Source organism: Marinobacter sp., assembly GCF_046484525.1.
GTDB lineage: Bacteria > Pseudomonadota > Gammaproteobacteria > Pseudomonadales > Oleiphilaceae > Marinobacter.
In genome coordinates this window covers 1-57671 of sequence record NZ_JAWOIS010000090.1, presented here as the reverse complement: position 1 = coordinate 57671, position 57671 = coordinate 1, and the positions used below count along the sequence as shown (strand labels likewise).

52 protein-coding genes (1 of these 52 running past the window's edge) are annotated in these 57671 nt (G+C 58.1%); 22 read left to right on the top strand and 30 right to left on the bottom strand.

All coding sequences use genetic code 11. From position 1 onward, the window contains the following. From R6W86_RS18210 to R6W86_RS18200, 3 genes are all read left to right on the top strand, one after another. On the top strand, positions 1-751 hold the 3' portion of the coding sequence (locus R6W86_RS18210; RefSeq protein ID WP_410330763.1) for an adenosylmethionine--8-amino-7-oxononanoate transaminase. The gene continues 599 nt to the left of window position 1, outside the view; 751 of the gene's 1350 nt are visible here — the last part of the coding sequence; its start codon lies off the left edge, out of view; it ends in the stop codon at positions 749-751. Positions 752-756: 5 nt separating this feature from the next. Beyond that, complete coding sequence (locus R6W86_RS18205) at positions 757-1491, top strand: 16S rRNA (uracil(1498)-N(3))-methyltransferase (RefSeq protein WP_410330762.1); 735 nt, start codon at positions 757-759, stop codon at positions 1489-1491. A 409-nt stretch (positions 1492-1900) separates the two neighbouring features. After that, on the top strand, positions 1901-3130 hold the full coding sequence (locus R6W86_RS18200; protein ID WP_410330761.1) for a hypothetical protein: 1230 nt from the start codon (positions 1901-1903) through the stop codon (positions 3128-3130). A 37-nt stretch (positions 3131-3167) separates the two neighbouring features. On the opposite strand, the gene R6W86_RS18195 is transcribed toward R6W86_RS18200, so the two are convergent. Next, a complete protein-coding gene (locus R6W86_RS18195; RefSeq protein ID WP_410330760.1) occupies positions 3168-4475 on the bottom strand; it encodes a YihY/virulence factor BrkB family protein in 1308 nt (435 codons plus the stop codon). A 198-nt stretch (positions 4476-4673) separates the two neighbouring features. On the opposite strand from R6W86_RS18195, the gene R6W86_RS18190 reads away from it, so the two are divergent. Continuing rightward, on the top strand, positions 4674-5927 hold the full coding sequence (locus tag R6W86_RS18190) for an OmpP1/FadL family transporter (RefSeq protein ID WP_410330759.1): 1254 nt from the start codon (positions 4674-4676) through the stop codon (positions 5925-5927). 21 nt (positions 5928-5948) lie between these two features. Here R6W86_RS18190 and R6W86_RS18185 read toward each other — a convergent pair whose 3' ends face one another. Next, on the bottom strand, positions 5949-6884 hold the full coding sequence (locus tag R6W86_RS18185) for a D-2-hydroxyacid dehydrogenase (RefSeq protein ID WP_410330758.1): 936 nt from the start codon (positions 6882-6884) through the stop codon (positions 5949-5951). Between the two features lie 79 nt (positions 6885-6963). Between R6W86_RS18185 and tmpT the strand changes: the two genes are divergently transcribed. From tmpT to R6W86_RS18160, 5 genes are all read left to right on the top strand, one after another. Beyond that, positions 6964-7617: a thiopurine S-methyltransferase gene (tmpT, locus tag R6W86_RS18180; RefSeq protein ID WP_410330757.1), complete on the top strand. Its 654-nt coding sequence runs from the start codon at positions 6964-6966 to the stop codon at positions 7615-7617. A 555-nt stretch (positions 7618-8172) separates the two neighbouring features. Beyond that, a complete protein-coding gene (locus R6W86_RS18175) occupies positions 8173-10095 on the top strand; it encodes a PrkA family serine protein kinase (protein WP_410330756.1) in 1923 nt (640 codons plus the stop codon). A 33-nt stretch (positions 10096-10128) separates the two neighbouring features. Beyond that, positions 10129-11424 carry a YeaH/YhbH family protein gene (locus tag R6W86_RS18170; protein WP_410330755.1) on the top strand — a complete coding sequence of 432 codons (1296 nt, stop codon included), beginning with the start codon at positions 10129-10131 and terminating at the stop codon, positions 11422-11424. Next, positions 11421-12980 (top strand): SpoVR family protein, encoded by a 1560-nt coding sequence (locus R6W86_RS18165; RefSeq protein ID WP_410330754.1) that lies wholly within the window; start codon positions 11421-11423, stop codon positions 12978-12980. The genes R6W86_RS18170 and R6W86_RS18165 overlap by 4 nt, the downstream gene beginning before the upstream one ends. A gap of 2 nt (positions 12981-12982) precedes the next feature. Continuing rightward, entirely contained in the window at positions 12983-14953 is a 1971-nt protein-coding gene (locus tag R6W86_RS18160; protein ID WP_410330753.1) for an alkaline phosphatase D family protein, read from the top strand. Here the strand turns inward: R6W86_RS18160 and R6W86_RS18155 are convergent, their stop codons facing one another. The 3 genes from R6W86_RS18155 to R6W86_RS18145 all read right to left on the bottom strand — a co-directional run bounded on the left by R6W86_RS18155 (position 14954) and on the right by R6W86_RS18145 (position 17494). Continuing rightward, entirely contained in the window at positions 14954-16312 is a 1359-nt protein-coding gene (locus R6W86_RS18155) for a TrpB-like pyridoxal phosphate-dependent enzyme (RefSeq protein WP_410330752.1), read from the bottom strand. It lies immediately after the preceding gene. Between the two features lie 77 nt (positions 16313-16389). Next, on the bottom strand, positions 16390-17121 hold the full coding sequence (locus tag R6W86_RS18150) for an LrgB family protein (protein WP_410330751.1): 732 nt from the start codon (positions 17119-17121) through the stop codon (positions 16390-16392). Continuing rightward, complete coding sequence (locus tag R6W86_RS18145; RefSeq protein ID WP_410330750.1) at positions 17114-17494, bottom strand: CidA/LrgA family protein; 381 nt, start codon at positions 17492-17494, stop codon at positions 17114-17116. Before R6W86_RS18145 ends, R6W86_RS18150 begins: the two co-directional genes overlap by 8 nt. A 139-nt stretch (positions 17495-17633) precedes the next feature. Between R6W86_RS18145 and R6W86_RS18140 the strand changes: the two genes are divergently transcribed. Further along, complete coding sequence (locus R6W86_RS18140) at positions 17634-19079, top strand: WS/DGAT/MGAT family O-acyltransferase (RefSeq protein ID WP_410330749.1); 1446 nt, start codon at positions 17634-17636, stop codon at positions 19077-19079. 12 nt (positions 19080-19091) lie between these two features. Here the strand turns inward: R6W86_RS18140 and R6W86_RS18135 are convergent, their stop codons facing one another. Beyond that, positions 19092-19721 carry a TetR family transcriptional regulator gene (locus tag R6W86_RS18135; protein WP_410330748.1) on the bottom strand — a complete coding sequence of 210 codons (630 nt, stop codon included), beginning with the start codon at positions 19719-19721 and terminating at the stop codon, positions 19092-19094. A gap of 199 nt (positions 19722-19920) precedes the next feature. Between R6W86_RS18135 and R6W86_RS18130 the strand changes: the two genes are divergently transcribed. After that, positions 19921-21027, top strand: a complete 1107-nt coding sequence (locus R6W86_RS18130; RefSeq protein WP_410330747.1) for a ferredoxin reductase — start codon at positions 19921-19923, stop codon at positions 21025-21027. A 60-nt stretch (positions 21028-21087) separates the two neighbouring features. Then, a complete protein-coding gene (locus tag R6W86_RS18125) occupies positions 21088-22179 on the top strand; it encodes a fatty acid desaturase family protein (protein ID WP_410330746.1) in 1092 nt (363 codons plus the stop codon). On the opposite strand, the gene R6W86_RS18120 is transcribed toward R6W86_RS18125, so the two are convergent. Genes R6W86_RS18120 through R6W86_RS18110 form a run of 3 tightly spaced genes read right to left on the bottom strand, consistent with a single transcriptional unit; the run spans position 22167 to position 23263 of the window. Beyond that, the gene (locus tag R6W86_RS18120) at positions 22167-22604 is read right to left on the bottom strand and encodes an RrF2 family transcriptional regulator (RefSeq protein WP_410330745.1); all 438 of its coding nucleotides are present in this window, start codon (positions 22602-22604) and stop codon (positions 22167-22169) included. The two genes, R6W86_RS18125 and R6W86_RS18120, sit on opposite strands and share 13 nt — an antisense overlap. Positions 22605-22631: 27 nt before the next feature. Beyond that, positions 22632-23051, bottom strand: coding sequence for a YbaN family protein (locus R6W86_RS18115; RefSeq protein WP_410330744.1), 420 nt, complete (start codon positions 23049-23051; stop codon positions 22632-22634). Continuing rightward, positions 23048-23263, bottom strand: a complete 216-nt coding sequence (locus R6W86_RS18110; protein WP_410330743.1) for a hypothetical protein — start codon at positions 23261-23263, stop codon at positions 23048-23050. The genes R6W86_RS18115 and R6W86_RS18110 overlap by 4 nt, the downstream gene beginning before the upstream one ends. 166 nt (positions 23264-23429) lie before the next feature. Between R6W86_RS18110 and R6W86_RS18105 the strand changes: the two genes are divergently transcribed. From R6W86_RS18105 to R6W86_RS18090, 4 genes are all read left to right on the top strand, one after another. Then, positions 23430-23915: a hemerythrin domain-containing protein gene (locus tag R6W86_RS18105; RefSeq protein ID WP_410330742.1), complete on the top strand. Its 486-nt coding sequence runs from the start codon at positions 23430-23432 to the stop codon at positions 23913-23915. A gap of 93 nt (positions 23916-24008) precedes the next feature. Next, positions 24009-25001, top strand: coding sequence for a GTP 3',8-cyclase MoaA (moaA, locus tag R6W86_RS18100; protein ID WP_410330741.1), 993 nt, complete (start codon positions 24009-24011; stop codon positions 24999-25001). A gap of 24 nt (positions 25002-25025) precedes the next feature. Next, positions 25026-26165 carry a helix-turn-helix domain-containing protein gene (locus R6W86_RS18095; RefSeq protein WP_410330740.1) on the top strand — a complete coding sequence of 380 codons (1140 nt, stop codon included), beginning with the start codon at positions 25026-25028 and terminating at the stop codon, positions 26163-26165. Between the two features lie 148 nt (positions 26166-26313). Further along, the gene (locus R6W86_RS18090) at positions 26314-26895 is read left to right on the top strand and encodes a DUF6448 family protein (RefSeq protein ID WP_410330739.1); all 582 of its coding nucleotides are present in this window, start codon (positions 26314-26316) and stop codon (positions 26893-26895) included. Between the two features lie 104 nt (positions 26896-26999). Here the strand turns inward: R6W86_RS18090 and R6W86_RS18085 are convergent, their stop codons facing one another. The 15 genes from R6W86_RS18085 to R6W86_RS18015 all read right to left on the bottom strand — a co-directional run bounded on the left by R6W86_RS18085 (position 27000) and on the right by R6W86_RS18015 (position 46114). Next, entirely contained in the window at positions 27000-27554 is a 555-nt protein-coding gene (locus R6W86_RS18085; protein WP_410330738.1) for a nitrous oxide reductase accessory protein NosL, read from the bottom strand. Between the two features lie 15 nt (positions 27555-27569). Beyond that, the gene (locus R6W86_RS18080; RefSeq protein WP_410330737.1) at positions 27570-28400 is read right to left on the bottom strand and encodes an ABC transporter permease; all 831 of its coding nucleotides are present in this window, start codon (positions 28398-28400) and stop codon (positions 27570-27572) included. Next, positions 28397-29329: an ATP-binding cassette domain-containing protein gene (locus R6W86_RS18075; protein ID WP_410330736.1), complete on the bottom strand. Its 933-nt coding sequence runs from the start codon at positions 29327-29329 to the stop codon at positions 28397-28399. Before R6W86_RS18075 ends, R6W86_RS18080 begins: the two co-directional genes overlap by 4 nt. Next, the gene (locus tag R6W86_RS18070) at positions 29326-30594 is read right to left on the bottom strand and encodes a nitrous oxide reductase family maturation protein NosD (RefSeq protein WP_410330735.1); all 1269 of its coding nucleotides are present in this window, start codon (positions 30592-30594) and stop codon (positions 29326-29328) included. Before R6W86_RS18070 ends, R6W86_RS18075 begins: the two co-directional genes overlap by 4 nt. A gap of 129 nt (positions 30595-30723) precedes the next feature. Then, positions 30724-32619, bottom strand: coding sequence for a TAT-dependent nitrous-oxide reductase (nosZ, locus tag R6W86_RS18065; RefSeq protein ID WP_410330734.1), 1896 nt, complete (start codon positions 32617-32619; stop codon positions 30724-30726). 65 nt (positions 32620-32684) lie between these two features. After that, the gene (gene nosR, locus R6W86_RS18060; protein ID WP_410330733.1) at positions 32685-34850 is read right to left on the bottom strand and encodes a transcriptional regulator NosR; all 2166 of its coding nucleotides are present in this window, start codon (positions 34848-34850) and stop codon (positions 32685-32687) included. 88 nt (positions 34851-34938) lie between these two features. After that, positions 34939-35340: a ribonucleotide reductase subunit alpha gene (locus tag R6W86_RS18055; RefSeq protein ID WP_410330732.1), complete on the bottom strand. Its 402-nt coding sequence runs from the start codon at positions 35338-35340 to the stop codon at positions 34939-34941. A gap of 35 nt (positions 35341-35375) precedes the next feature. Further along, a complete protein-coding gene (locus R6W86_RS18050) occupies positions 35376-35762 on the bottom strand; it encodes a putative zinc-binding protein (RefSeq protein ID WP_410330731.1) in 387 nt (128 codons plus the stop codon). Between the two features lie 42 nt (positions 35763-35804). After that, entirely contained in the window at positions 35805-36551 is a 747-nt protein-coding gene (locus R6W86_RS18045) for a Crp/Fnr family transcriptional regulator (RefSeq protein WP_410330730.1), read from the bottom strand. Positions 36552-37006: 455 nt separating this feature from the next. Next, positions 37007-37813, bottom strand: coding sequence for a peptidylprolyl isomerase (locus tag R6W86_RS18040; protein WP_410330729.1), 807 nt, complete (start codon positions 37811-37813; stop codon positions 37007-37009). Positions 37814-37964: 151 nt separating this feature from the next. Next, entirely contained in the window at positions 37965-38645 is a 681-nt protein-coding gene (gene narI / locus R6W86_RS18035) for a respiratory nitrate reductase subunit gamma (protein WP_410330728.1), read from the bottom strand. Positions 38646-38664: 19 nt separating this feature from the next. Then, positions 38665-39405, bottom strand: a complete 741-nt coding sequence (gene narJ / locus R6W86_RS18030) for a nitrate reductase molybdenum cofactor assembly chaperone (protein WP_410330727.1) — start codon at positions 39403-39405, stop codon at positions 38665-38667. 10 nt (positions 39406-39415) lie between these two features. Next, positions 39416-40993, bottom strand: a complete 1578-nt coding sequence (gene narH / locus R6W86_RS18025) for a nitrate reductase subunit beta (protein ID WP_410330726.1) — start codon at positions 40991-40993, stop codon at positions 39416-39418. After that, positions 40990-44733: a nitrate reductase subunit alpha gene (locus tag R6W86_RS18020; protein ID WP_410330725.1), complete on the bottom strand. Its 3744-nt coding sequence runs from the start codon at positions 44731-44733 to the stop codon at positions 40990-40992. The genes narH and R6W86_RS18020 overlap by 4 nt, the downstream gene beginning before the upstream one ends. 112 nt (positions 44734-44845) lie before the next feature. Then, positions 44846-46114 (bottom strand): MFS transporter, encoded by a 1269-nt coding sequence (locus R6W86_RS18015; RefSeq protein ID WP_410330724.1) that lies wholly within the window; start codon positions 46112-46114, stop codon positions 44846-44848. A 187-nt stretch (positions 46115-46301) separates the two neighbouring features. On the opposite strand from R6W86_RS18015, the gene R6W86_RS18010 reads away from it, so the two are divergent. From R6W86_RS18010 to R6W86_RS18000, 3 genes are all read left to right on the top strand, one after another. Further along, a complete protein-coding gene (locus R6W86_RS18010) occupies positions 46302-48161 on the top strand; it encodes a histidine kinase (RefSeq protein WP_410330723.1) in 1860 nt (619 codons plus the stop codon). A gap of 16 nt (positions 48162-48177) precedes the next feature. Beyond that, positions 48178-48834: a two-component system response regulator NarL gene (narL, locus tag R6W86_RS18005; RefSeq protein WP_410330722.1), complete on the top strand. Its 657-nt coding sequence runs from the start codon at positions 48178-48180 to the stop codon at positions 48832-48834. A 132-nt stretch (positions 48835-48966) separates the two neighbouring features. Beyond that, a complete protein-coding gene (locus R6W86_RS18000; RefSeq protein WP_410330721.1) occupies positions 48967-49470 on the top strand; it encodes an SCP2 domain-containing protein in 504 nt (167 codons plus the stop codon). A gap of 413 nt (positions 49471-49883) precedes the next feature. Here R6W86_RS18000 and R6W86_RS17995 read toward each other — a convergent pair whose 3' ends face one another. Further along, complete coding sequence (locus R6W86_RS17995; RefSeq protein WP_410330720.1) at positions 49884-50726, bottom strand: iron-sulfur cluster assembly protein; 843 nt, start codon at positions 50724-50726, stop codon at positions 49884-49886. Between the two features lie 492 nt (positions 50727-51218). Here R6W86_RS17995 and R6W86_RS17990 point away from each other — a divergent pair, with 492 nt between their 5' ends. Genes R6W86_RS17990 through R6W86_RS17980 form a run of 3 tightly spaced genes read left to right on the top strand, consistent with a single transcriptional unit; the run spans position 51219 to position 52915 of the window. Further along, on the top strand, positions 51219-51965 hold the full coding sequence (locus tag R6W86_RS17990; RefSeq protein ID WP_410330719.1) for a Crp/Fnr family transcriptional regulator: 747 nt from the start codon (positions 51219-51221) through the stop codon (positions 51963-51965). Between the two features lie 14 nt (positions 51966-51979). After that, on the top strand, positions 51980-52630 hold the full coding sequence (locus R6W86_RS17985) for a cytochrome c oxidase subunit 3 family protein (RefSeq protein WP_410330718.1): 651 nt from the start codon (positions 51980-51982) through the stop codon (positions 52628-52630). 24 nt (positions 52631-52654) lie between these two features. Next, on the top strand, positions 52655-52915 hold the full coding sequence (locus R6W86_RS17980) for a cytochrome C oxidase subunit IV family protein (protein ID WP_410330717.1): 261 nt from the start codon (positions 52655-52657) through the stop codon (positions 52913-52915). On the opposite strand, the gene R6W86_RS17975 is transcribed toward R6W86_RS17980, so the two are convergent. The 5 genes from R6W86_RS17975 to R6W86_RS17955 form a co-directional block, all read right to left on the bottom strand. Then, positions 52899-53207, bottom strand: a complete 309-nt coding sequence (locus R6W86_RS17975; protein WP_410330716.1) for a cytochrome C oxidase subunit IV family protein — start codon at positions 53205-53207, stop codon at positions 52899-52901. The genes R6W86_RS17980 and R6W86_RS17975 overlap by 17 nt on opposite strands. Before the next feature lie 4 nt (positions 53208-53211). Beyond that, complete coding sequence (locus R6W86_RS17970; protein ID WP_410330715.1) at positions 53212-53811, bottom strand: cytochrome c oxidase subunit 3 family protein; 600 nt, start codon at positions 53809-53811, stop codon at positions 53212-53214. Positions 53812-53822: 11 nt separating this feature from the next. Further along, positions 53823-54599: a CbbQ/NirQ/NorQ/GpvN family protein gene (locus R6W86_RS17965; RefSeq protein ID WP_410330714.1), complete on the bottom strand. Its 777-nt coding sequence runs from the start codon at positions 54597-54599 to the stop codon at positions 53823-53825. A 13-nt stretch (positions 54600-54612) separates the two neighbouring features. After that, positions 54613-56442 carry a nitric oxide reductase activation protein NorD gene (locus R6W86_RS17960; RefSeq protein WP_410330713.1) on the bottom strand — a complete coding sequence of 610 codons (1830 nt, stop codon included), beginning with the start codon at positions 56440-56442 and terminating at the stop codon, positions 54613-54615. Positions 56443-56538: 96 nt separating this feature from the next. Then, a partial coding sequence (locus tag R6W86_RS17955; protein WP_410330712.1) for a cbb3-type cytochrome c oxidase subunit I occupies positions 56539-57671 on the bottom strand: 1133 nt, incomplete at its 5' end.

The following is a 57671-nucleotide window of genomic DNA, read 5'->3' as shown; positions in this document are numbered from 1 at the left end:
CGAGGCCATGGAAAAGCTCCTGGCGGAGAAACACGAGGAGATTTGCGCGGTGGTGGTGGAACCGCTGATCCAGTGCGCCGGCGGCATGCGCATGCACCACCCGATTTACCACACCAAACTGCGTGAGGCCTGTGACCGATACAATGTGCACCTGATTGCCGACGAGATTGCCGTTGGCTTCGGCCGCACCGGCACCCTGTTTGCCTGCGAACAATCCGGCATCACCCCGGATTTCATGTGCCTCTCGAAAGGCTTGACCGCCGGCTACCTGCCCCTGTCCGTGGTACTGACCACCGATGACGTCTACAACGCATTCTACGACGACTACGAAACGCTCCGGGCGTTCCTCCACAGCCACAGCTACACCGGCAACCCCATCGGCTGCGCCGTGGCCCTGGCCACCCTCGACATCTTCCGGGACGACAACGTCATCGAAAACAACCGCCACCTGTCCCGCTGTATGGGCGAAGCCGTTGCTCACCTGGAAGACCATCCGAACGTTGGCGACATCCGCCAGCACGGCATGACCCTGGCTGTGGAAATGGTGAAAGACAAGGCCAGCAAGACCCCGTTCCCCTGGCAGGAACGCCGGGGCATCCGCGTCTACCAGCACGCCCTGACCCGGCAATCACTGCTACGCCCCCTGGGTAACGTGGTATATTTCATGCCGCCTTACGTGATCACCGAGGAGCAGATCCGCCACCTCGCCCAGGTCGCGACCGAAGGCATCGAAATTGCCGTAAAGGACTGACCCGAATGCGCATCCCCAGATTCTACACAGCCTCGGAACTGACCGTTGGCAGCAGCTGCGAACTGGACGACAACGCCGCCCAGCACGTAGGCCGGGTTCTGAGGATGCAGCCAGGACAGCAGCTGATCCTGTTCAACGGCGACGGCCAGGACTACGACGCCACCATCCAGGATTCGAGCAAAAAACACGTCCAGGTGGAAATCGCCGGGGCAACGGCCACCACCACCGAGTCCCCACTGGGAATCGTCCTTGGCCAGACCCTGTCCAAGGGCGACCGCATGGACTACGCCGTCCAGAAAGCCGTGGAAATGGGCGTTAGCCAGATCGTGCCCCTGACCACCGAACGCTGCGACGTCAAACTCAAGGGCGACCGGGAAGACAAACGCCTGCGCCACTGGCAACAGGTCGCCATCAGCGCCGCCGAACAATGCGGCCGGGCCCGCGTCCCGGAAATCCTCCCGGTCATGAACCTGAACCAGTGGTTCGAACACAGCCAGACCTGCGACCTGCGCCTGGTTCTGCACCACCGCACTGAACAAAGCCTGAAATCCCTGGCGACACCCGGCTCGGTCGCCCTCATGATCGGCCCGGAAGGTGGCCTGAGCCCCGAAGAAATCGCGGCGGCCGAACAATCCGGATTCCTCCCGGTGGCACTCGGCCCCCGCGTTCTCCGCACCGAAACCGCCCCGGTAGCCGCCATGGCCCTGTGCCAGTGGCTCTGGGGCGACATCGGCACCTGAGCCCTAGTGTCCCGTATGGTTAATTCGCTGACCTACTGCGAATTAACCAGACGGGACACTAGACCGTGCCGCCGTCCCGTTCCGGCTTCTGAGTCATTGACAGTAACCGGACCGGCCAACATGATTCCTGTCTGACAAAAGTGCTGTTTGGAGCCCCGCCACTGTTCGGGGCGTTCATTCGGGGAGGGCTGTCCAAAACTGTGCGGAGCCATGGATGGCGTAGCCCAAGCGTCACAGGGGCTCGGCCGAGCGCTTATGAAGCGAAGCTTCATGCGAAAGCCGAGCGACAGCAATCTGTGATTGCTGGCCGGACCCGCTTGCGGGTGCCGCAAGGAGCGTGTTTTGGACAGCCCTCCCCGAATGAACGCATGCTCCCAGTTAAAAAACAAAGAACGAGTGCGAGTACCGGATGACAAGCCTGCTGACGACCCAAGAATTCTGGCAATACCTGAGCATCCCAGTGATCGCAGCCCTGATCGGCTGGACCACCAACTGGCTTGCCATCAAGATGACCTTCTACCCCCTGGAATTCATCGGCAAACCACCCCTGCTCGGCTGGCAAGGCATCATCCCCTCCAAGGCCCGCAAAATGGCCGCCATCAGCGTCGATGCCACCATCTCCAAGATCGGCACCGTCCAGGAAATCTTCCAGCAGATCGACCCCAAGGTACTCGCCGCCCACATCGTCCACTCCGTCGACCCCCGTATCGAGGAGTACGTCGACGAAATGATGCTCCGGGAATACCCCACCTTCTGGGAAAACCTGCCTGCCTCGGCCCGCAAGATGGTCTACGACCGGGTGCGCAAATCCACCCCGCAACTGGTGGACAACCTGGTCGAGGACATCTCCGACAATATCGAAGACCTGCTGGACATCAAAGGCATGGTTATCGAGCGGCTGGCCAAAGACAAACAACTGCTGAACCGCATCTTCCTCGAGTGCGGGGAAGTGGAGTTCCGCTTCATCATCAACTCAGGCCTCTACTTCGGCTTCCTGTTCGGTCTGATCCAGATGGCTGTCTGGTATGTTTACCCTGCCTGGTGGGTGCTGCCCTTCTTCGGCCTCCTGGTCGGCTGGGCCACCAACTGGATCGCCCTGAACGTCATCTTCCGACCACTACTCGAGAAAAAAGTCGGGCCGCTCCGGATCCAGGGCCTGTTCCTGAAGCGCCAGCCGGAAGTGGCGGAATCCTTCTGCCACATTGTGACCCACGAAATCCTCACCGTTGGCAACATCATCCGCGCGATCCTGGAAGGACCGAAGGGAGACCGGGCCCGCAACATGGTGAAAAAGCACATCAAACCGTTGGTGGATGAGACCGCCGGCCTGGGCAAGGCGCTCACCCAAATGGCCTTCGGCCCCACCGGCTTTGCCACCCTCAAAAATCAGGTCGGCGAGAAGGCCATCGATATCAGTCAGACCTCCTTCAACAATCCGGTGTTCGAGAAGGACAGAGCCCAGGCGGTGGAGTCCATCATGGTGGAGCGGATGATCGCCTTGTCATCGGAAGAGTTCCAGGACCTCCTACGGCCCTGTTTCCAGGAAGACGAGATCAAGCTGATCCTGGTCGGCGCCTTCCTGGGTTTTGCCGCCGGTGTCTGCCAGCTGGTCTTCGTGTTTGGAGAAACCCTGCTCTGATGAAGGAGGCCACCGACGGCCGGGCCTGCGAGTCCTCTCAGGCCTTCGGCTGATGCAGCAACGAAGCCAGGGTTTCAGGCTCCTGATCCCGCGCCCCATCAATTAGTTCCGGAGGCAGAACCGGAGGCAGCCGGTCCACAACCCGGTCCTCATCACGACGCGCAACATCCAGAATATTCCTGACGGTAATGAGATCAAGGGCCCGCCCGGGCACCAATTGGTCGCCTTGCGGGCCAGCCAGCGTTAGCAGCCCGGCACGGATCAGTTTGTCACTGACTTTCCGGGTCACCTCACCGGGCACCCGGAGCTGGTGTTCAAGAGCTTCCTGTTGCGGCGCCGCTTTACCTTCACTGAATGGCCTGGAAACCATCCACATGACCGCCAGGGCCACCCTTTCCTGAAGCTCGGGCGCCATCTGAACATGGCTGTGCTTGGCAACCGATCCCGGGTTCTGTAGATAAAAAGCCAGACTCGCTCCGAGCAACAGAATCATCCAGTTCAGGTAAATCCAGATCAGCAGGATGATGCCGATGGCGAAGCTGGAATAGATAGCCGCGTACTTCGCCGAACCGGCCACAAAAGAGGCAAACAGTATGCCGCCGGCCTGCCAGGAAACCCCGGCCACCAAGCCGGAAATAAAAGCATAACGCAGCTTGACCCGGGTGTTGGGGATGAAGATGTAGAAAAAGGTAAAGGCGGCTACCACTAGGAAGAACGGGGTGAAACGACTGACGACGAGGACCAGCGACCCGAAGGGCTCGATCTCCACCAGGGTCTGGACAATATCCGACGAGAAAATAGTGGCACTCACCCCGATCGCCGACACCATCAACAGCGGCCCCACCATGATTACACTGAGGTAATTACTGAAACGCTGAGCCAAAGAGCGCATATCCGGCACCCGCCAGATCATGTTGAAGGAGCGCTCGATTTTCTGTACCAGCGAGATCACCGTGTACACCAGCAATGCCAGCCCCACCGAACCGAGAACACCCACTTTCATGTTGTCCACAAAACCAAGGATTTCATTGGCTAACTCAATGCCCTGCGGCCCCATAGGCTCAAAAAGATGGAACAGGAAAGGCTCCATCCGCTCATGCACACCCAAGGCCTTGAGCACCGAAAAGCTCAGGGCAAGCAGCGGCACAATACTGAGCAGCGTGGTGTAGACCAGACTCATGGCATGGAGGGTAAGCTGCCCGCTGAGCACGTCCCGCACCAGGGCGTAGACCGAACGACCAACCTTGTAGAGCCAGGTCCAGGGCCACTGCTGAGGCGGGTTGGGGTTTGCAAGAATCCAGTCTTCTGCTGCCTGCAGCCGTTCTTTGAGTAGGAATGAAGCCACGTGACGTCCTGTTACACGAAATTTTAGCCAGTTTATCAGGGATATAAGCCGGTGCCCCAAAGTATGGCCGATAACCGGTGGTTTGCGAGGCCCAACCGGACAATATAACCATATTATCTTTTAATCCTTCATCTTATAACAAACCTTCTGTATAAACGGGCGCCATATTCGATATCTGTCAATGAACGGGTTTTCATTATGCACCTCAAGACTGCTCTGGGCATTGCAGCCGCCTCCGCATTCCTGCCCTCGGTTGCATCTGCCACCAATGGTTACTTCAGCCACGGTTATGGCACCATCAGTTCCGGCATGGCGGGCGCCGGTGCTGCGCTGGCGCAGGACAGCATCGCCGCTGCCACCAACCCTGCCGGACTGGCTTTTGTGGGTAATCGCGTAGATGGCGGCCTGGAGCTGTTTTCGCCACGGCGAAAGTATGAAGTGGAAGGACCGATGTCACCGCCGCCCGCCTTCTCCCTGCAGCCGGGCAGTTATCAGAGCAGCCGCGATGCCTTCGCGATCCCCCACTTCGGTGCCAATCATCGCATCAACGATCGCCACGCCCTTGGCGTTTCGGTCTTTGCTAACGGTGGCATGAATACCAGTTACCCTGGCGATAATGGTGGTCCCTTCTATGGCGGCCGGACCGGCGTCAATCTGGAGCAACTCTATATTGCGCCCACCTGGTCCTGGAAATTCGCCGACAACCAGGCCATCGGCATTTCTCCAATGATCGCCTACCAGCGTTTCGAAGCAAAAGGCCTGGGCGCCTTTTCAGATTTCTCATCCGATCCTTCAGCGCTGACCAACAATGGCACCGATGATGCCTGGGGCTACGGCATCCAGATCGGCTGGCAGGGCGAAATTACTGACACGCTTCGCGGCGGCCTGAGCTTCCGAACCATTCTGGAAATGGAAGAATTCGACGAATACCAAGGCCTGTTCGCCGAACAGGGCGACTTCGATATCCCGCAAATGCTCAACGCAGGCATTGCCTGGTCCGGCATCGACCGGCATTGGATCCTGCTCGACATTCAGCACATCCGCTACAGTGACATTAACAGCGTGGGCAACCCGATGCTGCCCAACCTGACGACCACACAATTGGGTGATGATGATGGCGCCGGCTTTGGCTGGGACGATATGACCATCGTCAAACTCGGCTGGCAGTGGCAGCAGACTGACCAGCAAACCTGGCGTGCCGGCGTCAGCTACGGTGAGCAGCCGGTGCAGGAAGAGGAAGTGCTGCTCAACATCCTGGCCCCCGGCGTCCAGGAATGGCACTTCACCGGCGGTTTCACCCGCCAGTTCAGCGATTCCCTCGAACTCTCAGGATCGGCTTTCTACTCACCGCGTAATAGCGTGAAGGGCGACAACCCGCTCAGCCCGCAGCAGACCATCGAGCTGAGCATGTACCAGGTCGGTGTATCGGCCAGCATCGGCTGGCGGTACTGAAACCGGACCCGGTCCAACGCCTCATTCAACGGATGCGAGGTTTTTAGCGGTAATATTCACAATCCGCTGCCTCGCTTCCCGGCTGGCCCAGGCCGAGTGTGGCGTGACAATCAGGTTGGGAATGTCATCCGCCAGCAGGGGGTTGCCATTGCGGGGCGGTTCCTCGGTCAGCACATCAAAGCCCGCACCACCAATCACTCCAGCGCGCAAGGCATCCGCCAGCGCCTGCTCATCCACCAGACCACCGCGGCTGGTGTTGATTAGCAATGCATCGTTTTTCATCATCTCCAACTCCCGCTTCCCGATCAGGTTACGGGTTTCCTCCGTCAGCAGGCAGTGCAGTGAGAGAACATCCACCTTCGGTAGCAGTTCATCCAGCGGAATCCGCGGATACCCGTCCACCTCACCCGACTCCTGCCCCGGCCTTGCACCCAGCAGGATTTTCATACCAAAGGCTTTGGCACGTTCGACCACACCCTGCCCCAGGTCACCGTAGCCGACCACACCCAGCGTACGCCCCTCCAGTTCCAGGATCGGATGGTCCATCAGGCAAAACGTGTCGCTCTGGCCCCAGCGCCCGGCCCTTACATCCCGGTCGTAGTCCAGCAGCCGGGTGGCCAGAGCCAGCATCAGGGCCAGGGTGTGCTGGGCCACCGTGGAACGGCCATAGTTGGTTACATTCATCACCTTGATGCCATGCTCCCGCGCGGCAACCTGGTCAATGTTGTTCAGGCCGGTAGCGACCACGGCAATCGTCTTCAGCTCCGGGCAGGCCTCGAAATGTTCCCGCTTGAGTACTACCTTGTTCACCAGCACGGTATCAAAGCCCCGAATCCGTTCCAGCACCTGCTCCGGCGTGGTACGGTCGTGCTTTGCCAAACCGCCGGTGACGTTCTCGATCGGCGACAGGTCGACATCATTTCCAAGGGTATTGGCGTCCAGGAATACGGTTTTCATGCTTTTCTCCCATCTCAAGATCGCCACAGATTAAGGTAGACTGGAGAAAACGTCCAAATACCGGTGAAGGGAAAGAACCATGGAACACGAATTCTGGCACGAACGCTGGGCAAAAAAGGAAATCGGCTTCCACGAGGGCACCGTTAACCAGTACCTGCACGATCACTGGCCCGAACTGGCCGGGGAGAATACCGACGCAGTATTCGTCCCCCTGTGCGGCAAGGCCCACGACATGTGGTGGCTGCACGACCGCGGCCACCCGGTCCTCGGCGTGGAACTGAGCGAGATCGCCTGCAAGGATTTCTTCGAGGAAGCCGGCGAGAAAGCCCAGGTGCACCCCGGAGAGCCCTTCACCACCTTCAAGCACGATGACCTGGAACTTTGGTGCGGCGACTTCTACCAACTGGTCCCGGACGATCTCAAGCACATCCGCCTGGTCTACGACCGCGCTGCCCTGATCGCCCTCCCCCCCTCCATGCGCCGCCAGTATGTCGAACACCTGACGGCCATCATCCCCGACAGCGCACGAATCCTTCTGATCACCCTGGACTACGACACCGAAATCAAGGGTCCCCCGTTTAACGTCTCCAACGACGAAGTCCGGGAACTCTACGGCCAGGACTACGACATCGAGCACGTGCTGACCAACACCCTGGCGAAAGATCATCCATTCGCCAAGCGGCGCGGGCTTGAGGGGGCCTCGGAAAGCGTCTTCCGCTTGACCAAGCTTTGAGGTTGGCTCTCGCAGCCTGCTGGGTTGGGAGTCTTGGCGGGTGACGAGTGGGGGTGTCTTCCTGAAAACGCTCGATTAAACTCGCTTCGCTCAGACAGTCGACCATTTTCAGGAAGACACCCCCACCCGTTCCCGCCTCGGCAGGCCTTTCGGCTGCCATCCTCGTGGGCTATTTTGAAGATATTCCTGCTGATTTTGATCGGAGTGTATCGGGGGTCTTTTTTCTGGCGAATTTGATGTCTGAGCGAAGCGAGTTGCCAATTCGCCAGAAAAAAGACCCCGGTGCGCTCCAGTCCCCAATCCCGGAAAGCTACAAAAACGCCACACCCAGCTAACACAATTTAATGAACCTTAACCACTCGCCCACTGTCCAACCTCGCGAACCTGAACTAAGCTCAGATTAAGCAAGCCGCGAAGAGAAGTTGCAGCGCGGCTTGTAAGTATCCATTCCTTTTACCCATAACCAGATAAACACCGCCGGGACAGGCGGCGCCAACACCAACGGGGAAATTGCGTGAACTGAAAAGCTGAATAACAGCGAGCGAGGGGCCATCTATGAGCATACTGCAGCATTTCAAAGACCGGTATGAAGCTACCCAAGAGGAAGAATACTCTCTTGAGGAATACCTGGAGATCTGCAAAAAGGACCCAACGGCCTATGCCACGGCCGCTGAGAGAATGTTAATTGCAATCGGCGAGCCGGAATTGGTAGATACCTCTCGCGACCCAAGACTGTCGCGCATCTTTTCCAACAAGGTGATCAAACGCTACCCGGAATTTTCCGAGTTCTACGGTATGGAAGACGCCGTGGAGAACATCGTTTCTTTCTTCCGCCACGCCGCCCAGGGCCTGGAAGAGAAGAAACAGATCCTGTACCTGCTGGGCCCGGTGGGCGGCGGCAAGTCCTCCCTGGCCGAGAAACTCAAGGCCCTGATGCAGAAGGTGCCTTTCTACGCCATCAAGGGCTCACCGATGAACGAATCCCCCCTGGGTTTGTTCGATCCCGCCGAGGACGCCGAGATCCTCGAAGAGGAATACGGTATTCCCCGTCGCTACCTGAATTCCATCATGTCACCCTGGGCGGTGAAGCGCCTGCACGAGTTCGGTGGTGATATCAGCCAGTTCCGGGTGGTGAAGAAATACCCGTCGGTACTTGATCAGATTGGCGTCGCCAAGACCGAGCCGGGCGACGACAACAACCAGGATATTTCCGCCCTGGTGGGCAAGGTCAATATCCGCATGCTGGAGGACTTCTCCCAGGACGACCCGGATGCCTATAGCTTCAGCGGAGGGCTGTGCAAGGCCAACCAGGGTTTACTGGAGTTCGTTGAGATGTTCAAGGCGCCCATCAAGGTGCTGCATCCGTTGCTGACCGCCACCCAAGAGGGCAATTACAACACCACCGAGGGCATGGGTTCGGTGCCGTTTGATGGTGTGATCCTGGCCCACTCCAACGAATCCGAATGGCAGACCTTCCGGAACAACAAGCACAACGAGGCGTTCCTGGACCGGGTCTACATCGTCAAGGTGCCCTACTGCCTGCGGGTGACCGAGGAAATCGAGATTTACAAGAAGCTGCTGACCAACAGCTCCCTGTATGGCGCCCCCTGCGCACCGGATACCCTGGACATGCTGGCGCAGTTCTCGGTGCTGTCCCGGATCAAGGAGCCTGAGAATTCCAGCATCTTCTCGAAGATGAAGGTGTACGACGGCCAGAACATCAAGGACACCGATCCGAAGGCCAAGTCGATCCAGGAGTACCGGGATGCGGCCGGGGTGATGGAGGGTATGGATGGCCTGTCCACCCGTTTCGCCTTCAAGATCCTGTCCAAGGTCTTCAACTTTGACACCACCGAGGTGGCGGCCAACCCGGTGCACCTGCTGTACGTGCTGGAGAAGCAGATCGAGCAGGAGCAGTTCCAGTCGGAGATCCAGGAAAAGTACCTGCGTTTCATCAAGGAGTACCTGGCGCCGCACTATGTCCAGTTCATCGGCAAGGAAATCCAGACCGCCTACCTGGAAAGCTACAGCGAATACGGTCAGAACCTGTTCGACCGTTACGTGACCTATGCCGACTTCTGGATCCAGGATCAGGAATACCGGGATCCGGAGACTGGCGAGATTCTCGACCGCGGGTCCATTAACGACGAGCTGGAGAAGATCGAGAAGCCCGCGGGCATCAGCAATCCGAAGGACTTCCGCAACGAGGTGGTCAACTTCGTGCTGCGCGCCCGGGCCAACAATCAGGGGCGCAACCCGTCCTGGCTCAGTTACGAGAAGCTGCGCAGCGTGATCGAGAAGAAGATGTTCTCCAACACCGAGGACCTTCTGCCGGTCATCTCCTTCAACCCGAAAGCCAGTCAGGAAGACCAGAAGAAGCACAAGCAGTTCGTCGAACGTATGGTCGAACGAGGCTACACCGAGAAGCAGGTACGGCTGTTGGCCGAATGGTACCTGCGGGTTCGCAAGTCTCACTGAAATCAGTGACCAGTCACTGATGGGAGTAGCACTATGGGTATGACCCACATCGTCGACCGGCGGTTGAACGGCAAGAACAAGAGCGCGGTGAACCGGGAACGGTTCCTGCGCCGCTACCGCCACCACATCAAGAAAGCGGTGGCTGATGCGGTGCACAAACGCTCGATCACGGATGTTGAACGGGGAGAGAAAGTCAGTATCCCGACCCGGGATATCGACGAGCCCATCTTCCACCACGGCCAGGGCGGCCGACGGGAGATGGTGCATCCCGGCAACCAGGAGTTTGTGGCCGGGGATATGATTCCCAAGCCTCAGGGCGGCGGTGGCCAGGGCGCCGGCCAGGGTCAGGCCAGTCCCGATGGCGAGGGCATGGACGAGTTTGCCTTCCAGATCACCCAGGAGGAATTCCTGGACTTCCTGTTCGATGATCTGGAACTGCCCAACCTCGCCCGCAAGAAACTCAAGGATACCGAGGCCTTCAAATATGTAAGGGCCGGTTTCACCAATCAGGGCATTCCGGCCAAGCTGGATGTGGTGCGATCCTTGCGGGGCGCCCACGCCCGGCGCCTCGGCCTTGGCGGTGCCCGCAAGAAGAAGATCAAGGATCTGGAGACACAGCTGGAAGCCCTTAAATTGGCGCCGGAGGATCTGGACCCAGCCTTCAGCCACGAAGACCAGATCAAGGTGCTGGAGGACGAGATCGCCCGCCTCAAGGCCAACGTGCGCCGGATCCCGTTCATTGACGAGATTGACCTGCGCTACCGGCAGCACGTGAAGCAACCGAAACCGGCCACCAGCGCGGTGATGTTCTGCCTGATGGATGTGTCGGGCTCCATGACCCAGATGCACAAGGACATCGCCAAGCGCTTTTTCATCCTGCTGTATCTGTTCCTGAAAAAGAACTACAAGAAGATCGACGTAGTTTTCATTCGCCACCATACCAGCGCCAAGGAAGTGGACGAAGAGGAGTTCTTCTACAGCCGGGAGACCGGCGGCACCATTGTCTCCAGTGCGATCAAGCTGATGCACAAGATCATTGGGTCCCGCTACTCCCCGTCAGAATGGAACATCTACGCCGCACAGGCATCGGATGGTGACAACTGGAACGACGACTCCCCGGTGTGCGGCAAACTGCTCGCCGACAGCATCCTGCCGCTGGTGCAGTATTACGCCTATGTGGAGATCACACCCCAGGACCACCAGATGCTCTGGTACGAGTATGAGAAGATCATGGAACGGTTCCCCCAGAGTTTTGCCATGCAGCAGATTGCCGACCCGAGTGAGATCTACCCGGTGTTCCGCCAGTTGTTCGAGAGGAAAGCCGCATGAGTAGCATCGTCGACCGTCCGAATGTACCGGAAAGCGACCAGCCCGGAGCCAGGAAGCCAATTTCCACCGGGTCGGAGTGGACCTTTGACCTGATCCAGGAATACGACGACGAAATCGCCAAGTGCGCCAAGGAATTCGGTCTGGATACCTATCCGAACCAGATCGAGGTAATCAGTGCCGAGCAAATGATGGATGCCTACAGCTCCGTAGGGATGCCCGTGGGCTACCATCACTGGTCCTTCGGCAAGCAGTTCCTGAATACCGCCAAGGGCTATCAGCGCGGACAGATGGGGCTGGCCTACGAGATTGTGATCAACTCCAACCCCTGCATCGCGTACCTGATGGAGGAGAACACACTGCCCATGCAGGCATTGGTTGTTGCCCACGCCTGTTATGGCCACAACTCCTTCTTCAAGGGCAACTACCTGTTCCGCACGTGGACCGACGCCAGCGCGATCATCGATTACCTGGTCTTCGCCCGCAATTACGTGGCCGAGTGCGAGGAACGCCATGGAGTGGATGCGGTGGAGGAGATTCTGGATTCCTGCCACGCCCTGATGAACTATGGCGTGGACCGTTACAAGCGTCCGCCGCCCATTTCGGCCGCAGAAGAAGCCCGCCGTCAGAAGGAACGGGAAGAGTACCAGCAGCGCCGGATCAATGACCTCTGGAGAACCATCCCGAGGCCCGATGACGACGATGACCCGGTGAAACGCCAGCGCCGCTTCCCGGAGGAGCCCCAGGAAAACCTGCTGTACTTTATCGAGAAGAACGCCCCCCTGCTGGAGACCTGGCAACGGGAGATCATCCGGATCGTGCGCAAACTCGGGCAGTACTTCTACCCGCAGCGCCAGACCCAGGTGATGAACGAGGGGTGGGCCACCTTCTGGCACTATACCCTGCTGCATCGTATGTATGACAAGGGTCTGGTGAACGACGGCTTCATGCTCGAATTCCTCCAGAACCACTCGGCGGTGGTTTACCAGCCGCCGTTCAACAGCCCGTGGTATTCCGGCATCAACCCGTACACCCTCGGTTTCTCCATGTTCACCGACCTCAGGCGGATCTGCGAGAACCCCACCGATGAGGACCGTGAATGGTTCCCGGACATTGCCGGATCGGACTGGCTGGAGACGCTGCACTTCGCCATGCGCAACTTCAAGGACGAGAGCTTTATCCAGCAGTTCCTGTCGCCCAAGGTGATGCGCGATCTGAAGCTCTTCGCCATCGAGAATGACGATCAGGAAGACCATTACATGGTCACCGCCATCCACGATGACCCCGGATATCGCCCACTTCGGGAGAAACTGGCCCGCCAGTACAACCTGAGCTACCGGGAACCGGATATCCAGGTCTGGAACGTGGATGTGCGGGGCGATCGTTCCCTGACGCTCCGGCATATCCCGGTCGACAGGGTGCCGTTGGGCGAGGACACCGAGGAAGTGGTGCGCCATGTCCATCGGCTGTGGGGCTTTGAGGTGCACCTGGAAAGCGTGGATGACGGTTTGGTTGTGGAGGAATATCATTGTCCTCCACCCCATCTCGATGACGAGTAACCGTGCAGGCAGCAGACAAACCTACCCCGGCCCCCGACAATCAAGACAACGGCCCGACCAACCACTATTCTCCGGTGCTGGCCGGGCCCTTGTTGCGCCATGCCAGTCCGGATCAGCTGGTCCTCTGGCTGGCCTCCAGGGAAACACTCGACCTCCGCATCCGCTTGTCCGAGCGGGATCGCCCCACACGGGTATTCCTTGAACGGGAAATTCGTGACGCCGAGCTGTTCCGGCTCCGGATTGGCACCCACGCCTGGCTGCATCTGGTTGACCTCCGGCTTGATGATCCCCTGCCCCGGAATACCCGGCTGGAATACGACCTTGGCATCACAGCCACGGATGGCACTCGCTGGATCCGTGACTGGGCGCCGCACCTGTGCCCGGAGAGCCGGGAGCGGCCCGGCTTTGTCCTGAAGTCACGTCTTGATCGCATCCTGCACGGCTCCTGCCGTCGGCCCCACCAGACGTCGGCCGATGGCCTGGTGCGGGTGGATGAGGAACTGCACAAGGCCCACCACCTGGAGGATATCCCGGCACTGCTGCTGATGACTGGTGACCAGATCTACGCCGACGATGTCGCCGGCCCCATGCTCCATGCCATCCAGTGCCTGATTCACCAGCTCGGGCTCTACCAGGAGGTTCTGGAAGGCGCCTCCCTGAGCCACAGCCGGGAGCTGACCTCTCTGGAGAAGGGCTACTATCACCGGGACAAGCTGCTGCCGGAATCGGAATTCAACGAGGACCTGACCGAACGCTTCTTCGGGGGCGTGCGCAAGCCGGTATTTACAACCGCCAACGCCGGCAACCACCTGATCTCCTTTGCCGAAGTGATGGCCATGTACCTGCTGGTCTGGTCACCCGAGCCCTGGGCCATGGTGACACCCGCCGAACCCGTCAGTGACCAGGAGGAGCTGGCTCGCTATCGCCGGGAACAGGAGGCGATTGACCGGTTCCGGGCGGACCTGCCCAGGGCTGCCCGGGCCCTGGCCAACGTGCCGGTTTACATGATCTTTGATGACCACGACGTAACCGATGACTGGAACCTCTCGGCGCTCTGGGAAACCACAGCCTACGAACATCCCTTCTCCCGCCGGATCATCGGTAATGCCCTGCTTGGCTATCTGTTGTGCCAGGGCTGGGGCAACCAACCCGACACCTTCAAGGACCTGTTGGAGCAGTGTCAGGGGCTGTTGGAACCAATGAAAGATCACCACGAACTGGACAAGGATATCCAGGATGAACTGATTGACCAGCTGTTCCATTTCCATCAGTGGCATTACAGCCTGGCCACCAGCCCCAAACTGGTGGTGCTGGACACCCGCACCCACCGCTGGCGCAGCGAAATTCGGCGCAGTCGTCCATCCGGTCTGATGGATTGGGAGTCCCTGACCGACTTCCAGCAGGAGGTAATGGATGAGGACGCAGTGATCGTGGTCTCACCGGCACCCATGTTTGGCGTCAAGCTGATCGAGATGATCCAGAGGGTGTTCACCTGGTTCGGCAAACCACTGCTGGTGGATGCGGAGAACTGGATGGCGCACCGGGGCGCCGCGAACGTGATGCTGAATATTTTCGGCCATCCGCGAACCCCGAAGCATTTCGTGATCCTGTCCGGGGATGTGCACTATTCCTTCGCCTACGACATCCGGCTGAAACACAAACGCAACAGCCCGGAGGTCTGGCAGATCACCAGTAGTGGCATCAAGAGCGAGTTTCCCCACCGGCTGCTGGAATGGCTGGACCGGCTGAACCGCTGGCTGTTCGCGCCCTGGTCGCCCCTGAACTGGTTCACCAAGCGCCGGCGCATGCGGATTCGTCCGAGGCTGCCGGAAGGACGGGATGCCGGGGAGCGGCTATGGAATCATGCCGGCATCGGTGATGTCCGGCTGGATGAGGAGGGCGCGCCCTCCGCCATCCGGCAACTCAATGCCGAGGGCGGAGGGACGGTGTTTCACCGTGGCCGGGAGGAATGATCAGCCCGAGACGGAAGGCAGACCGGACAGGGCCATGGCCAGCTCCTGCTCGTCGTATTCGTAGTCCTCAAGCTGGCCCTCGAAGTAGGCAGTGTAGGCCGCCATGTCGAAATGGCCGTGGCCACAGAGGTTGAACAGGATGACCTCGTCCTTGCCTTCCCGCTTGCAACGCAGGGCTTCCTCAATAGCACCCTTGACCGCGTGATTGGCCTCCGGTGCCGGCACAATGCCCTCGTTGCGGGCGAACAGTACGCCGGCCTCGAAGCATTCACGCTGGGTATAGGACACCGCATCAAACAGGCCCAGCTCCTTGGCGTGCGACACCATCGGCGCCATGCCATGATAGCGCAGGCCACCGGCGTGGAAACCCGGCGGCGTGAAGTCGGAGCCCAGGGTGTGCATCTTGGTCAGTGGCGTCATGTGAGCGGTATCGCCGTAATCATAGGCGTACTTGCCCCGGGTCAGAGTCGGACAGGCCGAAGGCTCAACGGCGACAATCCGTGATTTCTCGCCACCGCGCAGGGCATGGCCCATGAAAGGGAAGGCAATGCCGGCAAAGTTGGAGCCGCCGCCAGTGCAACCCACAATCACGTCCGGCCAGCAATCGGCCATTTCCATCTGCTGCATCGCTTCCAGACCAATCACGCTCTGGTGCAGCAGAACGTGATTCAGCACCGAGCCCAGGGCGTACTTGGTGTTCGGGTCCTGAAACGCCAGCTCCACCGCCTCGGAAATGGCGATACCCAGGCTGCCGGTGTGGTCGGGTTTCTCGGCCAGCACCTTGCGACCGAACTCGGTGAGTTCAGAGGGTGACGGGACGCACTTCGCGCCGTAGGTTTCCATCACCGCGCGGCGGTAGGGCTTCTGGTTATAGGAGACCCGGACCTGGAACACGGTAACGTCGATGTCGAACAGGGAGCCGGCGAAGGAAAGCGAGGTGCCCCACTGCCCCGCCCCAGTCTCGGTGGTCAGGGTCCGGATGCCTGCCTGCTGGTTGTAGAACGCCTGGGGGATGGCGGTATTGGGCTTGTGACTGCCCGCCGGGCTTACGCCCTCATACTTGTAGAAGATCTTGGCCGGGGTTCCCAGGGCCTTCTCCAGACGATGTGCCCGGTACAGCGGCGCCGGGCGCCAGAGCCGGTAGACGTCACGAACCGGCTCGGGAATCTCGATTTCCCGCTCGGTGGACACTTCCTGCTGGATCAGCTCCATGGGGAACAGGGGTTCCAGGTCCGCCGGACCCACCGGCTGCTTGGTGGCCGGGTGCAGTACCGCCGGCAGCGGCTCGGGAAAATCCGCCTGCAGGTTATACCAGTACTTCGGCATCCGGTTTTCGTCGAGAAGAAACTTGGTTTGCATGTGCGATAGAACCTCAGCTTGTTGTCGCGTGTCGTCGAATGTCGGACCGTTTGTTATTCTGAACTGTGGAATTTGCCTTAAATAAGCGCTTGCATCCAGTCTACCAGCCAGGGGACCAGTACGGCGGTGGCAAATGCGGACAGCGCCATGGCCAGTCCCGAGAAGGCGCCCATCTGGTTACTGACCTGGAACGCCCGGGCAGTCCCGATTCCATGCGCGGCCACGCCCATGGCGATGCCCTTGGCGGTGTCATCCTTCACGCGGATCCATTCGAACAGCTTGGTGCCCAGTACCGCCCCGGTGATCCCGGTGATCACCACCAGCACGGCGGTCAGTGACGGCAGGCCGCCGATTTTCTCCGAGATGCCCATGGCCACCGGCGCCGTGGCGGATTTCGGTGCCAGGGACATCTGAATCTCGAAGGAGCCGCCAAAGATCCGCGCCAGCCAGATCGAGCTGCCCGCCGCGATCACCACACCACACAAGAGCGAGATGGTAACCGGCATCCACAGTTGGCGCAGCCGGGAGAACTGCTGGTACAGCGGCACCGCCAGCGCCACCGTGGCCGGACCGAGCAGGAAGTGCACGAACTGACCACCCTCGAAATAATCGTTGTAGGAGGTGCCGGTCAACAACAGCAGGCCGATGAGCATGGCGACGGACGTCACCACCGGGTTGGCCAGCGGATTGGAATTGGTGCGCAGATACAGCCGGTAGGCCAGGCCATAGGCCACCAGGGTGATGGTCAGTCCCAGCAGTGGCGAAGCAGAAAGGTAGACCCAGATATTTTTCAGCCCGGGATCATTCATGGTTATCCTCCTGTTTTGCGGCCGGCCCCACCAGCCATCGGGTGGTCAACTGCATCACCAGCGCCGTGGCCACCATGGTAATGACCGTGCTGATCAGTAGCGCCAGGGTAATAGGCAGCCACTCATCGGCAATGCGGCTGAAGTGCGCCATCATGCCCACGCCCGCCGGGACAAACAGCAGGGACAGGTGGCTGAGCAACGCGGTGGAGGCCATTTCTACCGACTCCGGCGCGCTACCGCGAATCCACAGGGTGATGAACAGCATCACCATGCCCAGCACCGGCCCGGGAATGGGCACCCCCAGTAATCGCACGGTGACCTCTCCGACCAGTTGGTACACCAGCAGCAGGGTTATGCCATTGAGAAACTGCATGAAACTCTCCCCGAGCAACGTGAAATAATTCCGCAAATCAGGGAACTTTATAGCACCCTGAATCGTGAACACGGTCCATTATCAGTATACTTTCTACCAATAATTAAAAATCCCTTACTTTGGTGGAGTACGACAAGGAATGAAACGTCTGGGAACACTGGATGCCTCATGGCTGGCCGTGGAATCTGAGGACACCCCGATGCACGTGGGTACCCTGCAGATCTTCTCACTGCCGGAGGGCGCTCCCGAAACCTTTCTGCGGGATATGGTCACCCGCATGAAAGAAGCCGGCGACATCGCCTCGCCCTGGGGTTACAAGCTTGCCTGGTCCGGCTTTCTCGGCCGGCTGGTTGCCCCCTACTGGGTGGAAGACAAGAAGATCGACCTGGATTACCACGTTCGGCACTCGGCGCTGCCGCGGCCCGGAGGCGAGCGGGAACTGGGCATCCTGGTATCGCGCCTGCACTCCAACCCGCTGGATTTTGCCCGGCCGCTCTGGGAATGCCACGTGATTGAGGGCCTGGAAAACAACCGGTTTGCCTTGTACACCAAGATGCACCATTCAATGATCGACGGCATCAGCGGTGTGCGCCTGATGCAGCGGGTGCTGACCACCGATCCGGACCGCCGCGAGATGCTTCCGCCCTGGTCAGTCAAACCACAGCGCCGCCGGGGCAGCAAGACCGACAAGGAAGCCACCATTCCCGCCGCCGTCTCCCAGGCCATGGATGCGCTGAAACTTCAGGCCGACATGGCACCGAGACTCTGGCAGGCCGGCAACCGGCTGGTGTACTCGGTACGCCATCCCCAGGATGGTCTGACGGCGCCCTTTACCGGCCCGGTTTCGATCCTCAATCACCGGGTGACGCCACAGCGCCGCTTCGCCACCCAGCATTATCAGCTCGACCGGCTCAAGGCCCTGGCCCACGCATCCGGCGGCTCCCTGAACGACATCGTTCTGTACCTGTGCGGAACGGCACTGCGCCGGTTCCTGGTCGAGCAGAACCAGCTGCCGGACATACCGCTCACCGCGGGCATCCCGGTGAACATCCGACCGTCGGATGACGAGGGCACCGGCACCCAGATCAGCTTCATGATTGCCTCCCTGGCAACCGACGAACCCGACCCACTGACCCGACTGCAGAACATCAAGACCTCCACCCGACGGGCCAAGGAACATCTACAGAAACTGCCCCGCAGTGCCCTGACCCAGTACACGATGATGCTGATGTCGCCCTACATTCTGCAGTTGATGTCCGGGCTTGGTGGGCGAATGCGGCCGGTGTTCAATGTCACCATATCCAATGTGCCGGGACCGGAGAAGACCCTCTATTATGAGGGCGCAAGACTCGAGGCCATGTACCCGGTGTCACTGATCGCCCATGGCGGCGCGCTGAACATTACCTGCCTGAGCTATGCTGGCTCACTGAACTTCGGCTACACCGGCTGCCGGGACACTCTGCCCAGCATGCAGAAACTGGCGGTGTATACCGGTCAGGCGCTGGAGGAGATCGAGGATCTGGTCCTACCGCCGAAACCGAAAACTACCGGCAGGCGGAAGAAAGCAGCGACCGCCAGCAAATAAGGCGTGAGAAGATCAGGCACCGTCACTTTGCCAGTGGCCCGCGCCGACAAAAATCATCTGCAGGAAGCGGGTCGTCCGCTTCCGGATCTGACCGATCTGGTAGTCGTCGTCCGGAGAGACGCTAAGCAGGTCGGTCAGGCTGAAGGCGACGGTACGCACCACCAGATTGCAGGTCAGGTCCAGATCCGCATCGCTCAGATGATCCATCAACCGTAGCCGACGCAGGTCGTTGGCCAGCTCATTGGCAAAGAAACGCATTTCACTTCGGATGCCTTCCTGCACTGCCTTGCTCTCTCCCGCCAGTCCCTGGGCCATGAACATGAAAAAGTTCCGGTTGGTCTGGGCATGGGCCACGAAGATACCCACCGATTCCTCAATCAGCTTGTCCGACTGAAGCACATTGGCTCGGGCCTCGCGCATCATGCGCCGCAACACCAGCCCCAACTCATCCACCAGCTGCAGCCCCAGGTCGTCCATATTCCGGAAATGCCGGTAAAACGAGGTTGGCACCACACCCGCCTGCCGCGTCACTTCCCGGATTCCAAGACTGGCAAAGTGCCGGCCCTTACCCACCAGGGCCAGCGCCGCGCCCATTAGCTTTTCCCGGGTTTCACCGGGCTTTCGTCGTTGTCGTTCTGCCATGTCCTGCCGCGTCATCTGATCGTCGTGTTCACGAGTGTACACATTTGACCCGAAGAAAGTCGCCCACACTTGTCATTCTGCGCCAACTCACCAACCCGGATTGTCTCCGCAAACATCTGTGTGTACAGTCGTACACATTAGTGAACAAGTGTACACATCAAGACGGATAGGCACCGAGGTTTCCATGGAGAGCACCACCATGTTAGCGAGAGTGACACAGAGCAGGACCATCCATTGGCTGGGCCGCCAGCTATCGAATCAGGACAATCCGGCCTCCTGGCTGGACCCGTTAATGGCCCGCATCAACCCCATGTGGGTACAGGCGTACACACCGGCACGAGTCGAGCAGGCAATCCAGGATACAGACGACACCCGCACCTTCGTACTCCGACCGGCACGGCGCTGGACCGGCTTCCGGGCGGGACAGCATGTGAACATCTGTATCGAGATCGACGGCGTTCGACGTAAGCGAACCTTCAGCCTGTCCAGCTCTCCCCGGCTCTGGGAGGCTCAGGGCCTGGTCAGCCTGACCATCAAGCGTCTGCCCGGCGGACTGGTCACCAACTGGCTTCATGACCAGCTCGAGCCCGGCCAGGTCATAGGCCTGGGTGAGGCCTTCGGTGAGTTCCTGATCCCGGAACCCGCTCAACCAGTGCTGTTCATTGCCGGTGGCAGCGGTATCACCCCGGTGCTCAGCCATCTGGAAACCATGGTCACGCAGGATTACCCGGCGCCGGTCACGCTGTTGTATTTCGTGCGGACCCATCGGGATGTGATCGCGGGGGAGAAACTCCGGGCGCTGGCGTACCGTCACCCGGTACTGACGGTGCGGGTCATCGCCACCAATGAAAGCGAAGAGCCCCGCTTTCTTAACGGCGAGGATCTCGATGAGATACCCGACCTGAAGAACCGGGAGGCATACCTGTGCGGCCCCAAGGGTTTGATGGACCTGGCCCGTGACCTGCTGCATCAGCGCGGGGTCACCGATGACCGGATCCACAGCACCTTCTTTGCCCCGCCGGCCCCGACGCGACTGGAAATTACCGAGCCTGGCGGCCAGGTGACGTTTGCAAAAAGTGATGTACAGGTCGGCCCCGAAGGCGACACCAACCTGCTGGAGATTGCCGAAGCGGCCGGCTTGAGCCCGCAATACGGTTGCCGCATGGGCATCTGCCATCAGTGCAGCTGTCGCAAAACAAGAGGCACTGTCATCAACCGTTTGACCGGCCAGGTTTCCGGGCCCGGGGAGGAAAGCGTCCAGCTTTGCATCTCCGTGCCCCAGGGACCGGTGACCCTCGACGTCTAATCTCTCTTAACCAAAACAACGCAGCCTGTACTTTCCATGACCTGCTGCAAGGAGTTTGCCATGAAGAAAATGAACGAAATCCAGTTGAAGGAACTGGAGCAGGATCTCAATGCAATCCGCGAGGAAGTGCTGTCAGATCTGGGCGAGCGCGACGCGCAATACATCCGCCGTATCATCCGCCTGCACCGGACTCTGGAAATCGGCAGTCGGGTGCTGATGCCGTTCGGATTTATTCCGCCGGTTTTTGTCGCGGCCAGCGTGTCCCTGGGCGTTGCCAAGATCCTGGAGAACATGGAGATTGGCCATAACATCATGCACGGTCAGTATGACTGGATGAATGACCCGGACCTGCACTCCCGGACCTACGAGTGGGACACGGTCTGTACCGGCGATTCCTGGCGCCGCACCCACAATTATGAACATCACACTTATACCAATGTCATTGGCAAGGACCGGGATTACGGCTATGCGGTGCTGCGCCTGAGCGACGAGGAGAAATGGAAGCCCCGCCATGCCCTTCAGTTCGTCAACTACATCCTGCTGAGCGTGTTGTTTCAGTGGGGGGTTGGCCTGCACGAACTGGAGACCGAAAAATTGCACCGTCGGGAAATTCGCTGGCGGGACAAACTCCCGTTCCTCAAAGATTTTGCCCGCAAGGGAGGCCGGCAGGCGTTCAAGGATTACGTGTTCTTTCCGCTGCTGACTTTGCCGGTTGCACCCATTGTGCTGGCCGGCAACATCTGCGCTAACCTGATCCGTAATCTGTGGTCATCCACCGTGATTTTCTGCGGCCACTTCACCCAGGATGCGGAAACGTTCAGCGAAGAGGAATGCGAAGGAGAAAGCAAGGGACATTGGTACCTGCGCCAGCTTACTGGTTCATCGAACTTCACCGGTGGGCGCTGGATACATATCCTGAGCGGGCACCTGAGCTACCAGATCGAACACCACGTATTCCCGGACCTGCCCGCCCACCGTTACCCGGAGATCTCCGAGAAAGTGCAGGCGGTCTGTCGCAAACACGACATTCCATACAACACCGGAAGCTTCGGCAAACAGTATGGTACCGTGCTCAACCGGATCTTCCGTTACTCCCTGCCGGATCGGGTTCGCACCTGGCTTGAGGGCGGTCGCGCGCCTCAGGCAATCTGAAGAAGGCGCAGCAACTGTGGCCGGTGCTGATCCTGAATCACATCGGCCAGCGTGTACTGGTCCAGAACCTCGAGGAATGCCTTAAGCGCTTCGTTGAACATGGACTTGAGACCACACACCGGCGTGATCTTGCAGGTATTCTTCGATGAGAAACACTCGACAATGCTCAGATCCTGCTCGGTCTCACGGACCAGAATGCCGATATTGATGTCCTCGGGCGCCATGTGCAGCCGCATGCCACCTTTCTTGCCTCGAATGGTCTCGATGTAGCCCTTCTTGTTGAGCTGGTGCACCACCTTCATCAGGTGGTTCTTGGAAATATCATAGCTGTCGGCAATTTCCTGGATGGTTGCCAGGCGATCACCCTGCGCCGACAGGTAGATCAGCACGCGGAGTGAATAATCCGTATAACGGGTGATGTGCATTCAGTACTCCAGTTTTCAATAATTCGTTCAATAGGACGGTTGCGTCAGCAGGTAGCAGGCTGTCGCAGCCAAACAGGCGCCCACAATACCCAATACCATCAGAGAAGCTCCCATCAGGAATAACATGCCCCAGCTCAGTGCCATCATGCTGCAGGCCAGAACCTTGGCACTGACCGGCACCACCCGACGGCGACGCCAGTTATCAATCGCCGGTCCGAACCGGGGATGAGCGTCCAGCCACTGGGCAAAGGCAGGTGACCCCTTACTGGCGAAAAATGCAGCCAACAGGATAAAAGGGGTAGTCGGCAGGAGCGGCAGAACCACGCCCACAGCCGCCAGGCCTGCAGAGATATACGCCAGAATCCGAAATCCGGTTTTCCCGGAAGACTCGCCCATGACGGGGTCCCCGCTATGATTCATCACTGCATCTATTCTACCTGCTTTCAATGGACGGGTCTCCCCAAACGGCTCAGGAAAACCAGCCGCGTCACATAGGCCACCTTGATACCCACCGCGAACAGCAGAGTGCCAACGTGAGCCAGAATCTGGATCGCCATGGGAAAGTAGTGGGCCAGCGGGTAAGCCACCAGAACCGTGAGCAGGAGCCCCAGCAATGACCAGACCATCGCACTGTTCGCCCTGAAAAGCAGCTTTTCCATTTGAAACCTCCCGAATACATCCTTAATATGTATTCTATAGACTTCTTTTCAGAGTTTTCAACCCTTGCTCTCAATGGTGATCCCGAACAGAGCCCAGGCACAGACCGAAGTTCCTGATTACCCCCAAAAAAGATTCACTTTATTTAAATGTATAAGGAGAAATGCCATGACACCCCGGACCTGGCTCGAGGAAGCCACCGAAGAGCAGTTGATCGAGCACATTCTGAACCGCTACCACGACACTCACAGGGACCAGTTACCGGAGATTATCCGCCTGGCCCAGAGGGTAGAGCGGGTTCACAGCGGGCACCCCGATTGCCCGACCGGGCTGAGTGCCCACCTGGAAACCATTCAGGCCGAACTGGAAAACCACATGGCCAAGGAAGAGCAGATCCTCTTCCCGATGATCGTGCGCGGCATCTCGGGCATGGCGAGGGGGCCGATCTCGATCATGCGCTCCGAGCACGACGAGCATACCGCCGATCTCGCCCGCCTGGACGAACTGACCAATCAACTGCAACTGCCAGAGGGTGCCTGCAATACCTGGCGCAGGCTCTATGAAGGAATCGGGCAGTTCCGGCAAGATCTGAAGGACCACATCGACACGGAAAACAACGTACTGTTTAGCCGCATCGATGGCCTGAATACATAGTCTTACCTCCCGAGGGGTATCGGATTAGTTGATCCAATCTGCAATACTTGGTCTATACTCAGATCAAAAACAAGCGGCAACAGGATCAACCCGATGCCCCAGAGCAAACTGACAGACCGTTTTGGCCGCACCGTCAACTACGTGCGCCTGTCCGTCACCGACCGGTGTGATTTCCGCTGCGTGTACTGCATGGCCGAGGACATGACTTTCCTGCCCCGCCAACAGGTATTGACCCTGGAAGAAATCGCCCGCGTTGCACGTAACTTCGTTTCGCTGGGGACTGAAAAAATTCGCCTCACCGGGGGCGAACCCATGGTGCGCAAGGATATATTGGAACTGGTGAAGGAAATCGGCACCTACGGGCTGCGGGACTTCGCCATGACCACCAATGGCAGCCAGCTGACTACCATGGCCGAGCCCCTGCGCAAGGCGGGCATGCATCGCCTGAACATCAGCCTGGATTCCCTGGACGCCGACAAATTCCGCAACATCACCCGCACCGGCAAACTGTCACAGGTGCTGGACGGCATTGATGCCGCGCGCGAAGCCGGTTTCCGGGGCATCAAGCTCAATACCGTGGTGATGAAAGGCCGCAATGACGAGGAAATCCCGGAACTGATCGAATTCGCCCGTAAGAAGCAGGTGGATATCAGCTTCATCGAGGAAATGCCCCTGGGCGAAATTTCCGAGCACGACCGGGGTCTGGCTCTGTGCACCAGCGAAGAAGTCCGGGACATTATCCGGAAGAGTCACGAACTGGTCCCTGCCACCGAGGATTCCGGCGGCCCGGCCCGTTACTACCGGATGCCGGGCAGCCCCATCAAGGTCGGATTCATTTCACCGCATTCCCACAACTTCTGTTCTACCTGCAATCGGGTGCGGGTGACCGTCGAAGGTCGGCTGCTGCTGTGCCTGGGTAACGAGCACTCGGTCGATCTGCGCAGGGTTCTGCGGGGCAATCCGGTGACCGATGACAAGCTGCGGGAGACCATTATCAATGCCATGGACCTGAAGCCGGAGCGCCACCATTTCTCGAGTAATGGGGATGTGCAGATTCTGCGGTTCATGAACATGACCGGGGGTTGATGCATTCCACAGCATGAAGCCCCTGTGTTTCTGACACTGCCCCAACTCGTACTGTACGGCATCATTGCGCAGTTCCTGTTTCTGATACTGCTTTGTGTTGTACTCAAGGGCAGGCGGCCCCTGCCCCGACTGCTTCTGGCCGTAATGCTCACCGGCATGACCGGTACCCTACTCGAGGTTTTCCTGCATACGACCGGTTTCGTATTGCGGTATCCGGAAACTGCCTTCACGGGCACCATCCTCGGAATGTTGCAGCCCGGAGCGATATTCCTGTACGCCCAATCGGTGATGTACCGTGACTTCCGTCTGCGGCTGCGCCACTTCGCCCATCTTCTACCGGTACTCGGGGCCGCTGCGGTGTTCGTTGTCGGTTACTACCGGCTGTCCACGGAAGAGCAGGTGAGCGTCCTGTCCGACAGCCGCTACCCCGGGGTCATGAACTCTGTAGTTCTCGCAATTGCCCTTCACACCATCATGCTGGCGTATCTGGCGGCGACCCTGAAGAAAATATCCCGTTTTGGTGTCGAACTACGGCAGATCTTCTCGGATCTGGACAACAAGGAACTGGGTTGGCTTCGTAATTTGCTGCTTGCCTACACCACAGCCTGGGCACTCAGCCTCGTTTACTGCCTCCTCGCTCATATCCTGCGGGTAACGGGCAGTCATGAGTGGCTGACCATCGCAACAACGGGGGTGAGCATTGCAATCCTGCTTCCGATGTCAGTGCTGGCATTCCAGCAACCTGCGCTCTTCGCCGGTATTCGACCGGCGTCGGCGAGTAAAGACGCTGCCCCTAGAATCAGTACCGCAGGCCAACCTCCAGAACCGCCGACAGAGCAAATCCGGCAGTTGATGGAGGAACAGCGACCGTACTTGCACTCAAATCTCACTGTGGACCGATTGGCGCGCCTGGCAGGGCTTTCGCCCCGGGACTTGTCGCAATTTCTGAATCAACAAATGGGCAGAAATTTTTACGAGTTCGTGAACGGCTACAGGATAGAGCATGCGCGGCAGCGTCTGGCCGACCTGACAGAGAAAGCAACCATCACGGATATCATGTATGAGTCCGGATTCAACTCTAAGTCGGTCTTCAATACCCTCTTCCGCGAAACCACTGGCAAAACGCCGTCCCAGTATCGTCGCTCCTTTCGAAACAATGGCTGATTCCCGTTCGGTTTAACTATCCGAACGTTCGGATTCCTGCACCCGAACGCAAACGCCTCGACTTTCAGCCAGAGTGGGCTTGCAACCGGCGATCTCCACACTGTTGTCAAATCGCCGATCAATGCCTTACGAGACCAAGAGGTTCCTCATGAAAACTTCTATCAAGACCAAACGAATCGTCACGCTCACCCTACTCAGCGGAGCACTGCTGTGGAGTTCAGCCAGCTTCGCCCACTGTGATTCTCTGGACGGCCCTGTCATCGAAGATGCCAGAACCGCATTGAACAAAAAATCGCTGACACCGGTTCTTAAATGGATCGGACCGGACGACGAGAAAAACCTGACAATGGCCTTCAACAGTACTCTCGAGGTTCGAAGCCTGGATCCCAAGGCCCGGGAGCTGGCTGACAAGTATTTCTTCGAGACCCTGGTGCGCCTGCACCGAGCCACCGAAGGGGCACCCTTTACCGGACTGAAACCGGCTGGCAGTGCTTCGGCCGCCGCGAAAGCCGCCGACAAGGCGTTGGCGGAAGGCAACGTGGATGCTCTGGCAAAGAAACTGGGGGAGAAAGTTACCAGTTATGTCGTAGAACAATTCCAGAAAACTGAGCGAGACGCCAACGCCGAGTCGGTGGCGGATGGCCGTGAATTCGTCGACAACTACGTCCGTTACGTCCACTCAATCGAGGAGATTCATAATATCGTTGCCGGTGCCCACAGTGAACACTGACGCCATTTGCGACGACTGACGCCAGTCAAGGCAGGCTTACCATTCTCACCGGCCACCGGAGAAGGGGTCAGATGAAAACCTTCATCTGACCCAATGTTCACGCCTCAGTGTTCCATTGCATGCTCCGCAGTTGAACTGTCCATCTTCCCCATCGGCATGCCTGTATTCAGGTGGTCCATAGTGATCTCGCTGTATCTCAGAACCTCTCCAGCATGCTCCATCATGAATTCGTGGGCGGCATCCTCGCTAGCGAATGATGCCAGGGTGGGCCCCATGGCGCCGGCGCGGTCAGAGCCAACCACGAAGAAGGCTTCCCTGGCGTCGATCAGGGCAGTGTCGTCCGGGTGTTCCCAGTCGGTCTGGGCCATATCGTGGACGTAGAGCGTGTGATCGCGGTTAACGTTCTCCGGCTGGAGCATCCAGGCGAACATGTCCTTGGTAGAGCAGAACTTCCGGACGTGCTGATCCTTCTCGGTGATGGCTTCACCCTTGGGGCCGGGGAAGTTGGTGATCACCATGCCGCAGACGTGGCATTCATCGCCGCTTTCGAAGTGCACCGGGGCGGGCTTGGCAGTGGTCTGCTCCTCGTTACCCGAACAGGCGGTGAGGGTCATGACTGCGAGGGCGGCGAGGAGCCAGTTCAGTTTGGTTCGGTTCATTAATGATAACTCCTTTCAGATACGACGATTTCGGAAAAGTAACAGGGCGGCCGCCAGCGGGATGGCAAACCACAGCACCAGGCCAAACCAGAGGCCGGCGGCGCTGATGGGCAGATCAGCGCCGAGACTGAGGACGCCGCTGAGCTGCGCAGTGTCGCCGAAGGCAACGATGTTGAGCAGACGGTAGATGTCGGTCGGGTTCAACATGAGCAGCCAGGGCAACAGCTCGGCGTTGAACTTGCCCTCACTGGCCACGAGAGTACCCAACAGCATCAGGTCGAAGATCAGCACAAAGAAGAACCAGATCGCCAGGGCCAGGCCGGCGGCAATGGGTTTCTCGCTGACGCGGACACTGACCACATAGGCCAGCGCGATAAAGCCCCAACCCAGCAACACGGTGGAGGCAATAAAGCGAAACATGGCGATGGCCAGGCTGGTGATAGCGACATCCTCCACCAACAGCGCAATGGCTATTCCAGCCACACCGAAGCCAATCAGGGTAGCCAGGGCCAGGGTCAGGCCGTGACCGAGGAACTTGCCGAGCAGCAACTGACTGCGGCTGAGCGGGTAGGTCATCAGCAACAACAGCGTACCGCCCTCATCTTCCCCGACGATGGCGTCATACGCCAGCAGCAGTGCGATTAGGGGAATCAGGAAGATCCCCAGGCTGGCCAGGCTGGCGATGGTGGCCGGCGTGGACGCGTAACCAACCTGGCCGGAAGCGGCAGCGCCGAACCAGGCGATACCGAGTGCCAGGGTAGCGAACACCAGAGAAATGGCCATCAGCCAGCGGTTGCGCAGGCTGTCACTCAGTTCCTTGCGGGCAATGGTCCAGATACTGTTCATTGGCTGCCTCCCCGATGAGCCAAGCCACCCGAGCCGATGAAGTGCACATAGATATCCTCCAGACTAGGCTGGTGAATGCTGACATCCGCCACCTCGCCCGATGCCATTACCGTTTGCAGCAAGGCCATTTTCTCCCTCGGTTGCACATCCACACGCAACCGCCCGTTATCGGTCTTGATCATCAGGCCACTGCTGGTTCCGGCGCTGTCGATCACCTTTTCCAGCGCCGAGATACTGTGGGCGGGGTCCAGCGACAGGGTCACCGGCATATTCGCCTGCCTCCTCAATGCCGTCAGATCTCCGGCTGCCTTCAAGGAGCCGTCGGTGATAATGGCCGCGCGATCGATGTAAGGCTCGACCCCGGGCAGAACATGGGAGCACAGCACAATGCCCGTGCCCTCGTCCCGCAGATCTCTCAGCAGCCGGTACAGATCCGCCGTGGCCACCGGATCCAGGCCCACGGTCGGTTCATCCAGCATCAGCAGTTTTGGTTTGCCGAGCAGCGCCTGGGCGAGACCCAGACGTTGGCGCATGCCCTTGGAATAGGTCTTGGTGCGGGCGTCCATGGCATCGCCCAGCCCCACCTGTTCCAACAGCTTCGGCACCTGGCGCAAGGAGGCACCCTTGAGCCGCGCAAAATGATTCAGAATCTCCCGGCCGGTCAGTTGCGGGTAAAACATCACATTCTCCGGTAGGTAACCGATGTACTGGGTCACCTGCGGATCACCGGCCTGGCCGCCGAGTACCGACACCGTGCCCTGGGTCGGTTGCATCAGCCCCAGAATCAGCTTGATCGAGGTAGTCTTGCCCGCCCCGTTATGACCGAACAGCCCCAGGATCTCGCCCGGCTCAAGGCGCAGGTCAATACCATGCAGTACCAGGCTCTTGTCGTACCGGTAACTCACATTCTCAAGACGAAAACAGCTCATTGGCTCTCCGGTTGAAGATCAGCGGGAATTCGCATCAGTGGATGGGAATCGGCAACCCCGGCAGCCTTGACCACCGGGAAGGCATCCTGCACCCAGCGCAGTGTGTCCACCGCCGGGCTGAACATCAGAATCTTCGCCTCCGGATACTTCCACAGCAGCCGGTCCACATTGTCGTTGGGCTCATAGGGCACATCCCCGATCCCATCCTGGTTCCGGTCCCAGCCCAGGTAATCACTCCAGAAATTTCCCTCACCCTCCTTTGACCATTCCTGGGTCCGGGTGGCCACATACTTCACCTGGCGCTGGTTGTTCACAAAGGCATTGCTGAACACCTGGTTATCCTCCGAACCGGCCGTGAGATGAATCCCGATGTTACTGTCCGCGAAATAATTACCCTCGAAGGTGTTATACAGCGAGTTATAGATAAACACCGCCTTCCCCTCGGCCCCGGAAATGGCCACACCCCCGGTCTGCCCCTGGGAAACCCCGGTCACCACATTACCCCGAAGCTCCGACTGGGTAATGAAATTCATCAGAATCCCGTAGTTTTCATCATCCACCGACCGGTTGTTGAACACCTTCAGCCGCTTGCTCTGCATCAGCGCATACCCGGTCCGCGTACCCTGGGTGACATTGTCCTCAAGCAGATTATTCATCGAGTACATGTAATGAATGCCATAACGCAGATCCGCCATCTCATTACCCCGGATCGTGTTGTTATTGGCCGTCTCGATATAAATCGCATCCCGGGTCTGACGGATGTCATTCCCTTCAATCAGCGCCCCGGTGGTATTGAACAGATGAATTCCATTACCCCGGTCATTCGGACGCATACTGGCATCGCCGCGAATGGTATTCTCGCGGACCGTCACATCCGGCGTCGCATCCAGCCAGACCCCGAACGCCGGCCCCTGCAACCGATTGTTCTCGATAACCGTGCCCCGCGCCTCCCGGGCCACAAAAATCCCCGCGTCCAGCTCGTTCAGATCGCTACCCCAGTTGCGCACCGTACAACCGGAAAACGTCACCTCCTCGGCCTCAATATCCACGGCATTCCCCTGCCCGCCCCCGTCAATCACGGTATCGGGATGACACGACACGGTCACGCCAGGCACCCGGATAGCCAGAGGCGAAATTTGCTCGGAAGGAAGCTCAAAGGACGCGCCCGGTTTCAGGGCATCAAGCTCTTCTTGCAGGTCCGCGTTCGCGGTCAGCGATAAGAGAGCGACTGACAGGGCCACCCCATAACGCAAAAGTGAATACATCAATATTTCTCTGAGAGATAAAAATTAGCGGGTCCCAGACCCAAGGTCCGGCAATCCGAGAGGAGACTGCTCCTCCCGGTCTCAGGGGAAAAGCCGGGACTCCACGAATGAGTCCCGGCGAAGAGAAGATCAGGCCTTCTCAACAATCATGCGACCACCCATCTCCATATGCAGCGCATGACAGAACCAGTTGCAGTAGTACCAGTACACCCCGGGCTTCCCAGCCTTAAAGGTCACAGAAGACGTCTGCTGCGGACTGATTTCCATGCTCACACCATGGTTCACCATACAGAAACCATGAGTCACATCCTCGATGGTGTCCTGGTTAGAAACATAAACCGTGACCTCATCGCCCTCCTTGACCTTGAACTCAGTCATCCCGTACTGCGGCGCAACAGAGGTCATGTAAACACGCACCTTGTTGCCGTCACGGATCACCTTGTTATCGGCTTCCAGAGTCACTCCGTCCTTCTTCGCCTGCTCAACCGCAGAGGCAAAGTAAGGATCGTCACGGTCGTAAATCTTCTTGGTCTTGATCTGATCACGACGCACCAGAATACAGTCGTGCGGCTCGGCGTAAGTCGGGCCATCGTGAACCAGCTTCATCTCCTCTCCGGAAATGTCGATCAACTGGTCGTTTTCCGGGTGCAACGGGCCGCACGGCAGGAAGCGGTCTTTCGAGAACTTCGACAACACCACCAGCCACTTGCCATCGGCATCCCGGGACTCGGTCAGGGAGGCGTGGTTGTGGCCCGGCTGATAGTGAACATCCAGCTTCTGGCGGATGTAGTTCACATCCTCGCCATTATAGTGCCTGATGGCATCGGCAACGTTCCACTTGCACACCTGGCTGTCGATGAACAGCGTGGTGTAGGCATTACCACGACCATCATAGGTGGTATGCAGCGGTCCAAGGCCCAGCTCAGGCTCGGCAACGATGGCGTCACGCAGCTCGATCTTGTTGTCGAACAGGTCATCCAGCTTGTCGATGGCAATGACGGAGCAGGTCGGAGACAGCTTACCGTTGGCGATGAAGTACTTGCCATCCGGAGAGGTGTTCAGACCGTGCGGGTTCTTCGGAACCGGAATGTAGCGGGTCAGCTCGGAATCGCCGCGACCGTCCACCACCGGCACCTTGGAGTCGCCGATGGTCTTGAAGTTACCCGCTTTCACCGCCGCTTCGATGCGCTCAACATTGAACACGACAACCCAGTCGCGGTCGTTGCGCATGGTGCCGGCCAGATCTACAGCCTTCTCGGAGTTGTAGCAGGTGGAGGCGGCGTACTTGCCGGTGTAGTCGGCATCGGTGTTATCCAGGTTGCCGTCCACGATTACCTGCCAGGCCACTTCCATGGTATCCGCATCTACGGCATTGAACATGGTGTAGCTGTTTTCCAGGCTGAACTCACTGCCGTCGTTCGGCTGAGGAATAACGAACTCGGCGTTACAGAAAACATACTTTGTACGGGGCACTTTCTGCAGACGCAGACCGTGGATCGCCTGCACATTCGGGATGTGGGTGATCTTGTCCGTCTTCATGATATCCAGACGAATCCGCGCTACCCGAGTATTGGCCTTGTCGTTGATGAACAAGTACTTGCCGTCATAACGACCGTCGGTCATGGAGATATGCGGGTGGTGACAGTCACCGTTCAGGAACTGCTGGTCGCCACCGAGGATTTCCTTACTCTCGTTGGTGATACCCCAGCCCGTGGCCGAGTCCACATTGAAGACCGGAATCCGCATCAGTTCACGCATGGAAGGAACGCCAAGTACGCGCACCTCACCCTGATGACCACCACTCCAGAAGCCATAGTACTCATCCAGCTCACCCGGATGGATCACAGCCTTGTTGCGGGCCTCCTTGGCGGCAGCAGCAAATGCTTCACGGCTCATCACCGCGGTACCCAGACCGGTGGCACCGGCAACACCGGCCAAGGCGGCAGCACCCATGAACCGGCGGCGACTGAGACCACCCTCGGGAACTTCGGGAGCACCTTGGGACAGATCATCTCTTTTCTTCATAGCATCCAACTCCGTTATTGGTTATGGCGGTTTTTGCTTCTCATGCTTTCTTTTTTTGGAACGGCTCAGGACACCTGAACCACGGGGATTTCCTCCGGGTGGCCCGGTGCATTGTGACCACGGCGCTTACCGCGACGCTTGACGATCAGCGGTGGGCACTTGTGGTCATCAAAATAGGTCATCTGGCAATCCAGGCAATAATGGCATTCCATGTAGTTGATGTGCCCGTCCGGATGGATGGCCTGAACCTCACACTCGTGGTCGCAGAGCCGGCAGGGATTGCCGCATTCCTTCCGGCGCTTGAGCCAGTCAAACACCCGCAGTTTGCTCGGCAACGCCAGCGCTGCGCCCAGCGGGCACATGTACCGGCAGAACACCTTTCGGGTGAACAGGTTCACCACCAACAATACAGCGGCGTAGGTGACAAAAGGCCAGCTGCGGTCAAACTTCAGCGTGATTGCGGTTTTGAACGGCTCTACCTCGGCAAGGCGCTCGGCGGTTGCCATGGAGTCCAGCGACACCCCGAACAGCACCAGCAGAATGATGTACTTGATGGCCCACATCCGCTCGTGCACGACGAATGGCACGGTGTACTGGGGTACCTTGAGCTTGCGGGCGATCTCGTTCAGCAGCTCCTGCAAGGCACCAAAAGGACACAGCCAGCCGCAGTAGACCGCCCGCCCCCACAGCAGGATGATGCCGGCCACCACGGCCCAGAGGATGAAAATGACCGGATCGATCAGAAAGGTTTCCCAATTGAACCCGCTGATCAGGCTGTTAACGAACGTCAGCACGTTGACAATGGACAGCTGCCCGAGGGCATACCAGCCAATAAAGAACAGCGTGTAGGTCAGGAAGGCATGGCGGATCCAGCGCATCATCTTCGGCTTCTGCACCAGCCAGTCCTGGAAGAACAGGATAAACAGCAGCACACCGATGCCCAGCCCCAGCACAATGATCTGGAACTCTTTCTGGTACCAAACCTGCACCCACATGGGCTGGGACTCCAGCCATTCTTCCTCGGTAACCACCGGTTCCGGACGGGTGTAGTACTGGTCCGGCAGCTGGTATTCGAGGGGGAATACCTGGAATTCGCTGTCCAGCGGGCCGGTCTGACGTTTGACCGTCAGTTCCAGTGTCCAGGGCGTGCCCGGATCGAAGTTGTATTGCTGGCGAATGATAAAGATCGCCATTTCGGAGAACTCGGGGATATCCTCGGCATAGACATCGCTGAGCCGATAGAAATCCAGATCACGGAAATTGAAGGTGTCACCGAACTGGCGAATCTGGATACGGTCGAAGATGCCGCCGCGCACGTAGCCAGAGCCCTTGAAGGAGTATTTACCATTGGCCATCACGGCAATGGCGTGCTCGCCCGGCTTCAGCTCGGACGTCAGCCACTGGTACTGGCTTTCGCCCAGCAGATTACGGCCTATGGTGGGCGCATCCAGGTAGGCGGTGTACAGGTCGATCAAAGGCCTGTCCCGTTGCCCCTTGCGAGCCGCATTGACCCCTTCGGCCGGCGTGCCCTTGAAGGAATCGTCCACCTGCCCTCTGGTCAGCAGCAGCCGGCGGATGGAACCATCTCCGGTCAGCTCGGTCCAGCTTTTCTGCTCAAAGGCCTGTTTGTCGACGGTGGCCATCGGCGGACGCGCTTTTTCGCCGCCTTCGACCATGCCCAGCTCGACGCCGACACGGTGGGCGGTACGCATGATCACTTCGTTGACGACCATGACCGTGACGGTTGCGCCGGACAGGCCATCGACGGCAACCTTGCGCTCGTTGGAGGTGCCGCCCACGGTGACCCGCTGGTCAGCCTTGAGCCCCGTGTACTGGTCGGTGAAAACGTGCAGTTTGCTCTCGGGAATGCCCACCAGGAGGATGGGCTCGTCATGGTGGATGACCTTGGCGGCCAGGATAGTGCCCTCGGTATCGAGCACCACCATAGCGTTGACCGGCTTACCGGAGTATGCAGGGGTCTGTACGAAATCCAGGGACTGGTAGGCGTAGCCCTTCAGTTCGTCTCCGGCATAAAGTTCCTGAATGGCGCGATTGCCCTCTCTCGGCACTATTTCAGTCACCGACGGCAACGCCTTCTCGATAACCTGCCGGCCTGATACGGGCTCGTACTGGCCCACTGGTATGGCCAGAACGGCAGTACTGACAAGGGTAAGAAGAAATACTGCAAAGCTTCGAACTGCTAAGCCCACGAGAGAGAGCCCCCTATACATCGGTATATCAAAAGCTTGGTAGATTATTGACGGAAAGCAAATACCTCTGATTGCATACACCCTGGAACCAAGCCCACCGGGGCTCGGGTCAGGCCAGGTTGATCGCTTCGCCCTGACCGTTCAGAGGGAGGTAGTTTCCAATGTAACCCATGCGGATGCCCTCTACCATCATGGTCAGGGGCTGCTGAGCCTCATCACTGGAGGGGGCGACGCCTCCGCGACCGGACATGGCAGCTACGAAGACCATATCCCAGGGCTGGCCGGTGGCCTGTGATTCCTGCGCCAAGGCGCTGAAGGCGGGGGCTTCATCCGGGGTTTTGTCGACGCAGATAACCGGGGTCAGCGCCCCGCCTTCACCGCGCTCGAACGCGGCTTTTTCGTCCGCCGAAGCGTCATCCGGCAGCTCGGCGCGGCAGAAGACAAACAACAGGCGCTGGGGCTCGGCCTGTTCACGGGTGACCTGAATAAGATCCTGGTAGTTGCTGATCATGGATTTTCCTTGAAAAAGAGGGGACCTGCCGGGCCTCACGCCTGGCGGGCAATAAGGCGTTCGCCGAGCGAGACGCTGCGAACTTCGTCGCAGACTTCCTCGACTGCCTCGTCACCGTAGCTCTGGCCGTAGTGTTTCTTGAAACCGAATTCGTATAAACGAACGTGCTCCTCCGGTTCCACACCGATGTTTTCCAGACAGGCGCGAGCGCAATGCAGGGGGCAGCCGTCAATCACAGTAATCGGGCGGCCGGACCGGGCGGTTTTCACCAGCGCAGGCACTTTGCCGCCCACCCCGGAGATGCAAGACATCTCGAAGCTGCCTTCGTGGTCCAGACGGACGGCCGCGTTGTTGGCCAGCTGCGCCACGTCGGAGCAGCCGGAGCAGGAATAGATCAGCGGACGTTGCTTTCTCGGTTTCACACATCCTCCTCTGGAAGAGCCTGGAGGCTTCAGGGCAGCAAATTACTGGCTGATTTCAATGAGTCGCCGGGGATCAGAGATAAACAGTTTGCTCCGGTTTACCCGCACAAGTCCATTGGATTTCAGGTCGGCGAGGATCCGTGAGAAAGTCTCCGGTTGCATGGCCAGGCGCGATGCCACCAGGCATTTGGGTAGTGGCAATTCCACTTCACCACCCTGCTCGGGGCCATTGGGCAGCAGGTCGATCAGGTAGCGGATCAGGCGGTCCCGGGCGTTCTGGACGGTCATGATTTCCAGGTCGTGGAAGCGGGTGACGGCGCGCTTGGCGTAGTGGCTCAAGGCAGCCTGGGCGTACTCGGGATGCTGGTCCAGAAGTTCACGGTAGGCCTTGACCGGTATCATCAGCACTTCGCTGGATTTCAGGGCTTCGGCGTAGCAGGCATACCGGGGCGGATCGGCGTAGATCATGACTTCGGCGAAGCAGTCACCCGGGGCGATGCTATCGAGGGTGCGATCAATGCCGGATGAGTCCAGGCGGTACAGGCGCAGGCGGCCGGAGATCACGAAGAAGAAGTGATGTGCGGGCATGTCCTGGCGGTACAACAGCTGGTGGTGGCCAAGACGGAGGCGCCGGGACTGATGAATGAGGCTTTCGAGGTCCCGGGGCCGCAGGTTGCGGAACAGCGGGTGGCTGCGCAGGGCCTCCAGACCGTCGTCGTCAAAGGGTTTGTTGACGGCCACAAGTACGGGTTTGCGGTAGCGGGTGTCGGCTGATTGCATCAGTGCCATGTGTGTTTCCCCCTGCATATACATGCATTAAAAATCTTATTTTAAATAATAGATGCAAACTGGTTGAAAATCGCTCCCCCGATGGGGGTATTCGGGCGGTTATTCCTGAGCAATTGACTTAACTCAAAGATTAGTTTTGCTATCTACTTAAGTGAAATCGGGGCAATGTCTGGACGGAAATTTCTTCCCCAAATAATCACCTGACTGCAACTCGAAGACACTTTGGCTGCGGAGCACAGCCTGGCGGAGACCCGCTGTCCAAAACACGCTCCTTCGGCACCCCTACGGGGTCCAGCCTGCAATCACAGATTGCAGTCGTTCGGCTGTCGCATGAAGCTGCGCTTCATAAGCGCTCGGCCTCACCCATGTGACGCTTGGGCTCCGCCATCCATGGCTCCGCACAGTTTTGGACAGCGGGTCTCCGCCAGTCTCCAAAGCTTGAGCGGAAGTGGTCTCTACTGCATCAGCGGAGAATCTGGCAGTTCCAGATCTACACCTTCAACACCGGTTTCAGCAGCCAGCACTTGCAGATACTGCCGGAACGCCCTTCTCGTCACGCTTTCGCTCAGGTACTGGCGGATCTGGGGCTTTACGTGCTCATAAGGCAGTTGCTCACCGTCGATGCGCTGATCGACGCGGACGATGTGCCAGCCGTAGCGGGTCTCGATCAGTTCCGGGTTCAGGCCTTCCTGGAGGCTGAGGACCGGGCGTTCGAATTCTTCCACGGTCTGGCCTTTGCTGATCTGGCCGAGGCTGCCGCCCTGATATCGGGATTCGCAGGCGGAGTACTGTTTGGCCAGTTCGGCGAACTGTGAGCGCCCGTCCAGGAGGGCTGAGAGCAGTTGGCGACCGGCCTCTTCCTGGCGGATGCGTTCCTGGACGTCGTCCGGAGCGGCGGCGAGGAGGATGTGGCTGACGGCCATCAGTGTCGGGCTGCGGAAGCGGACCGGGTTGGCGGCGTAGAAGCGTTCGCAGTCTTCCTCGGTGGGGTCCGGGACGTTGAGTTCCAGTTCCAGGACGCGGGCTATGCGGTCTTCCTCCTCGGGAATGTCGTCCAGCTTCAGGAGCGCGGCCTGCTGCAGGAGCAATTCGCGGATGACGAGGCTTCTGGCGGCTTCGTGCCAGGCCTCGGCGACTTCTTCCGCCGGGTGGTGCTGCATTTCCCGGGCGATGTCGTCTTCCGGAATCCGCGTTTCGCCCACATAGACCGGCGGGAACTGGTTTCTGGGCTTGTCGGCTTCGCCGGTAGGAATCAGTTGCATGGAGCTAACCTCGTTGGTGAACCTGAACCTGGGATCAGATGAAAGCCTTCATCTGATCCCTTCTTCACAAACAATCCCAGGGGGTGGCCCGGAACTCGGGGTCAGATGAAGGCTTTCATCTGACCCCACTTTCACCGTCACCCCACTCCCATCAGGCCCGCTTGCGCACCACCTGGTACTTCCGTCCGAAATACTCCACCGGCACGCTGAGCATGTGCACCAGGCGGGTGAACGGGAACAGTACGAAGATTGTCAGGCCCAGGAAGATGTGGGTCTTGTAGATCCAGTTCACGTCCGCAATGTAGTCCGCTACACCAGAGCCCTGCAGGGTGAAAATCCCCTGCGCCCAAGCGGAGAACTTGAGCATGGTGCTGCCGTCCAGGTGGCCCATGGTGGGCAGGATGGTGAGCATGCCAAGGATGAGCTGGACCACCAGGATGATGATGATCATGTTGTCGGCGAAGGTGCTGCTGGCCTGGACTCGCGGGTCGGTCATGCGGCGCCAGGCGAGCATTCCGCCGCCAATGATCGCCATGATGCCGGCGATGCCGCCGACCACGATGGCCATGACCTGCTTCTGGCCCGGAGTGATGATCCACTCATAGGCCCAGTGTGGGGTGAGCAGACCCACCAGGTGGCCAAAAAAGATCACCAGTACGCCTACGTGGAACAGCACGGAGGCCATTACCATGTTTTTCTTGCGCAGCATCTGGCTGGAATGAGCCTTCCAGGTGAACTGGCCATGGTCATAGCGCGCCCAGGTACCGACAAACAGTACGACCAGGGCGATGTAGGGGTAGACCCCGAACAAGAGTGTATTGATATAGGACATTGTCTTTTCCTCCTGCGCCTCAGGCGCGCCCTGCCGGACGGGGTGTAGCGTCCGTCATCAGCTGATCACTCAGGTGAATGGTCTGGGTCTGTTCCAGTTCCCGGCGGCGCTGTCCAACCACGCTGCCGGTGCTGCAGGAACTGCCCTGGTCATCCACGAATTTCACCATTTCCTCTTCCCAGACCTTGTCCAGGGCTTCTGGGGTGTCGTCACGCTCTTCCGAGGCCACAATCTTTGCCAGTTCCTGACGGTCGGTCTTGCGACCGGACAGAACCAGCAGGGAATCCATGGCCACGTGATAGAAGCTTTGGCGCTGGAACAGACGCTCGCCCAGCAGGCCCAGGATGTGGTGGATGTCCTCAAGCCAGTTCTGGATTTCCTCCCACGGGCGGGTGGAGAGGTACTCCAGGAACAACGGCAGGTAGTCCGGCAGTTCCCGGGCATCGATCTCCAGCCCGTTGCGACGGTACTCTTCCATCAAATCCACCATGGCCTGGCCGCGGTCCCGGGATTCGCCGTGGACGTGTTCGAACAGCAGCAGGGAGGTCGCCCGGCCCTTATCGAAGATACCCACGTAGTCTTCCTGCAGGTCCATCAGGTCGCCGTCACACAGCCGTTCGAGGCAGGTGAGCAGTTGATCCTTATTCTGCCGGGGCAGCCGGCTGTCCTCGAGGACAGCGGCTACCAGTGCGTCCTTGGAGGCCTGAAGTTCTTCTGTCGGGTATTCCAGTACCCGTGCCAATACTTTGAGAAGTTGCATCTTGGCCTCCTTATTCCTGCAGCTGTTTCGGGTCAACCTGCTTCACGGTAGCCAGCTTGCTCACCATGCTGGTGGTCTGCTTCTTGCCACCGAACAGGCTGAAGTCGCTGTCGCCACCGCTGCAGCCGTCACCAAAGCTGAACCCGCAGCCACCTCGCTCGGCATAGGCAGTCGCGTCCGGGAAGGCTTCCTTGGCCAGCTCGCGGTGGCTGGTCGGGATCACGAAACGGTCCTCGTAATTGGCGATCGCCAGGTAGCGGTACATTTCGTCGGCCTGTTTCTTGGTCAGACCTGCCTCTTCCAGAGCCCGCAGGTCTTCCTTGCCGTCCACGGTCTCGGCTCGCTTGTACAGACGCATAGCCATGATCCGCTTGAGCGCCAGAACGATGGGCTTCTCATCACCGGCAGTCAGCAGGTTTGCCAGATACTTGACCGGGATCCGCAGGCTTTCGATCTTCGGCAGTACGCCGTCAAACTCGACCTTGCCAGCTTCAGCGGCAGATTGGATCGGGCTAAGCGGCGGCACGTACCAGACCATCGGCAGGGTGCGGTATTCCGGGTGCAGCGGCAGGGCCAGTTTCCAGTCCACCGCCATCTTGTACACCGGGCTCTGCTGGGCGGCTTCAATCACGTTCATCGGAATGCCGTCTTTCTTTGCCTGCTCGATCACTTTCGGGTCGAACGGGTCCAGGAAGATTTCGAGCTGCTTCTCGTACAGTTCGTGCTCGCCCGGGGCGCTGGCCACTTCCTCGATGCGGTCTGCATCGTACAGCAGCACGCCCAGGTAGCGGATACGGCCTACACAGGTCTCGGAGCACACGGTCGGCATACCGGCTTCAATCCGTGGGTAGCAGAAGATGCACTTCTCGGATTTACCGGTTTTCCAGTTGAAGTAGATCTTCTTGTACGGGCAGCCGGAGACACACATCCGCCAGCCGCGGCACTTGTCCTGATCGATCAGGACGATGCCGTCTTCCTCACGCTTGTAGATGGCACCGCTCGGGCAACTGGCAACACAGGCCGGGTTAAGGCAGTGCTCGCACAGACGCGGCAGGTACATCATGAAGGTGTTTTCGAACTGGCCGTAGATGTCCGCCTGGATTTGATCAAAGTTCTTGTCCTTGCGGCGCTTGGCGAACTCGGTACCCAGGATTTCTTCCCAGTTCGGGCCCCACTCGATCTTCTTCATGCGCTCGCCGGAGATCAGCGAACGTGGACGGGCGATCGGCTGATCCTTGCTGTCACTGGCGGTGTGCAGGTGCTGGTAGTCGAAGTCAAACGGCTCGTAGTAGTCGTCGATTTCCGGCAGGTCCGGGTTGGCGAAGATGTTCGCCAGTACCCGGAAGCGGCCGCCGATTCGAGGCTGGATCTTGCCAGAGCGGGTGCGCATCCAGCCGCCCTTCCACTTGTCCTGGTTCTCCCACTCTTTCGGGTAGCCAATACCGGGCTTGGTCTCGACGTTATTGAACCATGCGTATTCCATGCCTTCGCGGCTTGTCCATACGTTTTTGCAGGTGACGGAACAGGTGTGGCAACCAATGCACTTGTCCAGGTTCAGCACCATGCCGACTTGGGAACGGATTTTCATTTTACAGCCTCCTGAGCATAGTCATTTCCTTCACCGTCGAGCCAGTCCACGTTCTTCATCTTGCGGACCACCACAAACTCGTCCCGGTTGGAACCTACGGTGCCGTAGTAGTTGAACCCATAGGAGTACTGGGCATAGCCGCCGATCATGTGGGTCGGTTTCGGACACACCCTAGTGACCGAGTTATGGATACCTCCACGGGTGCCGGTAATCTCGGAACCCGGGATGTTCACCAGGCGCTCCTGGGCGTGGTACATCATCACCATGCCGGGCATGACCCGCTGGCTCACGACTGCCCGGGCCGCAATGGCACCGTTGACGTTGAAGAGTTCGATCCAGTCGTTGTCTTCCACACCAATTTCTTTGGCATCGTCCTCACTCAGCCACACGATCGGGCCACCGCGGGACAGGGTCTGCATCAGCAGGTTTTCACTGTAGGTACTGTGGATACCCCATTTCTGGTGCGGGGTAATCCAGTTCAGCGCCTTCTCGGGGTTGCCGTTGGCTTTCTTGCCAATCATCGGCGCCGCCGCCTTGGTGTTGATCGGTGGCCGGTACACCAACAGGCTCTCACCGAAGGCCCGCATCCACTCGTGGTCCTGGTAGAACTGCTGGCGGCCGGTCAGGGTTCGCCAGGGGATCAGCTCATGGACGTTGGTGTAACCGGCGTTGTAAGACACGTGTTCGTCTTCCAGACCAGACCAGGTCGGGCTGGAGATGATCTTGCGCGGCTGCGCCACGATGTCCCGGAAGCGGATTTTCTCCTCTTCCTTGTTGGTGGCCAGGTGGGCGTGATCCAGCCCGGTGATATCGGACAACGCCTGCCAGGCTTTTACGGCCACCTGGCCGTTGGTTTCCGGCGCCAGGGTCAGAATCACTTCTGCCGCATCAATGGCGCTTTCAATCTTCGGACGACCCGCGTTGGCACCCTCAAGGTGGGTGTAGTTGAGGTCCTTCAGGAAGTTGACTTCCTTCTCGGTGTTCCAGTTGATGCCCTTGCCGCCATTACCCAGCTTGTCCATCAGCGGACCGAGGGAGGTGAAGCGGGCGTAGGTATTCGGGTAGTCCCGCTCAACGCTGATGAAGCTGGGCGCCGTCTTGCCCGGAATCAGGTCGCATTCGCCCTTTTTCCAGTCCTTCACCTCGAACGGCTGGCCCAGCTCGGCCGGCGCGTCGTGCAGTAACGGCAGGGTGACCACGTCTTTCTCGACACCCAGGTGGCCCTCGGCCGCCTTGGAGAAGGACTTGGCGATGCCCTTGTAGATCTCCCAGTCACTGCGCGCTTCCCATGCCGGATCGGTGGCAGCGGTCAGCGGGTGGATGAACGGGTGCATGTCGGAGGTATTCAGGTCGTTCTTCTCGTACCAGGTCGCGGTTGGCAGAACGATGTCGGAATACAGACAAGTGGTGGACATACGGAAGTCCAGGGTTACCAGCAGGTCGAGCTTGCCTTCAGGCGCCTCGTCATGCCACTTGACCTCCTGCGGCTTGGCACCGCCTTCCACACCCAGGTCCTTGCCCTGCAGGCCGCTCTTGGTGCCCAGCAGGTACTTGAGCATGTACTCGTGGCCCTTGCCGGAGGAACCCAGCAGGTTGGAGCGCCAGATGAACATGTTGCGAGGGTGGTTTTCCCTGGCGTCCGGATCTTCACAGGCGAACGCCAGGGAGCCGTCCTTCAGGGACTGGGTCACGTACTCCGCCACTTCCAGCCCGGCCTTCTCGGCTTCGGCGGCGATGGTCAGCGGGTTGCGGTTCAGCTGCGGAGCGGAAGGCAGCCAACCCATGCGCTCGGCACGCACGTTGAAGTCGATCAGGCTGCCACCGAATTTGGACTTGTCCGCCAGCGGCGACAGGATCTCGTCCACGCCCAGCTTCTCATAACGCCACTGGCCGGAGTGTGCGTAGTAGAAGGAGGTGCCGTTCATATGGCGAGGCGGACGTTGCCAGTCCAGACCGAAGGCCAGCGGCTGCCAGCCTGTCTGCGGACGCAGTTTTTCCTGGCCAACGTAGTGGCTCCAGCCACCACCGCTCTGGCCCACACAGCCACACATGATCAGCATGTTGATCAGACTGCGGTAGTTCATGTCCATGTGGTACCAGTGGTTCATACCGGCACCGACGATGACCATGGAGCGACCCTTGGTCTTGTTGGCGTTGTCGGCGAATTCACGGGCAATGCGGATCACTTTCTCGGCCGGTACGCCGGTGATTTTTTCCTGCCATGCCGGGGTGTAGGGCTTCACTTCGTCGAAGGAAGTTGCGCCGTCGTCGTCACCCAGGCCGCGGCTGATGCCGTAGTTGGCAACCATCAGGTCATAGACGGTAACCACACGCCCCTCGGAACCATCCGCCAGCTTGATCTTGCGGGTACCCAGCTTGTGCTTGAGGATGTCCTTGATCTCGACGTGCTGGAAATGGTCGTGCTCGATACCGCCAAAGTACGGGAATGCGACATCGACGACTTCGTCGTTCTTCTCGACCATGGACAGCTGCAGGCTGACTTCTTTGTTCTTGGCAGTCTGCTTCAGGTTCCACTTGCCTTTCTCGCCCCATCGATAGCCAATGGAGCCGTTCGGGGCAGTCAGTTCGCCTGTGCTTTCGTCAATGGCGATGGTTTTCCATTCCGCGTTATTTTCTTCACCGAGACCATCAACCAGATCACTGGCGCGCAGGAAGCGGCCCGGCACGTAGCTGCCGTCGTCTTTTTCTTCCAGCATGACCAGGTACGGCATGTCGGTGTAGCGGCGAACGTAATCGGTGAAGTACTCACTGGGCTGGTCAACGTGGAATTCCTTGAGGATCACATGCCCCATGGCCATGCCCAGTGCCGCGTCGGTGCCCTGCTTCGGGTTCAGCCACTCGTCGGACAGCTTGGACACTTCCGCGTAGTCCGGAGTGATAGCAACAGTCTTGGTGCCCTTGTAGCGGACTTCAGTGAAGAAGTGGGCATCCGGGGTCCGGGTCTGGGGTACGTTGGAGCCCCAGGCGATAATGTAGCCGGAGTTGTACCAGTCCGCGGATTCCGGAACGTCAGTCTGCTCACCCCAGGTCTGCGGCGAGGACGGAGGCAAATCGCAGTACCAGTCGTAGAAGCTCAGGCAGGCGCCTCCAATCAGTGACAGGTAACGTGCGCCGGCAGCGTAGGACACCATGGACATGGCGGGAATCGGAGAGAAACCGATGATGCGGTCTGGGCCCGCCTTCTTCGCGGTGTAGACGTTGGCGGAACCGATAAGCTCGTTGACCTCGTCCCAACTGGAACGGACAAAGCCACCCATGCCCCGGCGGGGCTTGTACTCGGCGGTTTTCTTCGGGTCCTCGACGATGGAGGCCCAGGCCTCCACCGGATCGCTATGCTGGGCCTTGGCGGCACGCCAGAGCTTCATCAGGTGCTTCCGCATCAGCGGGTACTTCAGCCGATTGGCGCTGTACATGTACCAGGAATAGCTTGCACCGCGGGGACAGCCGCGGGGCTCGTGGTTGGGCAGATCCGGGCGGGTGCGCGGGTAGTCGGTCTGCTGGGTTTCCCAGGTCACCAGACCGTTCTTGACGTAGATCTTCCAACTGCAGGAGCCGGTGCAGTTTACGCCGTGAGTGGAACGCACAATCTTGTCGTGCTGCCAGCGCTGGCGGTAGGCGTTTTCCCAGTCACGGTTGACGTCATGGGTTTCGCCGTGGCCGTTGGCGAACGGCTCGCGCTTCTTCCTGAAGTAGTTCAGTTTATCGATCAAATGACTCATGGTCTCTCTCCGGATCGGTTTCCGATGTGGAACCATTGTGGAATAGAGAAACCCTGAAATCTGCGTGGTTACTACTACATAACCCGGTTCTACCACCGTGGTGGTAGGTGATCTATATCCCCGGGTGGAGAAGGCTCATACGCTCGTGCTCGCGGCTGTCCCGGGAGAACAGGAACAGACAGCTGCACAGAAGGAGGAAGAGGATCATGAACACGGCGCTGCGGATCCCCAGCCAGTGGTTCACCGCGCCGAAAACGACCGGCAGGACAAAGGCAACCAGACTGGCCGCAACCAGCAACAGGCCCGCCACAAACGCCGCGACTGACCGGTTACCGAGGATCACCAGACGCTGCAGGCTGCCCATGGCGCAACCAAGAGCCACGCCCAGCACCACAACAAACGCGCCTTCCATCATCAATGGCAGGGCAAACTCCAGTTGAATGGTCTCATCCACCCCCCGAATGAAGAGCGTCATGGGCGGGTATGACAGGACAAAAAGCGAGACCAGGCAAAGCAGGAGTGAACGACTGATCACCCGCCCACTGCCGAAACGGTCGGACAACCCGCCCCCGACAACCTGCGCCAGGGCACCGGGTATGACGAACCATTGAGCCAGACTGGCGCCGGTCTGCACGGGCAGGTTGAACTGGGAGGCCAGGTAGTCCGGTAACCACAGCGCCAACGCGAAAAAACTGCCGGCCACCACACCGAAATAGGCACCCAGGTGCCAGGTTCGATGATGCCTGAGCTGGCGCAACAATATCCGTACCGAGGTTTCACTGCCTGGCTCGGCCCGGGAATCCTCGGGGGATGTCAGCAGCATCAATAACGCCAGGACCAGGAGCAAAACAATCAGGTAGGCGACCGGTACGCCATGCCAGGAAAATGCCTCATGGACTAACGGGACCAGGTAATAATTGAAGCCCGCCCCGGTCACGCCGGCACCAAAGATACCCAGCACCAGCCCCAGCCTTCGGGGTTCGCAATGGCCAGTCACGAATTGCAGTCCGGCGCTGTAGAACCCTCCCGCCAGGCCTAGGCCACTGGCGACAACCAGATAACCGGTATAGGTATCAGCAGTGAGCATGAAAACCATGCACAGGGCCAGGCCGGCCAGGCAGAACAACATGACATTCCTGGCCCCGAACTTGCGGGCAGCCAGGCCAGCAGGTACCGCCAACAATGCGCTGACTGCCATGGGCACTGCCAGCAGAATACCGAACTGGAGGCTGGACAGTTCCAGTTCCGCCCGCAAATGCACCCCGGCCACTGCAAACAGCGTCCAGCACCCGGCAGCAACGACAAAGCCGAACAACGCCAGGGGCAACACTACCCACAGCGACGCCAGCGTATCGTCATCCGGATCCATGTATACGGTCATAGCCTTAACCTTTGATAACCTGACTTTTAGTCTCATCTTTTGATCCACAAGGGGTCAAAGACTATGATGGGTTACCAACCATCGGGGTAATTGACTATCCTCAAGGAGGTATCGCAGACGGTGAAGAGAGTTCATAATTGAGGGCCCCTCCGGCAAACTTTCGACAAGGCGTCGTGCAACTGACAGCATGAAATCCAGAAGCCCCCTAGTTAACCGCATCGCCATCATCGTTGGCACCATCGTGCTGACAGCAGTTGTCAGCATGGCGACCACACTTGCGGTATCCAAGAGTATCGAGGGCAACGCTACTGCCATAAACCTGGCCGGGGCCCTCCGCATGGGAGCGTTCAACCTGCTGTCTCATGCGGCGGCAACCGGCCCCCATATGTACAATGAGCAAGGTCTGGCCGGCATGATGGACGAGTACGGCGAAAAACTCTCTGATGCCACCATCCTCCGAGCCCTGCCCCAGGCCGTCGATCATCCTTTGAGTGCGCAGTACCAGAGCATTCTTGACACCTGGCGGAACGCACTGCGGCCAGCCCTGGAAAATCACCCGGCCGGTGCACCAATCACGCCAGCCATGCTCGACACCGCAGAAAACTATGTGGCAGATGTCGATACCATGGTGAGTATGCTCGAGCAGCGAACGGAAGCACGGATCGACCTGCTCCACTTGATCCAGATCATCAGCCTGGTGTTCTCCATCCTGATCGTGATCGCTCTGTTTCTGGACCTCAAGAACCGGGTGCTGCGGCCACTGCGCAAGCTGGTGGGCATTGCCACGGCGGTGGGCGAGCAGGACTTCTCCCACAAGGCGAAGCTGAAAGGCTCGGATGAACTGGCCCAGCTGGGACAGGCCTTTGACCAGATGACCAGCGAACTCGCCCTCACTTACTACGAACTGGAAGAGCGGGTCCGGTCCAAGACCGAGGAGCTGGAGAAGAGCCATTCCGCGCTCCAGCTGCTGCATTCCGCCAGTCGCAACCTGTTTTCCAACCACGATCTGTGTAGCGGGGCTGTCCCCATGTTGCAGGATCTCGAGCAGTTACTCGGCATTGGTCCGATTCACCTGTACCTTCATGACCGGGAGTCCGCGGGACCGGTGAGAGCCGTAACCACGGCCACCAAGGAGCGGCCGTTCTATTGCCGTGATCACCATTGCAACGCCTGCCTGGTAACGCCGGAGGTCTATGATGACCTGCCATTGGAGAACAACGATGGCCGGCGCCTGCTGTTGCCGATCCGGACACCGGGCATGTTGTTGGGAACTCTGGAAGTCTGGTATCCGAGTGAGAAAGGGCTGTCCGAAACCGCCCGCAGGCTGCTTGAAACCCTGGGCGACCAACTGGCCACGGCCATCTACCTGGAGCGCCAGATCACCGAGGAGCAGCAACTGACCCTGGCAGAAGAACGCACCGTGATCGCCCGGGAACTGCATGATTCCCTGGCCCAGTCCCTCTCCTACCTGAAGATGCAGGTAGCCCGCCTGCGGCGACTCAACATCGAGGGCCCCCAGAAGAAAGCGCACGACGCAATCCTGGATGAGCTCAGTACCGGTCTGAACAGCGCCTACCGGCAATTGCGGGAACTGCTGGCCACGTTCCGTCTGAAACTGGACACCCCGGACCTGGCGACCGCCCTGAGAAAAACCATTGACGAATTCAGTGAGCGGCTGGGCAAACCGGTGGAACTCCGCTACAACCTGCCGCCCCAGACCCTGTCGCCAAATGAAGAGATCCATACCCTTCAGATCGTCCGGGAAGGACTGGCCAATGCGGTCAAGCATGCGGACGCCACGGAGATCTCCGTGGATGTGATGTTCGAATCGCCACAGGTCAAGGCCCGGATCCGGGACAACGGAAAGGGCCTGCCCGGCGGCCACCAGCCAGTGAATCACTACGGCCTGATCATCATGCAGGATCGTGCCCGAACCCTGGGCGGACAGGTAAATGTGCAAAATCGGGATGAAGGCGGTGTGGAAGTCACGCTAACATTCGTTCCCAAGAGCAGGAACCTGATTCCAACTGAAGTTTCCAGTGCCTGAATAAAAGAGAGAGACAATGCCTGAATCACCCGCAAGTATTTTGCTGATCGACGATCACCCACTGCTGCGCCAGGGCATCAAGCAGCTGGTGGACATGGAAGACGACATGGAAGTGATCGGGGAGGCAAGCAATGCCGCCGATGGCGTCCGCATGGCCACTGAACTGGAGCCGGACCTGATCCTCATGGATCTCAACATGCCAGAGATGGATGGCATCGAGGCCCTGAAGAAGCTGCGGGAACAGAACGTGAGCTCCCGCATCGTGATGTTCACAGTCTCCGATCAGGAAGATGACGTGGTGGCCGCCCTGCGCGCGGGCGCCGATGGCTACCTGCTCAAGGACATGGAACCCGAGGAAATGATCGCCCAACTCCATCACGCTGCGGTTGGCAAAATGGTCATCAGCGACCGCCTGACGACCCTCCTGGCCCAGGCTCTGCGATCCAACAAGCCCCAGCAGGCAGCGAGACCGGACTTCGACAGCCTGACGCCCCGAGAAAAGGACATCCTGCGCCTGATTGCCGAAGGCCTGTCCAACAAGATGATCGGCCGTAAACTCGACATCAGCGACGGCACCGTCAAGGTGCACGTCAAGCACCTGCTCAAGAAGCTCAATCTGCGCTCACGGGTGGAAGTGGCCGTCTGGGCCGTGGAAGAGGGCTTGCACCGCTGATGCACCCCGGGGGTCGGAAGAAAGCCTTCTTCTGACCCCTCTTTCATTTTACCCCCGCCACCCTGAGTTATATCAAAGCCCCCCAACCAGTTTTCCTCTACCCTGCTCCCGTCCAAGATAACGGAGCCGACCATGCACCTCTCGTTACCCAAACTGCCACCGCTCCCCGTACACCACCCGTTGCTGAGCCAGTCCTTGGCGGTACTCCGGGAATACCTGCCCTCCCCCGCCCCGGTGCTGGGTGCCATCGACCAGAGCATTCCCATGCCGGTCAAACAACTGGCAGCCGAAGCCCCACTGAATCGACTATTCACCGAAGCCATGGTCGATGGCGAGTTCGATGATTTCGAAGGCCGCCGGATCCGCCTCGAACTCAACGGGGGGCACCCGGGCATAACCCTGGGTTTCTGGTCAGGCAGGCTAAGAGTGGTCGAAGGGCCAGGGGAAGCCACCATCCGTGGCTCCCTATCGGCCTTCCGAACCCTGGCCGAGCGGCGTCAGGACCCGGATCAGCTCTTCTTCCAGCGGCGCCTGGTCATTGAGGGGGACACCGAGCTGGGGCTTGCGCTGAAGAACCTGCTGGATGGCCTGGAGTGGAATGTCAGCCTTCGGAGCATCCTGTTGCCGGGCGCCTGAACCTGCTCCCGGGCCTCTTCGAGAGACAGCCCACCCCTCACCGCCTTGACAGTAGGTGCCATACGCCGATCCGATTCCAGAATGTGAAATGCCAGCCACCGAGTCAGATAGTCGAAGAGTTGTGAGAGCCTTTCCTCTTTCGAGCCATGACGCTGCTTAAGCGTCTGAATCTTGGCAAAAAACATCTGATGGGCATCATGATGGTTTCTGGCCATGCCCGATTCGCCAAGCGCTTCCTTCCAAATCTTTTCCTCATGCTTGAAATGGTAAGCTGCTTATGAAAGCAGCTCGTCCAGTACATGATCACTGTTCAGAATAATGCATAAAGGTTCATCGGGAATTGCCCAAAGTCAGGACCCTCCAGCTCGAGTTTCCCGCCGCCCGGGGTATGACCGCAAAGGCAACTGGCCGGCTCAGATCAGCCCCAGCTCAAGGCGTGCTTCCTCATCAAGGCTGTCATAGCTCCACGGAGGATCAAACACGATGTCCACTTTTGCGCCTTCGACGTAGGGAACTTGCAGCAACTTGTCTTTCACGTCACCAGCGATAATGTCGCCCATGCCGCAGCCTGGTGACGTCAGGGTCATTTCAACACGGACAAGATGCTTGTCCTGGTCAATGTCCAGTTCATAGATGAGTCCAAGGCCGACGACATTCACGGGGATTTCCGGGTCATAAACCAGTCGCAGCGCATCCCAACATTGCTGGTCACTGATCTGCCCGTCTTCTGGTGGCTCGAACAGGATGGCATCTGACTGAAAGCCAAGCTGTCGTGTAACCTCCGGAGAAAGACGGTACAGATTGCCCTTGTAATTAACGGTGAAACTGCCACCTAGCGCCTGGGTTATGGAAACAGTCGCTCCCTCTGGAAGGGTGGTCGGATTTCCGTGTGGCACCTGCAAGGCTTCACACTCCTGAGACAGAGCGAAAGTCTTGGGTGGTTTTGCCGGTTTTTTCGAGTTCGGTGCCTTGATCGTCAGGCACTGGAGCTTGCCCTGCCCCTGAACACCAATCTCCATGTCCCGAAGATAGGGTAAACTTGACTCATCGAAATACAATACCAGTTTATCAAACTCTTTCCGGACATCCCCGGCCGACTCCTCACCCGGCGGGCAAAAGGCAAGGCATGTCTCGGCATGCTGAGTCCCCCCCTTATCCACGTATACACGTGCTGCCATCCCGGAAACTTTCTGCTTTGCCAGCAAGGACATCAGATAGTCTCGGGCCTCAGGTGTCACTTCAGCGTTGATGTCCACGAGTCACTCCCTCTTCTGCTCTGAGTTTCTCCTGTTGCCTCTTTAGCTGGTTAGTTTTGCACTCATTACTGACAAGATCCAGCCACCTCAGGTGCTGACGCCAGATCTCATCTTTAATACGTTCAGGCTTTTTGCAAACCATGATTATGTCCTCACCGGAATTATAGGTTTATTTCACCAGATATATTCGGTCATAAGACAAAAAGGCAAGAATCAAGCCACATCCCAAAAACCGCTCAAATATAAATACTCAGACATTTGGACCCAGGATTTGAAAGCCGGCATGCCCCTCCTTTCAAGACTAAGACTGTCATGATGACAACAGCTGCTCAAGAAGCGCCGTGTCAAAAGAACAACATCGCTGGCGCAAAATCAGTTATTTGGATTATTTTCCTGAATTAACAGCCGGTCAGTCTTGGCATAAAAACTGCTTAATTAGTCATGCGAGGCTCCTATGGCTTATAAAACCAAAGTGTACGAGGTACTCAGGTCATGCTGGACATAACAGATTCACTCGATTCCCTTACCCCCGACGACATCCAGGCCGATGGACCGGCAAATTTGGAAGATACCGATCTGAGATCACATACGACGGGGTCACCCTGGAGCATCTGGGACCTGATTTCTCTTTCGGATTTATCAACATTCTTTCGAGCTGGGGAGCTGATTACACGACTTAACGAGAGCCCTAAGGCACTTTATGTGGTGGGCAGCGGAGCGGTGAAAAGCTTTTATTATGACGTCAGCGGCAATGAGTGTATCACTGCATTTTATCTTCCTGGTGAGATCTTCGGGCTGGAGGGATTCAACCGCAAGAACCAGTCAACTGCCCACCAGATGTTGTCGACGGGCCATTTATTCCGGGTACCGTACAGTGAAATTTTTCACACACTCAATAAAAGTACCGATTTTCAGAAATACATTCTGGAAGTGATCAGCCATGAAATGTTCGAAGCCAGGAGAATGTCTGTAATCAATGGCCATTACACTGCAGAAGTCCGACTTGCCTATTTCTTATTGAACTTATGGACAAGAATAGACCCAATAAGAGCGGAGTCTAACTTCAGCATGCCAATGACAAGAGTTGCAATCGGTAATTTCCTTGGATTAACGCCCGAAACTATCAGTCGCTGCCTTGCTATATTCAAAAAGAATAGCTGGATAGAAACACGAGGAAGAGAAGTCAAGCTGACGGATATTGACAGTTTAACTCATACTGTAACCGGAATCCCGGTCTGACATCAGGAAACTTCATGTCCCTTAACGGAAAGATCCCGGCCTGGAGTCTCAACAGGATTGTTGTAATGATAACTGAGCATTCAATAACGGATAACATCCGAGAATCAGGTCGTGAAGATCTGCCAGGTGACTTTGCAATGTGGTTATTTATCCTTATGGAATTAACCGTATTTGCCATATTCTTTATCAGTTTCGCAACCATGCAGAGTCTTTACCCGGTCATATTCGGGACTGGGAAATCTTCGCTCCACCCAGTGGCGGGCCTGATATGTACACTGGCACTGATTACCAGCAGCTATTTTGTGGCTCTGGCGGGAATCCGGTTGCAGCAGGGAAATAAATCTCGCTGTAGCCTGTTTCTGGCGGCAGCGCTAATGGCAGCAACGGTCTATCTGATCACAAAATTCTGGGAATACTCGCAACTGATCCAGGCCGGATACGATCTGTCGACCAATACGTTCTACACACTCTATTTTTTTATAACGTTTTTCCACTTGATGCACGTTGTCCTGGGTATGGTGATTCTGGGTTACATGCTCCACCGCACCCTTCAGGGCGCTTATGCAACAGGGGAACATTCAGGTTTCGAATCCGGCGGCTCATATTGGCACATGGTTGACCTGGTCTGGATCATACTTTTCCCCACCATTTACGTAATCCACTAGAACTGAATTCATGGGAGTGGCTGAATGAGTACACTGACTATCAAGGCAACCAATTCCTGGCTGATCCTCATGTCCCTGACACTGCTATCGCTGGCCGCCTCCGAATGGATAAAGAACCCGGCCCTGATGATCCTGTTCGTCGTCTTGGCCTTGATCATCAAGGGTCGAAGTATTGTCGACATTTTTATGGGTCTGAATACCGCACCCGTTGTCTGGCGCCGGCTCCTGCTCAGCTATGTCATAGTGGTTCCCGCAATCGTCGGTGCAGTTATTGTGTGGCTGTGAATTGCAGGTAGCCCACGAAAATTCCAACCAGTGATGTCATGGCAAAGAAATAGCCCGTTACAATCCAGCGAGTGATCGGCGCAGCATGCCGTAGGCCCATAAAGTCCCGTATGATCCAACGTCCCTTAAGAAGAACAACCAGACAGATGAAAAAGGTTGCCATGACAGAAGGGGGGCCGGACTCGCCAACCACAACACTAAGTAGCGTAAGTCCGACCAGTCCCAGCCATACCAGATTTGTCCTTTCCGATTTCTTCTTTCCTGCGTCAAAGCTCTGTGTTGTTTGCTGCATGGAGTTATCTCAAGACGTAGATTAAGGGAAAAATGAGAACCCAGACCAGATCAATCATGTGCCAGTAGCTGGCGGCCCCTTCCAGGCCGTCGTGAGAGTCGACAGTGTAATGACCCAGGGCGGCCAATACAGCGGTGCCGAGGATGGTAAAGCTACCGATGACAACATGAAGGAAGTGATTGAACATCAGATAGTAATAAGTGGCGAAAAAATAGTTGGTACGGGCTGTGATGCCTCTTGCTTCATTCCACTGGTATTCCCAAGCCTTGACCAGACAATAGGTCACGCCGGCACCGACCGTGCACAGTAACCAGATTACAGTGCGACGCTGCGCTCCCCGTTTGATTGCCTGGACTGCCCGGGCTACAAAGAAACTGCTCGTGAGCAACACAAGGGTATTGAGAAAGCCAGCCAGGGTGTTCAGTTGTAAGGGGCCTTCACGGAATTCCTCCGGAAAGTAGAGTTTGGCAACCAGAAATGCGAGAAAGAAGAAAGCGAATTCCGTCAGTTCCGCATAAATGAAAATCCATACAGCGGTACTGCCCGGCGTGTGGCTCTTTGTCCGGGGAACGTCAGGTCCGCTGAAAAGCTCAAGCGTCGTCATTCAGCCGCTCCTCAGAAGTGCGCGTCGACCAACCTCAGCAGCGGATGCCGAGTTGTCGGTTCATCTGTCAGTGGTTCGATCACGCAATACAAGCAGGCTGTTCGGGCGGGACAGCCACTTTTGAGCATCTTCCCGGCGTAGATCAGTAGCCGGGTCGAGACAGCTGCCGTAAGGTCGATATCAGTCAGCCGGCGAATATCCGTCGCCAGTTTGACGAGTTGCCCAGCGGTGGCCTCATCAATGCCTGTTTCATGTGCAACGATCGCTGCCTCTACCGAGGGCTCCGGGTAATCAAAACTCATGGCAACGAACCGTTGTCGGGTGCTGGGTTTCAGCCCCTTGACCATATTCTGGTACGAGGGGTTATAGGAGACCACCAACATAAAATCCTCATGAGCGGTCAGTGTTTCGCCGGTTCGCTCCAGATGAACGGTTCGCCGGTGATCCGACAGCGAATGTAAAGCAACAGTCGTGTCCTTGCGGGCTTCAATGATTTCGTCGAGGTAGCAGATCCCCCCTTCACGGGCAGCCCGGGTTAGCGGGCCATCCTGCCAGTAGGTCCCCTCGGGGCCGATGAGGTGTCGTCCCAAGAGATCCGCAGCGGTTAAATCATCGTGACAGGAGACGGTATAGAGAGGTCGCCCCAGTTTTTCTGCCATATGCTCAACAAAGCGTGTCTTGCCACAGCCTGTCGGGCCTTTGATCAGCACTGGCAAACGGTGCTGAACCGCATATTGAAATATTTCACATTCATCATTCTGGATCTGGTAATAATTATGGCTATTCATGACCACCTCAAAATCAGTGAGTTGATACGTTCAGGTATATCCGTGGCAGTACTTTCGGGAGCTGGGTGGGATCATTGACTACGGCAAAACCATCGCGGCCAAACAGGTAGGGCAGGTAATCATGGCCGCGTTCATCCACCGTGACACAGTAAGGTGTTATTCCCAGCTGCTGGGCTTCGATAATCGCCTGCCGGGTGTCTTCAATCCCGTAGCGCCCTTCATATTGATCCAGGTCGTTGGGCTTGCCGTCACTGATCAGCAACAACACGCGGTGAGCCTGGGGCTGCATCTCCAGGATCCGAGTGGACTGCCGGATTGCCGCCCCCATACGGGTATAGAAACCAGGCTTGATTCGGGCAATTCGGCCACGTACCAGGTCGCTGTATGGTTCACCAAAGTTTTTCATTAACTGGTAGCGAACATGGTTGTTGCGCACGGAGGAGAAGCCATAGATGGCAAACTCATCCTGTGTCTGATTCAGACCCTCCGCCAATACCATCAGACTGTCGCGGATTACATCAATCACCTGGCAGTCGTCATTCACGTAGCCCTCGGTCGACAAGGATAAGTCGGCCAGGATCAGGCAGCAGAAATCACGATGGGTCTGCCGTCGATCCAGAAAGAAATTCTGTCTGGAGGCATCCCTGAACGGTCTGCTGTAGTCATCAAGCCAGGCATCAAGATCAAGGTCCTGGCCTTCGGGCTGGGCTCGGAGCACGGAGCGCTCGAGCCCCAGCAAAGAGAACTGCCGCTTGACTTCCTCACTGGTTTGCCTGAGTTGTGACGGTAAAGTGACTGGCTCAGGATCGTCGGCCAGAAGGGGCTGTAACAGACAGATATCAGGACGCAACCGACTTTGTCTGTAGTGCCATTCGGGCAGGCGGATGCCCGGCCCAAGGCAGAGTTCATCGTTTTCTGCAGCCGGCAGGTCCAGATCAAACTTCACTTTCGCCGCGGTAGCTTTGCGCTGACGTGAAACCGTAATCAGGTCGATGTCATTGGCGATCTGCTCAAAATTATCATCGCTGTCCTCATCCTGACAGCGATCAAGATTGATCTGTTCGGTCCAGCTCATGAGACTGTCGGGCAGGAACACCAGCAAGCCATCCGTTTCATGCTCATCATCGATTCGCTGCGCCTGTTTGCGTTGCTGCAGGGTTTGTTGTTCGGACGAGCGTTCTTCCGCTTCAGAGTCCGGCCCGGATCTGGCTGTGCTGACGGGCACGCTGAACAGGTTCGGCGGTGTGGGGTACAACCATAGCCAGACTGGAAAGCAGTCAAATTCCGATGATGGCAGATCAGCCAGCAGTCCCGGATTTCGTAATGCCTGGACAACCGCGAGTTCCTGGCGCCGGAGATCTTCGGGAAGATCCTCCGTTGACGGCCTCATAGCCATCAGTTCGGCCACAAGCTCCTTATACTGCCTGTTGAGGCCGGGATAAGACGATGTCAATGCCAGGGCGGCCTGCTGATTGTCCCGAAACCAGTTACTGACCTGTGGCAGGCGGGCGGCCATCGCCACCAGCCAGTAATAGAGCGATGTATTGAGCCGGGGGGACGAGAATACCGCCAGTGAAGCTGGCAGACGCACGCTGCGGTCGTCCTGCCATGGCAGGGCAAAACGCTGATGGCTGCCGGCGACACGCTGCATACCCGTTCGCCTGAGCCGGACCTTTCGGGCATCGGCAGGCTCCAGGGTTTTGCCCGGCGCGCCGCCCAGCGCCCGATAATAGAGCGTAAGCTCCGCCTGTAGATCCGTGAGATTGACCGATGCGCTGGTAAAATCAGAGGTCACCTGCCGGGTAAGCCAGCGGTCCCAGATCTTGCCGATAAATTCTTCCATAGTTGCTCCCCGAGGTATGTTGGCGCCCCTCACCCGAACCCGCCCAAACAACCGGGTCGCAGGCAGGGGCAGCCAGCCGTTTACCTGATTACGTCACTATGAAGTTTGCGGCAGGGCTGCGCCGTCCTCAGCGCGAGCAGTCTCCCGGCCAACGAAGAAGCTGGCGAAATAGGCAACCAACCCGAGAGCGAACACGACACCGAAGCCAAGTCGAGCCCAATATACGCCCACCAATTCGCCTTGCGTGGCCATAAAGCTGAGCGCCTCGCCTGATTCTGGCACCCGCTGCAGCGCAACCTGCCAGGCACCGGCGACCGTCAGCGCCAGGGTAATGCCAACCATGCTGATGCACATGGCCCAGAAACCGAACTTTTCCACTTTCTGGGCGGCCAGCGGGTTCCCCTGAGGGCGGCCCCGGAGGATCGGCATGGCATAGGAAATAATACACATCACGATCATCGCATAGGCACCGAAGAAGGACAGGTGGCCATGGGCAGCAGTTATCTGCGAGCCGTGGGTGTAGTAATTAACCGGAGCCAGGGTATGAAGAAAGCCCCAGACACCGGCGCCAAGGAAGGCCATCACCGAGCAACCGAGGGCCCAGGTCACAGCGACCTGATTGTGGTGCGTGCGGCGACGCTCCTTGACCACCTTGAACGCAAACAGCACCATCATGAAGAAAGGCACCGGCTCCAGCGCAGAGAATACCGAACCCAGCCAGAGCCAGTATTCGGGCGCACCAATCCAGAAATAGTGATGGCCCATTCCGATCAATCCGGAGATCAAAGCCATTGCGATAATCAGGTACAGCCATTTTTCAATGTATTCACGATCGACGCCGGTGACCTTGATCAGAACAAAGGCCAGAATCGCACCGAGAATCAGCTCCCACACACCTTCAACCCAAAGGTGTACGACAAACCACCAGAAATATTTGTCCAGTGTCAGGTTGGCCGGGTTGTAAAACGAGAACAGGTAGAAAACCGCCAGCCCGACCAGACCGGTGATCAGAACCATGTTTATAACGGTCTTCCGTCCTTTAAGAATGGTCATTCCGATATTGAAGACTTCGATCAAACGCTCCTGCCCGACCTCTATCGAGAATGGCTGGACCTGCTCCGACGACGTGACGCCCGTCAGTATGGGCACGACGCCTTCGACTGTGCCTCCGGCGCCCTGGCAGGTGAACCGGAGCCTCAAGATGCCCGTGCTCGGCCCGATGGGCACGA

Excerpts from the sequence above, each read along its gene's own strand:
- R6W86_RS17975 (WP_410330716.1), bottom strand. The coding sequence starts at position 53,207 with ATGCAGCAAACAACACAGAGCTTTGACGCAGGAAAGAAGAAATCGGAA.
- R6W86_RS18020 (WP_410330725.1), bottom strand. The coding sequence starts at position 44,733 with ATGAGTCATTTGATCGATAAACTGAACTACTTCAGGAAGAAGCGCGAG.
- R6W86_RS18185 (WP_410330758.1), bottom strand. The coding sequence starts at position 6,884 with ATGAAAACCGTATTCCTGGACGCCAATACCCTTGGAAATGATGTCGAC.
- R6W86_RS18140 (WP_410330749.1), top strand. The coding sequence starts at position 17,634 with ATGAAACGTCTGGGAACACTGGATGCCTCATGGCTGGCCGTGGAATCT.
- R6W86_RS18015 (WP_410330724.1), bottom strand. The coding sequence starts at position 46,114 with ATGACCGTATACATGGATCCGGATGACGATACGCTGGCGTCGCTGTGG.
- R6W86_RS18155 (WP_410330752.1), bottom strand. The coding sequence starts at position 16,312 with ATGCAAACCAAGTTTCTTCTCGACGAAAACCGGATGCCGAAGTACTGG.
- nosZ (WP_410330734.1), bottom strand. The coding sequence starts at position 32,619 with ATGAAGAAAAGAGATGATCTGTCCCAAGGTGCTCCCGAAGTTCCCGAG.
- R6W86_RS18200 (WP_410330761.1), top strand. The coding sequence starts at position 1,901 with ATGACAAGCCTGCTGACGACCCAAGAATTCTGGCAATACCTGAGCATC.
- R6W86_RS18055 (WP_410330732.1), bottom strand. The coding sequence starts at position 35,340 with ATGATCAGCAACTACCAGGATCTTATTCAGGTCACCCGTGAACAGGCC.
- R6W86_RS18135 (WP_410330748.1), bottom strand. The coding sequence starts at position 19,721 with ATGGCAGAACGACAACGACGAAAGCCCGGTGAAACCCGGGAAAAGCTA.
- R6W86_RS18080 (WP_410330737.1), bottom strand. The coding sequence starts at position 28,400 with ATGAACAGTATCTGGACCATTGCCCGCAAGGAACTGAGTGACAGCCTG.
- R6W86_RS18190 (WP_410330759.1), top strand. The coding sequence starts at position 4,674 with ATGCACCTCAAGACTGCTCTGGGCATTGCAGCCGCCTCCGCATTCCTG.
- R6W86_RS18010 (WP_410330723.1), top strand. The coding sequence starts at position 46,302 with ATGAAATCCAGAAGCCCCCTAGTTAACCGCATCGCCATCATCGTTGGC.
- R6W86_RS18205 (WP_410330762.1), top strand. The coding sequence starts at position 757 with ATGCGCATCCCCAGATTCTACACAGCCTCGGAACTGACCGTTGGCAGC.
- R6W86_RS18150 (WP_410330751.1), bottom strand. The coding sequence starts at position 17,121 with ATGAATGATCCCGGGCTGAAAAATATCTGGGTCTACCTTTCTGCTTCG.
- nosR (WP_410330733.1), bottom strand. The coding sequence starts at position 34,850 with ATGTATAGGGGGCTCTCTCTCGTGGGCTTAGCAGTTCGAAGCTTTGCA.
- R6W86_RS18145 (WP_410330750.1), bottom strand. The coding sequence starts at position 17,494 with ATGCAGTTTCTCAATGGCATAACCCTGCTGCTGGTGTACCAACTGGTC.
- R6W86_RS18040 (WP_410330729.1), bottom strand. The coding sequence starts at position 37,813 with ATGCAACTGATTCCTACCGGCGAAGCCGACAAGCCCAGAAACCAGTTC.
- narI (WP_410330728.1), bottom strand. The coding sequence starts at position 38,645 with ATGTCCTATATCAATACACTCTTGTTCGGGGTCTACCCCTACATCGCC.
- R6W86_RS18045 (WP_410330730.1), bottom strand. The coding sequence starts at position 36,551 with ATGGCACTGATGCAATCAGCCGACACCCGCTACCGCAAACCCGTACTT.
- R6W86_RS18105 (WP_410330742.1), top strand. The coding sequence starts at position 23,430 with ATGACACCCCGGACCTGGCTCGAGGAAGCCACCGAAGAGCAGTTGATC.
- R6W86_RS18130 (WP_410330747.1), top strand. The coding sequence starts at position 19,921 with ATGTTAGCGAGAGTGACACAGAGCAGGACCATCCATTGGCTGGGCCGC.
- R6W86_RS18070 (WP_410330735.1), bottom strand. The coding sequence starts at position 30,594 with ATGTATTCACTTTTGCGTTATGGGGTGGCCCTGTCAGTCGCTCTCTTA.
- narL (WP_410330722.1), top strand. The coding sequence starts at position 48,178 with ATGCCTGAATCACCCGCAAGTATTTTGCTGATCGACGATCACCCACTG.
- R6W86_RS18090 (WP_410330739.1), top strand. The coding sequence starts at position 26,314 with ATGAAAACTTCTATCAAGACCAAACGAATCGTCACGCTCACCCTACTC.
- narJ (WP_410330727.1), bottom strand. The coding sequence starts at position 39,405 with ATGCAACTTCTCAAAGTATTGGCACGGGTACTGGAATACCCGACAGAA.
- R6W86_RS18120 (WP_410330745.1), bottom strand. The coding sequence starts at position 22,604 with ATGCACATCACCCGTTATACGGATTATTCACTCCGCGTGCTGATCTAC.
- R6W86_RS17970 (WP_410330715.1), bottom strand. The coding sequence starts at position 53,811 with ATGACGACGCTTGAGCTTTTCAGCGGACCTGACGTTCCCCGGACAAAG.
- R6W86_RS18125 (WP_410330746.1), top strand. The coding sequence starts at position 21,088 with ATGAAGAAAATGAACGAAATCCAGTTGAAGGAACTGGAGCAGGATCTC.
- R6W86_RS18165 (WP_410330754.1), top strand. The coding sequence starts at position 11,421 with ATGAGTAGCATCGTCGACCGTCCGAATGTACCGGAAAGCGACCAGCCC.
- narH (WP_410330726.1), bottom strand. The coding sequence starts at position 40,993 with ATGAAAATCCGTTCCCAAGTCGGCATGGTGCTGAACCTGGACAAGTGC.
- R6W86_RS18075 (WP_410330736.1), bottom strand. The coding sequence starts at position 29,329 with ATGAGCTGTTTTCGTCTTGAGAATGTGAGTTACCGGTACGACAAGAGC.
- R6W86_RS17965 (WP_410330714.1), bottom strand. The coding sequence starts at position 54,599 with ATGAATAGCCATAATTATTACCAGATCCAGAATGATGAATGTGAAATA.
- R6W86_RS17980 (WP_410330717.1), top strand. The coding sequence starts at position 52,655 with ATGAGTACACTGACTATCAAGGCAACCAATTCCTGGCTGATCCTCATG.
- tmpT (WP_410330757.1), top strand. The coding sequence starts at position 6,964 with ATGGAACACGAATTCTGGCACGAACGCTGGGCAAAAAAGGAAATCGGC.
- R6W86_RS17990 (WP_410330719.1), top strand. The coding sequence starts at position 51,219 with ATGCTGGACATAACAGATTCACTCGATTCCCTTACCCCCGACGACATC.
- R6W86_RS18175 (WP_410330756.1), top strand. The coding sequence starts at position 8,173 with ATGAGCATACTGCAGCATTTCAAAGACCGGTATGAAGCTACCCAAGAG.
- R6W86_RS17985 (WP_410330718.1), top strand. The coding sequence starts at position 51,980 with ATGTCCCTTAACGGAAAGATCCCGGCCTGGAGTCTCAACAGGATTGTT.
- R6W86_RS18110 (WP_410330743.1), bottom strand. The coding sequence starts at position 23,263 with ATGGAAAAGCTGCTTTTCAGGGCGAACAGTGCGATGGTCTGGTCATTG.
- R6W86_RS17960 (WP_410330713.1), bottom strand. The coding sequence starts at position 56,442 with ATGGAAGAATTTATCGGCAAGATCTGGGACCGCTGGCTTACCCGGCAG.
- R6W86_RS18085 (WP_410330738.1), bottom strand. The coding sequence starts at position 27,554 with ATGAACCGAACCAAACTGAACTGGCTCCTCGCCGCCCTCGCAGTCATG.
- moaA (WP_410330741.1), top strand. The coding sequence starts at position 24,009 with ATGCCCCAGAGCAAACTGACAGACCGTTTTGGCCGCACCGTCAACTAC.
- R6W86_RS18170 (WP_410330755.1), top strand. The coding sequence starts at position 10,129 with ATGGGTATGACCCACATCGTCGACCGGCGGTTGAACGGCAAGAACAAG.
- R6W86_RS18000 (WP_410330721.1), top strand. The coding sequence starts at position 48,967 with ATGCACCTCTCGTTACCCAAACTGCCACCGCTCCCCGTACACCACCCG.